The organism is Marinobacter xiaoshiensis, from assembly GCF_031631795.1.
Taxonomy (GTDB): domain Bacteria; phylum Pseudomonadota; class Gammaproteobacteria; order Pseudomonadales; family Oleiphilaceae; genus Marinobacter; species Marinobacter xiaoshiensis.
In genome coordinates, this window is sequence record NZ_JAVMBO010000017.1 from 1 (window position 1) to 55,773 (window position 55,773).

Below are 55,773 nucleotides of genomic sequence, written 5' to 3' on the forward strand. Positions count from 1 at the left end.
AGTAGGTGGAATGCGCTTAACCAATGCAGGCACGGCGACGCCCATTACATTGCGCCTTCGGCTCCATTCCATGGGCGCGCATGCTGCAGGCGTTATACACAAGGAAGTAATCGATCATGGCAGGGAATCGTGGCCAAGGTGGCCCAATTGAATCAAGGTTGATTAGCCTTTTCGCATCACTGTTCTTCTCGATCCCAACTGCAGCGTTCGTGTGGTTCTGGGTAAATTTAGAACTGGCCGTCTATTGGGATGGTTTTCTCAGCAGTAGTTACCTGGTCACCAGCATCATTGTCTTTGCTGTGTTGGCGTTGCTGCTTCCGCAATTTTTTCCATCTATTCTCGGGGGGGTCTGGCACGCTGTTGCCAAAGTTTGGCGCTGGTGGGGCTGGTAACCTTATGTATAACCAGTAGTTGTAGTACGTTCCGGGCCTACGGCCCTACACCGGACGCCCTTGTCAGGGCGCCGCTAAACAAAAGCGTTACACCTCGCTAACCTAATCTTGAGATTTGTACGGCATTGCCGTATATTTTGGCTATGCTATTCATTGAAACCTCAACATTCACCAAGTTGTTGCCGAGCTACCTCACGGACGAAGAATATCGTGGGCTCCAAACATACCTTTTGCAGAAGCCTGATGCAGGCGATCTCATCAAAGGGTCTGGTGGTGTTCGGAAGGTTCGCTGGGCGCCAGTCGGATCAGGCAAGAGTGGCGGCATTCGAGCAATTTATTATTGGAAGAAGTCTGACCACGAAGTATGGATGCTGACGTTGTACAATAAATCTGAGCGTGCCTCGATTCCTGGGCACATGCTCAAGCAGATAGCGGAGGCCATCAAAAATGAGTGATAGAAATCTTGGTGCGGAAATCCTTGCTGGGCTTGATGAAATCAAACAGTTCAAAAAGGGCAATCTGGCGCTGCGAACTCAAGAGTTGTCTGAGCCCTCAGCGCCGCAGGTTATTCGGCTGAAACTAAAAATGTCTCAGTCTGCCTTTGCGGGTCTCATGGGGGTCAGTGTGCGCACTCTACAGGATTGGGAGCAAGGGCGTAGAGAACCACAAGGCCCAGCAGTTGCACTGTTGCGCATCGCAGAACAACATCCGGAAGTTTTTAGCCAACTGCACTGAGTAAGTCGCAAGGTGTAACCAGACGGTCAACCGGACGCCAAAAGCGTGCCGCTTTTGGTTCCCTCCGCTGCGCTCCGGCGCCGGTTACCTAAGCGTTATGACTACTAAGGAGAGGTAAGTTGGGTTTAGTTCTGAAATTAGCAATACTGATCTACTGCATTCGCCATGTAATGAACACCGCTCGTCCGGGGCAGACAGCAGCAATTTACGCAGGTTCCTTTCTGGTCGTCGGTTTGGTGCTCGCTGTCATAGATGGGTTCTCGGCTCTGGTAGGCATGAGTCTCGGCATCACCCTCGTTTACGACCTGTTAACTGGATTCATTTTTTTCTGGCTCATTGACCGATACCACGGTAATTCGCTCGCGTTTTACACCATCATTATCTTGGGCATCGCGGCCAGCCTTGGGATTAAATTTCTTATCGTCTTCGGGCTACAGTCATAACCAGTAGTTGTAGTACGTTCCGGGCCGAAGGCCCTACACCGGACGCCTACTACGCTGCGCTCCGTAGTCGCCGCTAAACAAAAGCGTTAAGCGTTGAATATGAAACGAGATCGGCTCACGTTTGAAGGCGCATGCAATCGAGAATGCGGGTTGAGGTTCGTGAATTGTGGCGGACCAACGGCTTCTGGTCTTGAGGGTTATGCGTGTGAAAACTGTCTTGAGCATTTAGTCAGCGAAACCGAGACAAGCGACGGTTCAGTTTCGGAACGGTGTAGCTACTGTGGCAAGAGCCCAGCTTATAAGTCTACTGATCAATATTGGGTTTGTCGGTCGTGCGCCCTCAGAGCTCTGGCGGCTGCAAGAGATTGGTACAAGTGGAAGAAGTAGGTGGAATGCGCTTAACCAGTGACTGTGGTGTCAATCCCATATATTAAGCCATATTTTGACGCCACGGTTCCTGATTTTTAACCATGGTATTGAGCACCACAATCATCTTTCGCATGCAGGCAATCAGAGCGACCTTGGGGACCTTCCCTTGGGCTTTCAGATGCTCGTAGAAGCGTTTAAAAACCGGATTGCACTGGATGGATGAAAGCATGGCCATGAACATTACTGTGCGAATCCTGTGACGCCCTCCTCGTATTCTTCGCTTGCCATTGAGTTTGCCGCTGTCTCGATTGATGGGAGCCACACCAACCAGAGCCGCAATCTCTTTTCGGTTAAGTGAGCCGAGTTCTGGCAGTTCGCTGAGCAAGGTGTAGGTGAGGACTTTACCAACGCCTGGAACACTGGTCAGAATTTCCGATTTGATACGCCAGTGATCAACCTTGGCCACCTCCTGCTCGATCTGCTTGGTGATAGTTTCAATCTGACTCTGAAGCATTTTGAGCAGACTTTTGATGGAACGATGAAGTGTTTTTGGAAGGATTTGAAGGCGATTTTTCTCCATGGTAGACATTTCCAGGAGTTGGCCTCTCCTTGTTAATAAGTCTTTAATTTTCTGAGATGTTTTATCCGGAATCGGTTTGAATTCGGGCTTTAGCGTAGCCGCATATTTGGCGATGACCTGTGCATCAATCCGATCGGTTTTGGCAAGCACACCGATGGCTTGAGCGTACCGCCTGACACTGGTGGGATTGACGACAATAGTCGGAAGGCCAGCCTGATCACAGGCTTGAACCAGGGCATGCTCATAACGCCCTGTGGCTTCGACCACGATGCGTTCTATGGAGTAGCCTTTGAGGATTTTCACGAATCGCCGGATATGCGCCTCGCTGTTGGGGATCGAATAAAACTCTCCGGAGGGATGAAGGGCGATATCAAGATTGGCCTTGCCAACGTCGACACCGATATTGACGGGTATTTGGATTTTTGAAGTGTTCATAATAAGCTGACTCTGCCTTGCTATACGGGCTCGAGGCCCCGATGACTGTTCGAGTTATCGCTTTAGAGTCATGCAGCGCTACGCACTGGTTACCGGTCTCTCGAAAGAGGAACCTTACAGGCATCGAGCTACTGCACGAAGGCCCCCAGTTGCAGCTGGGGGTGGGTCTCAACTTTACCCATACACGGCAGAAATTATCCATACAATGCAGGCACGGCGACGCCCATTACATTGCGCCTTCGGCTCCATTCCATGGGCGCGCATGCTGCAGGCGTTAAATCTTTTTGGCGCACCTTTGTCGACTATGATGTAATACATTGTAGTCATCAAATTTGAGGGTCCAGCCATGAGCGTCACTACAGTTCGCCTTCAGGCAGAAGTTGAGAAAAATCTTGATGCGATCGCCAGTAGGCTCCACCGGAGCAAAGGTTGGGTGATCAATCAGGCATTGTCGGAGTACATAGCAAAGCAACAGCTTGAACAAGAGCGTTGGAAGCAAACGCTGGAGGCAATGGAATCTGCAGCCCAAGGTAAGGTGGTTGATGCCAGCGAAGTTCATAGCTGGCTCAATAGTTGGGGAACTGAAAACGAGCAGGATGCACCGAGGTCGGGTAAGTGAAACTGGTTTATACGGACGAAGCCATTGAAGATTTGAAGCGCCTCAGGGAATTTATCGCCATCCACAATCCGTCAGCAGCTGCCAGGATAGCCACTGAACTGGTTGGTAGGATCGAGTTGCTACCAGGTTTCTCCAAAATCGGCACACCAGTTGAAATGGCTCCGGTACCTGACTCTGTCCGAGATATGGTTTTCGGCAAGTACGTCGTTCGATATTCGGTTCATACCAGCGCCATCATTATTCTTCGGGTATGGCATGGCTTGGAAGGTGAACGATAGCAATTTAACCAAGCGCGACACTCAGATGCCTTAGCCTCCGCTTCGCTGCGTCAAAGTCACCGGTGCGCTCGGCGTTGTGTGTATTTCTCCACTGGCCATAGAAGGGATTCAGATGACTCATCATTTCGGTTCTTGTCTGTGCGGCACCGCTAGCTTTGAGGTAACAGGGGGCTTCGATTGCTTTTACCTGTGCCATTGCAAGCATTGCCAAAAAGATACGGGTTCGGCTCATGCAGCAAATCTATTCTCGCAGTCAGCTAAATTGGTCTGGCGGACAGGTGCAGATGCTGTGACCTCGTATACGCTTCCAGGCACTCGTCATAACAAAAGCTTTTGTAAGTTGTGTGGCTCAGCATTGCCCAGCACCCAGACCCCTGGCTTGCTTGTTGTTCCCGCAGGGTGCTTGGACAGTGAAATCTCTATGGCGCCGACAGCGCATATTTTTTCATCCAGCAAAGCTGTTTGGGATGAGGCGTTAGGGGAGGTGCCAGCGTTCGAGGGGCTGCCAGCTTGACCTACCATCACACGAAAGAAGCTAAGGAATAGGCAAGAAAGCTAAAAAAGTTACAAGAGAAAGCGGATGGATTTAACTATATACAAAGATCTATTAACCGAACTCCGCTTAGCTGCAGGAAGGTTTGAAGGCCCAACCGAAGCAGATAGTGAAGCACTGGAAGAAGACTTTTCAGAGATCCTGGAATCTATCGATATTAATAAATGGAGTACCAATATTGACGGAACAGTGAAGTCTATTGATGCTCTATTGCGTGAGCTGGCCGAGGCTAACCGTAATTTAGACAAACAAAAATGTATTGAATCCCTCTCCATGATCAGGGTGGCGCTTTCTGATATAGAAAGCTCGTTTTCAAATACTCTTGATAGTATGGAAAAGTTAGTATTATCAATACGAGATGCATAACAAGACCATTCAGCATCATTTTGCACTCTCTCGTCAGCCTTGCGCTCTAAAAAATTCCATGAAAGGGTTTAAACATGAACTTAAGGCTTACCGGCAGCATTGGGACATTTTTTCTCGTCGTCTTGGGGCTGATGTATAACGTTGGCCAATTCAGCGTTGCAGATTTCTTTATATTCCTTGGCCTTGGGACTGTTGCTGGCTTAATCGCATGGTTTAAGCTGTTTAAGCCAAACCCCCATCGGCAAGGCCGATAAAAGCATAACCATGCGCCTCGCCACCAACATTCAGAACAATCAGCCAAGCTTTTCTTTCTGTACTTCACCGCGAATGACTATCTGGCCGCTGTAAGGTGAAGGCTTGGCCTCCTCCATGTCGGTCTGGTCTGATTTACGGTCAGCCAGGCTGGCATTTGCGGGCAGAGCGGCCACGGCAAACAGGGAGGCGAGTGTAATAAGTGCAAATTTACGCATGTCTGTATCTCCAGAGTAAGTAGGTTTGAACAGTTCGCTGAATCTCCGGGTGTTCCGGGATCAGATGCAGCGAAGTATGCGGCTCTGGAGCAAGCTTGAATAATTGGCAGACGGTATAGGCTACATCACTCAGAATGATGTGTTGGCTGAATTAACGGGTTTTTTAGTGGCAGATAATGAGCTTTATTATACGAATTAATGCTTATATATAACTATGGGTGATGTACTGAATACGATGCTTTGATTAGTCCTGTTCCTGCAGTTTCATAAAAATACAAGCCAACTTGGTTCCGATTCATCACTTCTCGGAGTTGGCTATGCGCTTTCAACACATCACACCTCTTTTGGCTGCCGCCGCTTTTTCGTTCTCAGCTCCGGCACAATCTGCTGACTCTTTGTTGGCGGTGTCTTCCGATAACGATCTTTTTGCTCCGACCCAAACCGACCGGGACTACACCGCCGGGCTGGCGGTCACCTACTCGTCAAATTCCCGGGACTTTCTCAACAACCCGGCAGCTCGGGTGAGCCAGAGCCTGGATAAGCTCGTGCTTCCTCATAGTGATGCACAGGTTGAAAAGCCAGAGAGTCAGTCCCTGGAGTTTGGTGCCTATGGTTTTACGCCAGAGGAAATCAAGGCGTCAGCGGTTGATAGGAACGACCGTCCATACAGCAGCCTTGTGTATTTGTCTTCCAGCCAGAGCTATCGGGCGGCTGCCGGCAACACAGGCTGGACAACCTCGCTTACGGTGGGAATGCTCGGATTGGATGTGTTCAAGTCCGCTCAGAACGCGGTTCACAAAGTAGTAGGCAGCGACCGGGCGAACGGTTGGGAGCATCAGATTTCAAACGGCGGTGAGCCTACCTTCCGTTATTCTGCCGCTTACCATCAGTACCTGGATGCGAGCGTGCCAGACCGTCAGCTCAAGGTGACCTATTTCGGCTCGGTGGGTTACTTAACGGAGTTTGGTGCCGCGCTGGTGTTCCGAAGTGGCCTGATCTCGTCGCCGGATAATCGATTCAACCCGGAGCTGATGGCGTATGGCGAGCGTGCACCGGGGGTGGCGGCTCACGGCGGGCGGGAAAATTACTTCTGGGGAGGCCTATCGGTCAAAGCCCGTGCCTATAACGCTTTTTTGCAAGGGCAGTTCCGGGACTCAGAGCATGAGCTGAGCGCCAGCGACCTCAATGTGCTGCTGGCGGAAGTCTGGGCGGGATACACCCACAGTTTTGTGGCAGGCACCGAACTGAGTTACGTGTTGCGCGTGCAAAGCTCGGAAATCAAACAGGGTACCGGCGACCGTACCCTGGCCTGGGGTGGCCTGGTGTTCAGCAAGCGTTTGTAATGCAGAAATCAATGCCCGTAAGTGATTGCGGTGAAGCCACGCGCAGGCCAGACTTACCGGATACGGATTGCCGGGAAGCCAGAATGCGAACGCAAGAGCTGCAACTGCTGTACATTTTTGATGCCATAATGACTGAGCGTTCGATCACCCGGGCGGCAGAACGGCTGGCCATGACCCAGCCTGCGGTGTCTAACGCGGTATCCAGAATGCGCCAGATCTGGAACGACCCACTGTTTGTTCGCAAAGGCCGCAACATAGAGCCAACTTCTTATGCGCTTAGCCTTTGGGACCAGGTGAGTGAGCCTATGTACACGCTCACTAACGCGGTTAGCGCCACCCAGTTTGATCCGGCCAGCTCAAAGCGTACTTTTCGCATAGCCGTCACCGATGTGATTACAGAAATGATCTGGCGACAGTTGATTCAGATGTTAGAGCAGGAGGCGCCGGGGGTTGATCTGCATGCGGTACCCTACACTATGGAGCGCACCCACCAGGATTTACGTGAGGCCCATGTTGATCTGGCCATAGGCATGCTCAGTCATCATGACCACAGCCTGCGTAGCACCTGGCTGTTAGAGAGTGGTTATGCTCTGGCGATGCGGGATGATCATCCGTTGGCGGGTCGGCCGATCACTCTGGAGGAGTTCACCAGCGCACGGCATTTGTTGGTGAGCATGTCGGGCGATGCTCACGGTTTTGTTGATAGCTATCTTGATCAGAAGGGGCTTGGCCGGCGTATAGCGGCCACGGTAAACCACTTTTCCATTGTGCCTCAGTTGCTCAGGGAGTCTGACCTGATTGCGGCCGTGCCACAGCTGATTACTCAGGATTGCGGCTTTCTGGACGGCCTGTGGCTGGGCGAGCTGCCATTTCCAGTGGACCCGACCAGCCTTTACCTCATCTGGCACAACCGCCACGACCGTGACCCGGGCATTGTGTGGTTGCGGGGACACCTTGAAACACTGATGCAGGCACGCGGGCAGGAAATTATGGCCCAAGCACCTTGCGGCTGAGCCACTTGGCCAGCCAAATCCTTGATCGCTGCGAATTCCTCTATAATGTGTGCCCTGGTCCATTCAGCCTGGAGGCACACTATCACCGTTTTATTGCACCGCTTGTACTCCTTCCGACGTTGCCCTTACGCCATGCGTGCCCGCCTCGGAATCCTGTTTGCCGAGATGAAGGTGGAGCTGCGCGAGATAGTGCTAAAAAACAAGCCGGCGCAGATGCTGGCTATCAGCCCTAAAGGTACGGTTCCCGTTCTGGAGCTGGCAGCAGATGGCAGCTCTGCCCGGCCGGTTATCGAGGAGAGTCGGGAAATACTCGAGTGGGCACTGCAGCAGAATGATCCGCAGTGCTTGCTAAGCACCGATTTGGAGAGTGCTAACGCCCTGATCGATCGCAACGACAACGAATTCAAACATTGGTTAGACCGCTATAAATACGCCGATCGCCACCCGGAATTGAGCCAGCTGGAATACCGGCAGCAGGGCGAGGTGTTTTTGCAGGCGTTAGAGAAGTTATTGGCCCAAAATAGCTATCTGCTTGGGGATGGCATCAGCATCGCAGATGTTGGCATCATGCCCTTTGTACGCCAGTTCGCCCATGTAGACCGGGACGTTTTTTACAGTCTGCCTTATCCGAATCTGCAGCAATGGCTGAAAGGCTGGCTGGAGCACCCGGTATTCCTGCAGGCCATGGTCAAGTTTCAGCCCTGGCAGGAAGGCGATGAGTTGGTGATATTTCCAAGCGACACCCCAAAGGAGGATAAGCGTAAGATGAACACAGCCCCTGAATCCTATCCCATCGGAACCCCCGGCACGCCCTGGGGCGAACAAGAACGCGCCGAGTGGTTGTCCCGGCAGAGCCATCAACGCAGCTATGAAGCCGAGGTGCTGAGTGCGATCGAAGGCCTGCGCTCTCGCTTCGATGTGGAAGAGTATGGTCGACTGGACTATGGCTCTGAGAGTTACCCCCTGATGGCGATCCGAAGCCGCGACTGGAGTGACGGTTTGCCAGTTGTCCTGATTACCGGCGGGGTGCATGGCTATGAGACCAGCGGTGTGCATGGCGCGCTGCAGTTTGTGGATCAACACGGAGAAGATTACGCGGGCCGCATCAACTTGCTGGTCGCCCCTTGTGTTAGCCCCTGGGCTTACGAGCGCATTCATCGCTGGAACGCAGATGCCATCGACCCGAACCGCTCCTTCCATCAAAACAGCGCAGCAGGGGAGTCGGCAGCACTTATGCAGCTGATAGAGCCTATCCGCGACCGTGTGGTACTGCACATGGATCTGCACGAGACGACCGATACCGACGAAAGCGAGTTTCGCCCTGCGTTGGCAGCCCGGGATGGCAAACCATTCGAGCCGGGTGAGATTCCCGATGGCTTCTATCTGGTGGATGACAGCGAGAACCCTCAGTCAGAATTCCAGCAAGCGCTGATCAAGGCGGTGGAGCAGGTTACCCATATTGCTCCGGCTGATGCCAAAGGCGAGATCTTCGGTTCACCAGTGGTTGCCCGGGGTGTTATTCAGTATCCGCTTACACAGCTGGGATTGTGCGCCAGTATTACTAGTGCTCCCTACAAAACCACCACCGAAGTCTATCCCGACAGCGCCAGCGTGACCCCTGAGCAATGCAATGCCGCGCAGGTTGCAGCGGTGTGTGCGGGGATTGATTACGCGCTGGCTTCCAGCGGTCTCAAGTCGTAAGTACGCTATGAAGTTTAAGAATGCGGTTGTTTATGAAGGGCGGGTAAGTCGCGCTGAATCTCAGCAGTGACCTTGAGTAATTCTTCCAAAACCTGGTTCTGGCTTTTATGCTCGCCTTGAATAATCACATCTGCGTAGCGGGTATATAGCTCGTACCGCTCGGCAAACAAGTCTTCCAGGGATTGGTCCGGGCGCTTTGAAATACCTCTCAGGCTGAAGTCGCCGATGCGTTGACGCACCGCAGTGAGAGAAATATCGAGGAATACAACAATACTGTTTTGCTTGAGGTGCCGCATTGCGCGGTCGCTGTATACGGCGCTGCCGCCGGTTGCTATTACCTGGCCAGTCACATCCAGGCTGCACAACACCTGCTCTTCGATGCGGCGCAAGGCCTGGTAGCCTTCGCCATCAACAATGGCCTGTAACGTACTGCCAGTCTGTGATTGGATCAAAAGATCCGTATCCACAAACCCCAATGCGGCAGCCTTGGCCAAAAGAACGCCCAGGGTGCTTTTGCCCGAGCCGGGCATTCCTATCAAGACAACATTATTCAGCGGCGAAAGCACAGTAACCTTACCAGTAAAAAGGTTGGCGGCTTGAAGGTAAACACACTGGGGTTGACCCCAAGCCTGCTGGGTTAATTCCCTAGAACATTTGTTTCATTTTTCTTGGATTTTTTGGCCGCTTTCTTTTCCTTTGCAGTTAAAAGCGGTTTCTTCTTGGTGTCCTTTTTCTTGTCTTGTCCTTTACTCATGACATATACCTCAATAATCGATGCACTGAAGTTCAATGCAAGCTGCTATGCAGCGATATCAGTATGGCCTCTATGCTGAACAACGGAAAGGAGTTGTTATGAGTAAATAGTGGAGAAACCAATTAATTCGTAGTCTCACCTATGTTGTATGGGCGAACTGTGTCAGGCTCATCGGCCGAATATGCAGGCAAGGAAGTATGGCCCGAATGACCAAGAAAAAGAGTTCCGCCCTTTGGCATCCACGATTTTGGCCCTCGTGGGCGATCGTATTCGTGCTGTACCTGCTGTCTTTGTTGCCCATGGCATCCAAGCAACGCTTTGGCGCGCGCCTGGGTCGGTTTCTGAGCCGCAAACTTAAATCCCGGGCTCGGGTCGCTAACCGGAATCTCGAGGTCTGTTTTCCTGAACTGGATGAGACCGACCGCAAACAGCTGGTGGAAGATAATTTTGTAGCATGCACCCGCGGCTTTCTGGAAAGCACTCATGCATGGTGGCGGGATATGTCTCCCTGTTATGGAAAAACTGAGGTGCAGGGATTGGAGCATCTCAGGGAAGCCCAGGAAAAGGGCAAAGGCGTGCTACTGATCGGTGGTCACTACAGCATTTTTGATTTCGCGTTACCGCTTGTTTCCTGCCACTTGAACAACCCGGGTTATGTATACCGGCCTAATAATAATCCGGTTATTGACCGTATGATCGAAAAGGGCCGTCGTCGTCATTTCGGTATTCGCCCGTTTACAAAGCGCGAGTTGCGGCCAATGGTGACGTTCCTGAAGAAGGGAGGCGAAGTCTGGTTTGCCTGTGACCAGGATTTCGGCAACAAAACCGAGCTGTATGTGCCCTTTTTTGGAGTGGAAACCGGGTGCATTACATCCCCGAGCTATATTGCCAAGGTTTCCGGTGCCTCGGTTATTTGCGTAAGCCACCTTCGGATGCCTGATGGAAGCTACCGCGTGGTGTTCTCGCCAATACAGGAGGGTTTTGGGGTCGATAGCCGCAAGGATACGGAAGTCTGGAACCGATATATTGAAGACACTATTCGCAAACTGCCTGATCAGTACCTGTGGTTGCACAAGCGCTTTAAATCCCGCCCCGAGGGCGTGAGTAAAGTTTATTGAGTAGTGACCAGATAACAACGTGAGCCCCATGTCTGTATGCGAGTGACAAAGGTTTGAATATGCTGTTAGCTTAGCATGATAATAGATGTATTAGCTTTGTTCCGGGTTTGCAGTGTCAATAAACAGGCTGGAGAAGAATATGTCGCAATCAGGCGGTAGTGTTTACACCAAAAGCCAACTCATGGTTGTGCAGGGTGTTGTCGGAGATTTGAGCAAGCACTGGGGGTGGCTCCTGGCGCTGGGTATTTTATTTATAGTGCTGGGAACCGTTGCTCTGGGAATGAGTGTTGCCGTAACGGTTGCAACAGTGCTCTTTTTTGGTGTGCTGCTGGCGATTGGTGGTGTTTTCCAGATTATTGAGGCGTTTAAATGCCGGGGCTGGAAAAGTATTCTGATGCACGTTCTGATAGCGCTGCTCTACATAGTTGCCGGCGTTAGTATGATAACCGAGCCAGTGGCTGGCTCCCTGGTGCTCACGGCGTTACTGGGTGGCGTTTTTGTTGCGACCGGTCTTTTGCGGATTGTAATGGGCTACCACTTGAAGGGCACTGGTCTGCGCTGGGGTTGGATGGTATTCGCTGGCGTTGTCTCGCTGGTCCTGGGCGGCATGATTTTCTTTCAGTGGCCCATGTCCGCGCTCTGGGTGATCGGCCTGCTGATTGCCATTGAAATGATCTTCCACGGCTGGGCGTATGTAATGATCGCCCTGGCACTGAAAACCGTTCGGTAAAGCCGGTGCGCTGTCCGGCTTGTTTCTGAACGGATTACAGAGGGTGCGAGAATGTCACCGGTTTTCCTGAAAATAGCTGGTTTGCTCGCAATTGGTATGGCTGTATTCGGGCTGCTTACTGGTAAGGTGCCAGCCGGAACCAGAGGTTTTAAAACCAATTACTACCACCGAAACGAAAACCCCTTTCTGTTTTATGGTTTTATCGTCATTTACCTGGTTATCGGAATGGCTGTACTCGTTAATTCCGGCTAATACCCGGCGCTTTACTTACCCAGCAACTCTCCCACCGGGCGCAGGTTTACCACGTGATCACACAGGGATTTTATGATCATTAATATGGGGGTGGCGATGATCAGCCCTACAGGGCCCCAAAGCCAACCCCAGAACAGAAGCCCGATGAAAATCACTACCGGGTTGAGGCTCGAAACCTGGCTGGTTAACCAGGGTGTTAACAAGTACCCCTGAATGCTGGTGATGGCCAAAGAAATAGCCGCCACAATGATGGCAGTATTAACCTCGCCAAACTGGATAAAGGCGGCAATACCGGTGCCCACAAATACCAGAAAAGGCCCCAGGTAGGGCACGGCACTGGCAACACCCGCAACCACGCCCCAGAGCATGGCCTGTTCTACCCCCAGGGCTACGAAAGCCAGCCAGGTCAGTACGCCCACAAACAGCGCGCCAAGCAGCATCACGAAGAGAAAACGTCGTACCTGGTGGTGAAAATCATTCATGATTCGCGCGGCCTTGCGCATTCGTCCAAACGAAGGCCCGGAGATTTTGACGATCTTGCGCTTGTACAGGGGACCCACCGCCAGAATGAAATACACCAGTAACAGTACGGAGAAAAACTGGGAAACCATGACCAGTGCAGCAGGTGAGTTCCGCAGAACGTACTCTTCAACATCCATGGGTTGATCCACCACCCGCACGGGTGTGATGCCCTGATGTGCCGGGTGGTCGTCGCTTTGCCCCTGTGCAGCAGACTCTTCAATTTTCTTCGCTGCCGCCTGGGCCTTGTCAATGAGGCCCTCCTCTTGCTTTGGAGACCGGGCCTCGTTACGTTGAAAGTCACTAATGGCCACGGGGACTTTATCCAGTATGGCCATGGCTTCACGTTGCAGGGGAATGCTTGCAGCCGCGATAACGCTCAATAGTGAAACCAGAATGATAGCGGCACTGAGTGGCCTGGGAATTCTGAGACGGTCGAGAGCTGAAACTAGGGTGTCCAGGGCGTAACTGATCAGCACAGCCACCGTCAGTGGCAGCAGCACGGCCTGGGCCCAGCTAATAAAAAAGAGTGAGGCGATGCTGGTGAGCACAACCAGCGATATGCTGCGAATGTTTACGGCCTCAATCAGTGCCTTCGCAGGTATTTCGTTGATGTCGGCATTACCCGGGCTGAACTTACTCTGTTCGTCGCGTGCCATAGTGTCCATTGAGAGAGTTGTCAGTTTTAGATTCCACTAAGTGTAGACTGCTGCAGCGGCGCGCGAGCAAAAGCAACAGAGTTGTAATAGAACGCTTTTGTTTTGCGTCGCGATAACACCCCCTCTTATAATCCTCGCTACTGTGATGTGATCGGCATCTCACCTTGAGCTCTCCCTTGCAAATAAAAAAAGGAATACAAAATGTTGAAATTTGGCTCTTTGATGGCTGTTGCTGCAGCGACTTTGTTGCTCAGCTCTGCGGCGAACGCTCAATACAAAGATGAGTACACGGTCTCTACGGTTTTGCCGTCGGCGTTTCCTTGGGGGCAGGCTGCCGATAAATGGGTTGAGCTGGTAAAAGAGCGCTCGGAAGGGCGCATCAACATGAAGATTTACAGCAACTCCCAGTTGGTGTCTGGTGACCAGACCAAAGAGTTTTCAGCGATGCGTTCCGGGCTGATTGATATGGCCGTGGGTTCAACCATCAACTGGTCGCCTCAGGTGCCCGAATTGAACCTCTTCTCTCTTCCGTTCCTCATGCCGGACAACGCCGCCATCGATGCCATTACTCAGGGTGAGGCGGGCAAAGCGGTATTCAAAGCCATTGAAAAGCGTGGTGTAACGCCTTTGGCCTGGGGTGAGAATGGTTTCCGGGAGCTGTCCAACTCAAAGCTTGCCATTAGTGAACCCTCCGATCTGGAAGGCCTGAAAATTCGGGTTGTAGGCTCGCCGCTGTTTCAGGATACCTTTACAGCCCTGGGTGCCAACCCTACCCAAATGAGCTGGGCAGACGCCAAGCCGGCACTGACCACGGGTGCTGTAGACGGCCAGGAAAACCCACTCTCCGTGTTTGATGTGGCGCGAATTGATCAGGTAGGGCAGGAGCACCTTACGCTGTGGCACTACATGGCCGACCCGCTGGTGTTTGCTGTTAGCAACCGTGTGTGGGCCCAGTTCAGTGCAGAAGACCAGGCGCTGCTGAAGCAGGCGGCGGTGGACGCAGGTCAGTGGGAAATTGAAAAATCCCGCGCTGAGCTGGCGGATACACTGCAAGCCATCAAGGATCGCGGAGTGACGGTTACCGAGCTGACCCGGGAACAGCACGATGCATTTGTGAACGCCACACTGTCTGTTTATAAAAAGTGGACACCGCGCATTGGTGAAGACCTGGTAAAACAGGCTCAAGCGGCCGTAGCCAACCGTAAACAGTAATAGCCTGTGGTTTCAGCGCTCGCCTGTGCGTGGCGAGTGCTGATACCGGAACCGGAGTATTCATGCCGTCCCGACCCCCGAAGTTCCGACCGGAAGCCTGGTTGGCATCCGTTGCCCTGATTACCATTTGCCTGATCAGTCTTGGGAATGTGGTTGTCCGTTACACCACAGATGCCTCCTTTGCGTTCACCGAGGAGTTTTCGGTGTTTCTGCTGGTTTTGCTCACCTTCGGTGGAGCTGCGGTTGCGGCTCGCAACAATCAGCACATTCGCATTGAATTGGTGGAGCACTATTTGCCGCCTGCCGCGTTAAAAGGGCTTTTTGTTCTGCAATGGCTTGCGGGTGTTGCCGTTATGGGCGTTACCACCTGGTACGGAAGTATTTTTGCGATGCAGGAATACGACTGGGAGTCCTTGTCGCCGGGATTGGGCCTACCAAACTGGATTTATGTTATCTGGTTGCCTGTGTTATCGGCTGCAATCATTATTCGCATGACCCAAAACCTCATTGATCGTCTTCGCGGAAAAAAAGACCCGGAGGTGATTCATGAGTCCTGATATTTTGATGATCGGCAGCTTTCTGCTGGCACTGCTTCTGGGTGTCCCGGTTGCTATAGCTCTGGGTTTGGGCGGATTGGTGGGCATAGTATCTGGCTTGTCTCCGGATATGCTTGCCACCTTCGGCACCAATACCTACAACAGCGTGGCAAAGTACCCGCTGATCGCGATCCCCCTGTTTATTCTTACCGGTCTTATTTTCGAGCGTGCGGGTGTGGCTGCCAGCCTGGTGCGCTTTGCCCAGGCCATAATAGGACCCCGGCATGGCAGCCTTACGGTTGTGGCGGTGCTGGTGTGCCTGATTATGGGGGGTATGAGCGGCTCCGGGCCTGCAGATGCGGCGGCGGTGGCCATGGTTATGTTGCCCAGTATGCGCAAAGCGGGTTATCCACAACCGTTTTCGGCCGCACTTATTGCTGCCTCGTCGTCTACGGCGATACTGATTCCACCATCCATAGCCCTGATTCTGTACTCCATTGTGGTACCGGGCGTGGACCTGCGTGCCCTGTTTGCCGCCGGGTTGTTTCCCGGCATTCTGGCGGGCTTGTCTCTGCTGGTGCCTGCCCTCTACCTTGCCCGAAAATTCGGTTGGGAAAACCCCGAAGAATCTGAGCGCCCGCCTTTCTGGCCCAGCTTCAAAGCGGCGCTGCCGGCACTGTTTGCCCCTGTTATTATTCTGGGCGGCTTGCGCTCCGGCTTGTTCACGCCCACTGAAGCCGCTGTGGTAGCGGTAACCTATGGCGTAATTGTAGGCACCCTTGTTTACCGGAACCTGAGCTTCCGTAACCTGTTTGATCTGATGACTGATGCTGCGGTGACATCCGGTGTGGTTATGCTGATCATAGCGCTGGCGGGTATTTTCGCCTGGGCAGGGACAACGCTGGGTACCTTCCAGCATCTGGCCGATGCACTTTTGTCGCTCTCTGATAATGGCTGGGTATTGCTGGGGCTGGTCATGGTGCTGGTGTTAATTGCCGGTATGTTGCTGGATGCCATATCGATCTATCTGATTCTTATCCCCATCGTACTGCCTTTGATGAATCACTTTGGCTGGAACCCGGTATGGTTTGGCATTCTGCTGGCCATGAACATCGCCATTGGCCAGTTTACGCCGCCGGTAGCGGTTAACCTGATGGTTACAACACGTATTGCTAATATTCGCCTGGAACATACCATTGGGTGGGCGTTAGTGTTTATAGCCGCTATGAGCGTAAGCCTGTTGCTGGTCATGCTGATTCCTGGCATCGCGCTCTGGCTTCCTGAACAGCTTGGCTATGTAGTTGGCCCTTGGTAAGGACCAGGTAGTTCGGGATTATAGTTAAATGCTATCGTCGGGTTGAATTTAATCAATTTCACTTAAGTTGGCGTATTGATTAATATTAGTAGTGTAAATAAATCAACACGCAAACGAACCAACAGGAGAGTTATCCATGGGCGTGATTAACAGCGAAATCAAACCGTTTAACGCAACCGCCTTCAAACAGGGCGAGTTTGTAGAAATTTCTGAAGCAGACGTGAAAGGCAAGTGGGCGATCTTCTTCTTCTACCCAGCCGACTTCACATTCGTTTGCCCGACTGAACTGGGCGACGTTGCAGATCACTACGAAGAGCTGCAGAAGATGGGCGTTGAAGTATTCTCTGTGTCTACCGATACGCACTTCACCCACAAAGCATGGCACGACAGCTCTGAGACCATCGGCAAGATCAACTACTTCATGGTTGGCGACCAGACCGGCACAATCACCAACAACTTTGGTGTAATGCGTGAAGGTCAGGGCCTTGCAGATCGCGCTACCTTCCTGATCGACCCGGATGGAATCATTCAGGCGATGGAAATCACTGCAGAAGGTATTGGCCGCGATGCGGGCGATCTGATGCGTAAAGTGAAGGCAGCTCAGTATGTACGCAACCACCCAGGCGAAGTATGCCCGGCCAAGTGGAAGGAAGGCGAAGCTACACTGTCTCCTTCTTTGGATCTGGTTGGTAAGATCTAAGCAGCCCTTTAACCGGGACGCGAACAGTTCAGGGTCTGTCAGGGCCTGTAACTGATAGAAAACCCCGGGTCTCCCGGGGTTTTCTGTATCTGCGGCGTATGAATTAGCTTTAGCTTTCTACCGTATCAACGCCGTACTGGGAGCCGCGGGCTTTCAGTCGATAGAATTCCTCAATGACACCCGCCATGGCATCTGGGCAATAGGGGCGAAGGCCCCCTAAAACAAGGCGCTTGGATACTTCACCTACTGGTTTGCCATCGGAGTTCAGCCGGTACTCAAGGGTGACATTCCCGCGTTTTCCGCTGTCTTCCAAATCAGCGTTATGCAGTTCCAGTTCGGGTGATGATGCATCCAGGCTATCCAGAGCAAGGCTCATGCTTTCGTACATCACCATGGGGCGATCCGGGTTGAACATCACACCCTTCGATTCCATCAGTGGTTTGAGCGTGTGAGGAAAGTTTTTACCGGAGGCTGCCACGTAGCAGCGGATAAACTCCTCAATAACCTGCTCATCCCTGGTTGTTTCGCCGCTGCGGGTGACTTCCATATAGACCTTGCCATTCTGGTCACACACTTCGATGGTTTCATCACCGATTTCCCGGAATTCCAGGGGCACACCGTCACCAAGCAGGGCACGGAAGTGAAAGGTCATGGATCGGGACAGGCCGAAACGCGACACCACTACGGCAAAAAGCAGATCTCCGGGAACGCAGAACCGGCGCGCATCGGGATCGTGGATCGGGTTGAAATCTTCGGCCACCTCTTTGGCAAACTGGCTGGCCTGAGATGCGGAGATGTGTACGCGTCCGTCCTGAATTGTATAAAAGCGGTCTGGAAACATGTGCTCTTGGTCCTGAGTGCAATGGGTAACGCCACAACGTCTTGGAGCATGGTACCGGGGTCTGGCGCGTATGGGTATGCGCTATTTGTCCATTGGCCTTGGCAGAAACGCTATCAGGCGTTTTTGAGTGCGTTTCAAGATAATCAGTCAATAGTATTCTGCTATCAATCAGTTTGGGTCAATTGATTTGAGCATTTTGTTGCCAGGCCGTATCGTTATGTCATACCCCAAACAAAGCGTACTTCGAACTCTAAATCCGAAGTATCAGTTGAAAGATTTCAAAAGGAGAATTCCTATATGTTGGATGCAAATATCAAGCAGCAACTGCAAGCCTACCTGGAAAAACTGCAGCAGCCGATTGAGCTGGTAGCAGCATACGATGATGGTGCCAAATCACAGGAGTTACGGGAACTTCTGGAAGAAATAGAGACTATGTCCGAGAAGATCAGCCTGCGCACGGACGAGTCGAATGACGTACGTCGTCCGTCCTTTGCCATCAATCGCGTGGGCACCGAAATGGGTGTCCGGTTTGCGGGCATTCCCATGGGCCATGAGTTTACCTCGCTGGTTCTGGCTTTGTTACAGGTCGGTGGCCACCCATCCAAGGCTTCTCAGGATGTGATTGAGCAGGTTCAGCAGCTGGATGGCGAGTTTGAGTTTGAAACCTACTTCTCGCTGTCGTGCCAGAACTGTCCTGATGTGGTTCAGGCTCTGAACCTGATGAGCGTTCTCAACCCGAATATTCGCCACACGTCTATTGACGGCGCCCTTTTTCAGGACGAAGTGGAAAAGCGTGAGGTTATGTCGGTACCCAGCGTTTACCTGAACGGTAAGCCATGGGGCCAGGGGCGTATGACCCTGGAAGAGATTGTCGCAAAGCTGGATACCAAATCGGACGAGCGTGAAGCTGAGAAGATCAACGAGAAAGACACCTTTGAAGTACTGGTGATTGGTGGTGGCCCCGCTGGTTCAGCCGCTGCTATTTACGCCGCTCGTAAGGGTATCTCCACTGGCATCGCGGCGGAGCGCTTTGGTGGCCAGGTGGCAGACACCATGAGCATCGAAAACCTGATTTCTGTGCCTTACACCGAAGGCCCGAAGCTGGTTGCGGCTATGGAGCAGCACGTTAAAGAGTACGACGTGGATATCATGAACATGCAGGTGGCGGAGAAGCTGATTCCGGCAGCCAAGCGTGGTGAGCCCCATGAGGTTCGTCTGGCCAATGGTGCATCGCTCAAGGCTCGCACCGTTGTGCTGTCTACCGGTGCGCGCTGGCGTCAGCTGGGTGTTCCCGGTGAAGACGAATACCGCAACAAGGGTGTGGCCTACTGCCCGCACTGTGATGGCCCCCTGTTCAAGGGCAAGCACGTTGCAGTGATTGGTGGTGGTAACTCAGGCGTGGAAGCCGCTATCGACCTGGCTGGCCTGGTTGGCCATGTAACACTGATCGAGTTTGGCGATGAAATGCGCGCAGACGAAGTGTTGCAGAAGAAGCTGCGCAGCCTGAAGAACGTGGACATCATTACCTCTGGCCAGACTACTGAAGTGGTTGGTGAGAATGGCAGGGTAAGCGGCTTGAACTACACAGACCGCAAGACAGGTGAAAATCACCATGTAGCACTTGAAGGTGTGTTCGTTCAGATTGGCTTGGTGCCAAACACTGAGTGGCTGAAAGGCGACATTGAGCTGAGCCAGCACGGCGAGATCATCATTAACGACCGCAATGAAACCTCGATTCCGGGTGTGTTTGCGGCAGGTGATGCCACCACAGTGCCCTACAAGCAGATTGTGATATCCATGGGCGAAGGCTCAAAAGCAGCACTGAGTGCTTTTGATTTCCTGATCCGCAACTCTGTGGAATAAGAGGGAAGCTATAGCCGGGGTCTATGCCCCGGCTATAGTCTGACAAGCTCTGTAAACGGCATTCGCTTTGATAGGCGAGTGCCGTTTTGCATTTCAGTTCCCTGAAATATCCTGCACCAGGCTGCCTTCGATGGCATCTGGCGCTTTACCATCCGGAAACAGGTGTCCGTAAGCGGCTTTTATTCCAGACAGAATGAATTCGTGGGGAACATCGTCGAAAACGCCATGATCGTTCACGTATTCCATGTGGGCTTCGCCGGCTTCGGTGTATTCCTGGAAAATCGAGTCGTTAACACCATCAAATTCCAGAGGCTCAACCTTCATCAGCTCGCACAGGCGTTTATCGAAAGCCGGGGTGGCTTTTATCCATTTGCCGTTGAGGTACAGCTCGATAAATCCGTGCATGCGGAAAATATCCGAGCGCAGCCATTCAATGAGTTTTGGGCTTGATAGGTGATTACGCACATCGGCAAGGCCCAGGCGGCTTGGTATACCAACGGATCGCGTAGCGGCGCCGAGCAATACTGCTTTGGGAATGCAGTAGCTTTCAGCTGTTTTCAAAGCATGGCTGGCACTGAAGGTTTCGGGCTCCGGGCGAAAAACGTAAGGGTTGTAGCTTACGCTGTCCCGAACGGCGAGATACAGGGCTTTCGCTTGCTCTACCTTGTCGTCAGGTACGCCTTCCAATTGGGTGGCAATCCAGGCCTTCAGTTCGGGCTGGTTGTAATCGAAATACTCTGTGGGCTGGAGGTAGCGTTCCATTGTTGTTGTCTATCCAGTTGGGTAACAGGTCTCCGATCATCTCTGATTAGCTTGCTACACGCAATAACGATATCCATCACCCTGAGTGCCCAAATGGATCATTCGCTAGCCTTCGATGATTCACTCCTTTCTTGGCTTATTGGCCTCGCCTGAGTTCATAGACACACATGTTGACCGCAGAGGCCAGGTTAAGGGATTCGATCTCGCCATTGCCCGCAATGGTGTAGGGTTTTGCGGCCATCTGTGCCAGGGCTTCCTGCGGTACCCCCCGGGCTTCGTTGCCGAACAGATAGCAGTCGTGCTGGCGGAATGACTCTGCCGTGAGCCCGTCACCGTTCAGGTCGAGGCAGGCGATAGAGCTATAGCGGCTGGACAGGCTTGCCAGCGGTACATCGGTTTCCAGAGCTGTGTGGAAGATCGCACCCATGCTGGCGCGCACCACTTTCGGGTTGTAGGGGTCGACACTGCCGGGGCTGAGCAGGCAGCGAAACCCGCCAAACCAGGCCAGGGTGCGTAAAATAGTGCCGAGGTTGCCTGGGTCCTGAACTTCGTGCAGGTAAATGGCTTGCTCGCTGGCCTCGGTAACGGGCTTATCTTCGTTAGCCGGCATGGGCACGACCGCCAAAATCCCCTGGGGCGTGCGGGTGTCGGCAAGCTGTGCCATCTGGCGGTCGTTAATGAGATGGGTTTTAAACGGGCCAGGCCAATGCTCATACGCGTCGGTCACATACAGCTCTGATGCCCTCAGCGCGGGCTGACTGGTGGCAGCCTTTTGCAGTTCAAGCACCAGATGTTCGCCTTCAACCAGATAATGACCCAGCGCCTGACGGTACTTTTTCTGGTGTAGTTTTTTAATGTCGTCCAGCTTCACGATGGGGTTCCCTAAGTGGCTCCGCTGTTGCTTTCCAGATCGTCCAGCATGGCCAGTGCCAGCGCTTCGGCAACCTTGATGCCGTCCACGCCGGCGGAAAGAATGCCGCCGGCATAGCCTGCACCTTCGCCAGCCGGGTAAAGACCGCGGGTATTCAAGCTCTGCAGGCTGGTGCGATCCCGGGTGATGCGTACCGGTGAGGAAGTGCGGGTTTCAATGCCAGTCAGAACGGCATCTTTTCGGTCAAAACCCCGGATCTGCCTGCCAAAATTTGGCAGAGCCTCGCGGATGGCTTCGATGGCATAGGGAGGCAGGGAAGGCGCCAGATCGCCCAGTTTGACGCCGGGCTTGTAGGAAGGCTCAACCTCGCCCAGCTCGGTGGAAGGTATGCGTTTGATGAAATCTCCCACCAGCTGGGCGGGGGCACAGTAATCACTGCCGCCGAGTGTATAGGCCCGGGATTCCAGCGCTTCCTGAAACTCCACACCGGCCAGCGGGCCGCCGGGGAAGTCTTCTTCCGGGTGCACGGCCACTACTATGCCGGCATTTGCGTTGCGTTCGTTTCGGGAATACTGGCTCATGCCATTAGTGACGACCCGGCCTGGTTCCGAGGTTGCTGCCACCACTGTGCCCCCGGGGCACATGCAGAAGCTGTAGACCGCGCGCCCGTTGCTGGCGTGATACACCAGTTTGTAGTCTGCGGCCCCCAGGGCGGGGTGCCCAGCGTATTTGCCCAGGCGGGCATTATCAATCAGCGATTGCGGATGTTCGATGCGAAAGCCAATGGCAAAGGGTTTGGCTTCAAGAAATACATCGTTTTGCTGGAGCATGCGGAAGGTGTCTCGGGCGCTGTGTCCAAGGGCCATAATCACGTATCGGCTGTCCAGACGCTCGCCGTTGGCCAGTTCCACACCTTCAACGCGGCCATTCTGTATGAGCAGGTCGGAGACTTTGCTTTCAAAGCGGATTTCGCCGCCAAGGCGGATGATTTCCTCACGCATTTTGGCCACTACGCCGGTCAGCCGGAAGGTGCCGATATGGGGCTTGCTCACATAGAGTATTTCTTCCGGTGCACCGGCCCGGATAAACTCATGCATTACCTTGCGGCCGTAGAACTTGGGATCTTTGATCTGGCTGTAGAGCTTGCCATCCGAAAACAACCCTGCGCCGCCCTCGCCAAACTGCACGTTGGATTCCGGAGACAGGGTTTTATTCCGCCAAAGGGCCCAGGTGTCCTTGGTGCGGCGGCGAACGTCTGGCCCGCGCTCTAACACAATGGGCCGGAAGCCCATCTGCGCCAGAATCAGGGCGGCAAACAGGCCGCATGGGCCCAAGCCAACCACGATTGGGCGCTCGGTCAAGTCAGAGGGCGCTTGGGCGACCGGGTAATAGGCGGTGTCTGGTGCTGGTCGCACGTGTTGGTCTTTTTCGAAACGGGCCAGAATGGCGTCTTCGTTACGCGCGCTCAGATCAATAATGTAAACAAACTTGATCTCGGTATTCTTCTTGCGGGCGTCGTAGCTGCGCTTGAATACGGTGAAGTCCACCAAATCGGCGTCGCCGATGCCCAGTCGTTCCAGGATGGCGGCCCGCAAGGCACTTTCGGGGTGGTCCAGTGGCAGTGCCAGTTCGGTAAGGCGGATCATAGTCTGTCCTGCCCGGAACTGGCCGCCGTTAGCGGATCAGGTGCCGGGTATAAAGGGATCGGAACGTGTTGCGGTAATTGTACGTGCGCCGGGCCCGGATGTCAGGGTTTTGCCGCAAGCGGGCCAGCCACGTAGAATGGGCGGTCGACTTCCTTTTTTGATGAGTTCTTATGGCACGTTCCAAAAGCAGTGGCCGCTGGCTTGATGAGCACGTAAACGATCCCTTCGTGAAGCAGGCGCAGGTAGACGGCTATCGCTCACGGGCAAGCTACAAGCTTCTTGAAATCAACAAGAAGGACAAGCTGATTCACCCTAACATGGTGGTGATGGATCTGGGTTCTGCGCCGGGTGGCTGGTCGCAAGTGGCGGTCAATCTGGTGGGCCATAAGGGCAGGGTGCTGGCTTCCGACATACTGCCCATGGATGCTATTGCCGGGGTGGAGTTTGTTCAGGGCGATTTCACCGAAGACTCGGTCTTTGAGGCCATTATGGAAGCGCTCGGCGACAGCCGGGTGGATGTGGTGATTTCCGATATGGCTCCAAACATCAGCGGCGTTACTGTGACTGATCAGGCCTCCTCCATGTACCTGGTGGAACTGGCACTGGATATGGCCAGCCAGGTGTTGAAGCCCAAGGGCAGTTTTATAGCCAAGGTGTTCCAGGGCGAAGGTTACGACGAGTACCTGAAAGCGGCCAGAGAGGTCTTTGACAAGGTGGTGGTGCGCAAGCCGGACTCTTCCCGCGCCCGTTCCCGGGAAGTGTACGTTGTGGGCAAGGGCTTCAAGGGCTGAGCCTGCTGACCTTGCCAGCAAAAAAAGGGGCACCTGAGGTTTCAGGGCCCCGCAAAAGGCAACAGTTTTAGCTTACAGGCTTGCGTGAAGCACCCGGCGGCACATATCCGGCGTGACATCACCATGCTCACCAAGCGCTGTCATGCCGTGGCTTTCCAGGCTCTTGATCAGTGGCTCAATGTGCTCTTCGCCAAGGTCGTAGTCGCCAAGGCGGGTTTTAACGCCCAGTGATTCAAAGAAGTCCTGGGTTTTGGCAATCGCGGCTTCGGCTTTCTCTTCAGCGCTCCCCTCACGAATACCCCAAACCCGCTCGCCGTATTGAACCAGCTTGTCGAGTTTGGATGCCTTGCGCTCACGCAGCATCGACGGCAATACAATGGCCAGAGTCTGGGCGTGATCAAGGTTGTGCAGCGCAGTCAGCTCATGGCCCAGCATGTGTGTGGCCCAATCCTGGGGTACGCCACTGCCAATCAGACCATTCAGGGCCAGTGTTGCGGTCCACATCAGGCTGGCTCTGACCTGATAATTATCTGGCTCAGCCAGAGCTTGCGCGCCAATCTCGGTGAGCGTCAGCAGCAGGCCTTCGGCAAAACGATCCTGTACTGGCGCTTGGGCTGGGTAGGTCAGGTATTGCTCGATCACATGAACGAAGGCATCGACAACGCCATTGCCCACCTGACGCAGCGGCAGGGTGTAGGTTTTCGTGGGGTCAAGGATTGAGAACTGCGGGAACACAAGGTCACTTTGGAAGGGTAGCTTTGCCTTCAGGGAGCGACGGGTTACAACGCCGCCCTTATTCATTTCAGAGCCAGTGGCAGGAAGAGTCAGTACCGAACCAAAGGGCAGGGCGCGCTTAATATTGCGGCCACCTTTGAGCAGGATATCCCACTCGTCACCTTCGAAAACGGCGGCTGCCGCGACAAATTTGGTGCCATCGATGACCGACCCGCCGCCTACGGCGAGCAGAAAATCTATGTTCTGTTCGCGTACCTGTACAACCGCGTTCATCAAGGTTTCGAAGCTCGGGTTTGGCTCAATGCCGCCAAACTCGGTCACCGTCCGGTCGCCGAGTGCCTTGGTAACTTCATCCAGCGTACCTGTGCGGCGTGCACTTTCGCCACCAAACAGAACGAGTACCTTGGCGTCTTTGGGTACCAGTTTGTCGAGCTCCGCAATTTTACCTTCGCCAAAGGCGATACGGGTTGGGTTGTAAAAGTTGAAGTTATTCACATGGAATCCTTAATGTTGAATCTTGAAGTTTAAAGTAGATCGGTCGTCTGGTGTTTGGTGGCCCTTCCTTCGAAACCCTGCATCACATTCACCACATTTACGCCAATGGCATCCACATCGTAACCGCCTTCCATAGTGAAAACTGTAGGTAGCCTTAGATGTTCTATACGTTGGCCCAGAGAAAAGTAGTCTTTTGATTTCAATTTAAAGAACGAAATCGGATCTTCCTCGAAGGTATCCACACCCAACGCAATAATCAGAGCGCCTGGCTGGAAATCTGCAATGCGCTTGCAGGCGGTTTCCAGCCCCTTGCTCCACTCGCTGTAGGGCGTTCCAGGAGGATAAATAATGTTGAGGTTATAGCCTTCTCCTTCAGCCTCTCCGGTTTCATCCTCAAAGCCCAGAAAGTGTGGGAACACCAGGTCTGGATCGCCATGCAGGCTGATGGTCAGTACATCGCTGCGGTCATAAAAAATGGCTTGGGTGCCGTTGCCGTGATGAAAGTCCACATCGAGAATGGCAACACGCTCGTAGCCCTGATCGCGAAATGCCTGTGCCGCAATGGCGGCGTTATTGAAGAAGCAGTAACCCCCGAATAAATCGGCGTGGGCATGGTGGCCGGGAGGGCGACACAGGGCAAAGGCGGCACGTTCGCCGTTTGCGACCAGCTTCTGGGCTGTTAATGCGACATTGGCAGAGGCGCAGGCCGCTTCCCAGGTGCCAGCAGAAATGGAGGTCTCGGCGGCAAAGCTGAAGTAGCCAAGGCGACCGTCTATGTCTTTGGGCATGCGGGGGCGCATACCACGGCCACACCACACAGCGGGAATGGCTTCTCCCGGTTTGCCTTCAGCCACCCAGTCGGCCCAGCAGTGCTCAAGAAAAGCCACGTAATCTGGCGTGTGCACGCGCTTTACGGGTGCAAGGCCAAACTCTTCAGGCTCAATCACCTCACCCAGGGTTTGTGATTTCACTCTGGCCAGTATGGTCTCTGCCCGTGATGGCTTCTCATGGGGTTCAATCAGAATGCCCCCGTCCAGTTCGGTTTTAACGGAGCGGAGGCTGTGCAGAGGTGAGAAAACAGTTTTCATGGCGCACTATCCGGGTTGATGTGTCAGCTGACTGTGCCACAGGCTTTGCGGTGGCTCAAACTAGCCCCAAGTATTTGGATTGCGTATTTTGGTCTATTGTCAAAGCGTGGCAACATGAAAAAACACCTTACTCACTATCCGATAAAGAGGCTCTCTATATGGCGAATGACAGCTATCATGAACCGGTCGGCGAACTGACCGATGAAACTCGCGAGATGCATCGTGCCGTCAGCTCCCTGATGGAGGAATTTGAAGCGGTAGACTGGTACAACCAGCGAGTGGATGCCTGCAAGGACCCTGAGCTTAAAGCGATTCTTGAGCACAATCGCGATGAAGAAAAGGAACATGCAGCCATGGTGCTTGAGTGGATTCGCAGAAAAGACCCAGTGATGGACAAACATCTGCGAGAGTTTCTGTTTACGGAAGGCCCGATTGGCCACCATGACTGACCGAGTGTAAGCACTTATGTTGTACCCCTTATCTACGCTTGCACTGGCTCCGGTTCTTATCGGGCAGGGAAGCTATGTGCGCAAGGTTACCCCGCGCTTGCCGGAGCCCGAGGGCGAGCGTTGCGGCACTCTCGGCGAAGGGCCGCAACTCCGGCTGCTGATTCTTGGCGACTCTGCTGCCGCCGGCGTAGGTGTGAGCCATCAACAGGATGCACTGGCGGGCCAGTTGGTCAGGGAACTCGCCAGGGATCACTGCGTGAGCTGGAATTTATTGGCAGAAACCGGTCGCACGGCAGCCGGTGTTATCGAGGCACTCAAAGCCGCACCCAAAGCCCATTACGATGTTGTCCTCGTGTCTGTTGGCGTAAACGATGTGACGGGCCGCACCCGCAACGGGCAGTGGGTGTCAGCCTTGAAGGAGTTGTCGGACCGGTTGATCAATAGCACGGGGGCAACATTCGTACTGTTCACCGCCATCCCGCCTATGCATCTCTTTCCCGCCTTGCCTCAGCCTTTGCGTTGGTACTTGGGCCTGCGGGCCAAACAGTTGAACACATTGATGAAAGGCCTGTGCGATACCGGCTCTTTCGAGAAAGGGCGCCTTGAATATCTGTGTGTGTCCTTTCCTCTGGAACATGGCTATATGGCCTCGGATGGCTTTCATCCCGGCCTGGATGCATACAGGGTTTGGGCTGAGCATTCCGCGGCCAGTATTCGCAAACTGGCCCAAAATCAGTAGTTTTAGACCCCGCTAGCTAACCACCCCGCATACCCGGCTGCGCTATCGTAACTCTCATGGATACCAGAAGAACGACAATGACTTTGAGAGGTCGGATATGAGCGAGCAGCATTTTGATGTGTTGATCATCGGCGCAGGGGTGTCGGGGATCGGTATGGCCTGCCATCTCCAGCGTGAGTGTCCGGGCAAGTCGTTCGCTATTCTGGAACGGCGTCAATCACTCGGTGGCACCTGGGATCTGTTCCGCTACCCGGGTATTCGGTCCGATTCTGACATGTTCACCTTTGGCTATAATTTCCGCCCCTGGACTGGCGGAAAAGTGCTGGCAGACGGCGCTTCCATCAAAAACTATGTCAGCGAAACCGCAAAAGAACACAACGTTGAGCCGCATATTCGTTACGGTCTTGCTGTAAAAACCGCAGATTGGTCCAGTGCAGAAAAATGCTGGAAGCTGACTGCTGCGAATGAGGCTACTGGTAAAACCGAAACCTATACGGCTGGTTTTCTGGTTGGCTGCACCGGCTACTACAACTACGATCAGGGCTATAAGCCTGATTTCCCCGGCGAAGCGGATTTTAAAGGCCAGGTTGTTCACCCGCAGCACTGGCCGGAAGGCCTTGATTACACCGGCAAGAAGGTTGTAGTGATCGGCAGTGGTGCCACGGCGGTCACACTGGTGCCCACGCTGGCGGAGAAAGCCGGGCATGTAACCATGCTGCAGCGCTCGCCCACGTACCTGATGCCCCTGCCGTCGATGGATAAAGTAACTCTTGGCATTCAGAAGGTGCTGCCTGCCAAGGCCGCATACCGGCTGACCCGGGCGCGCAATATTACGGTGTCCCGGTTTCTGTACCAGCGTTCCCGCAAGAACCCCAAGCTCATGCGCCGCCTGTTTCTGGGCATTATCAAGCATCAGGTGGGCGACCAAACCGACATGCGCCACTTTACCCCGAGCTACAATCCCTGGGATCAGCGCCTGTGTGTGGTGAAAGACGGTGACCTTTTCCGCGCATTGAAGGCGGGCAAGGCATCCATGGCAACCGATCATATTGAGCGCTTCACAGAAACCGGTATTCGCCTTAAATCCGGTGAGCATCTGGATGCAGACATCATCGTTCCCGCCACCGGCCTGGATATTCAGATGCTCGGAGGCATCAAGCCGAAAGTAGATGGCCGGGAAGTGGTGTTGAAAAACAAGATTGTTTACAAGAATGTGTTGGTTGAAGGCGTACCCAATGCGGGCATGATCTTTGGTTACACTAATATCTCCTGGACCCTGAAGGCCGATATTGCCAGTGAATATCTGTGCCGCCTGATCAACCACATGGACCAACGGGGGATGCGGGTGGCGGTCGCCAGAGATCACGGAAACAGTCTGGGCGAGGATACCGTAATGGGTGCCCTGGATTCCGGTTACGTCAATCGCGCCGCGGATCGCCTTCCGCGGCAGGGCACTCATGGTCCCTGGAAATCTTCACAGGATTACCTGGCAGATGTGAAAGTACTGCGCTTTGACCCCATTGAGGATGGCTACATGGAGTTCGACGGCAAGAAAACCCATGCCAGTGAGCACAATCTCCGTGGCTTTCTGCAGCCTTTGCGCTCTGCACTGTTCGGGGCCTGATTAAAATCGACAGTAATACCCCGTTCACCGGTTCCAATTCCTTATGGCTAATTCTTGTTGCCTCTGTTACTGTGCACGCATCCTGCCTCTAAGGATTCTGCAGTTTCCGGCTTTAAGCCGCGTTGCGAACCTCCATACGACCTGTCAGAGGACGTCACCCCGATTACCGGCGCGTGACTGTAGTCGTCTTTTATTCCATGAATCTTCATGGCATCTGCCCGCATTCGCCCAAAACGGTGTTCGTGGAGGCAGAACAATCAAGAGTTAATCATATATGAGTTTTTCTTCACTCGGTTTGTCCGAGCAGCTTGTCCGTGCAACCGCCGATCAAGGTTACGATACCCCTTCACCCATCCAGCTTCAGGCCATTCCTGCCGTACTTTCAGGCAAGGATGTTATGGCTGCAGCCCAGACGGGCACCGGGAAAACCGCCGGTTTCACACTGCCATTGCTGCAGCGTCTGGCTGAGAAGCCGCGCACGGGCAAAGGTCCCCGTGTACTTATTTTGGCGCCCACACGGGAACTGGCCGCACAGGTTCACGATAGCGTAAATCTTTACAGCAAATATGTTCCCACCAAAGCTGCCGTGGTTTTTGGTGGTGTAAAAATCAACCCGCAGATGATGAAGCTGCGTAAAGGCCTGGATGTATTGGTTGCCACGCCTGGCCGCTTGATGGATTTGTATCAGCAGAACGCTGTGAAGTTCAACGAAGTGGAAATCCTGGTGCTGGACGAAGCCGACCGCATGCTCGACATGGGCTTTATTCGCGACATCAAAAAGATTCTTGCGCTGTTACCAGCCAAGCGTCAGAACCTGCTGTTCTCAGCCACTTTCTCCGGTGAGATTCGTGCGCTGGCTCAAGGCCTGCTGAATAACCCGGTTCAGATTGATGTGGCGGTCAGAAACACCACTGCTGAGTCAGTAAAACAGTCGGTGTACACCGTTGATCAGAGCCAGAAAACCGCTCTGCTGAGCAAACTGGTGCGTGATAACAGCTGGGAACAGGTACTGGTGTTTACCCGTACCAAGCACGGCGCTAACCGCCTGACCCAGAAGCTGGAAAATGACGGCATTACCGCTGCCGCCATTCATGGCAACAAGTCTCAGGGTGCTCGCACCCGTGCTCTGGCTGATTTTAAGGCTGGAGAAGTGCGTGTGCTGGTAGCGACGGATATTGCTGCCCGCGGTCTGGACATCAAACAGTTGCCCCAAGTGGTTAACTTTGAGCTGCCCAACGTGCCGGAAGACTATGTTCACCGCATCGGCCGTACCGGTCGCGCGGGCGAAAGTGGCCATGCGTTGTCGTTGGTAAGCGCTGATGAGCTCAAGATGCTGGTTGGCATCGAAAAGTTGATCAAGAAGCAGTTGCCGCGCAAGGAAATAGAAGGTTTTGAGCCAAAGAACAATGTGGCTATGAAGCCCAAAGCCAAGGCAGATCCCAGCAAGGCTCGCAATCGCAGTGGTGGTAACGGACGGCCGGGCAGTAAGCCCCGCAGCTTTGGCGATAAGCCAGGTGGTCGTAGCGGTGGTCGCAGCCAGAGTGGCGGTGGTCAGCGTGGGCGTTCAAGCCAGAGTGCGTGAAGAATAGACCAATAGTGCCTGCAGCCAGGTAAGGCCTCAGGTAACTGAATAAACAATGCGGAGCTTCGGCTCCGCATTGTTGTTTTCGGGAATCAGAACTTGTAGGTGAAGCCTACCATGTAGACCATCGGGTCGATTTCGACTTCGAACTTGTCTGTTTTTGCTGCCACATTGCCTGATGCGTCGAATGCAGTAATAGTGGCGTCTGTGTTGATGTCTGCCCACCAGATAGCGGCGTTCAAACCGAAATTGTCACTGAGCATGTAATCAATGCCAGCCTCAAAAGCAACGCCAACACTATCATCCAGCTTAAGCTTTGTAGAATCAGCTCCCAGGGCGCCATCTACCGTGCTGGTGGTTTTTTCCTCAAAGAAGGTAGTGTAGTTGACGCCCACGCCTACATAGGGCTGCAACATTGATGAGCTATGCATCGGGAAGTACTGCAAGGTAACAGTAGGCGGCAGGTGTTTGGTCTCACCCAGTTTCCCGGCGCCAGCCAGGTCTCCCGCGCCACTGATATTGTGTTTGAACGGAGTAGCACCCAGTACGCCCAAGCCCAGATTGCTCGTAAACATGTAGGTTGCACGAATACCAAGCTGTGAATTGGCGTCTACGGCAACGCGGGCGTCACTGCCAAGTACGGCAGCGCCATTTGCCGTGATCACATCACTGGAATCATCTGGTGCCACATGCACAACACCGGCACGCAGAATGAAATCACCAGCTTCAAAAGCCTGAGCAGCGGGCGCAACGGCCATAACTGCAGCTGCCATAACACTAAGTTTGAACGTACGGGACATATATATCTCCTGAGAACCTGAATCGTTGTTGCGATCAGATTAAAGATCATGGAGATAGAGAACTTGATATAGCGCAATAATTGCTGGCAGTTGAGCCGCGTTACAGCGTCGGATTGACGCAACTCAAGAAAAGGTTCAGGAGTGTAGTTTTGCGGATTGTCAGGCAGAGTCTTTTTTGCTGCCAGGCGCGGCGTCACCGGAAACAAACACATCACGCACAGTGACTGGATTACCTAGGGCGTTTTGCACCTGAACGGTTTGTATTGGCTGCCCTGTGGCTTTATCCCTAAGATCCAGCGGTGTCTCGTCGGGTGCCGGGTTCCACTTGTCTCCCCATTGGCGCAGAGCAATAACAACAGGGAACAGATCCCGGCCTTTCTCGGTAAGCCGGTACTCAAAACGGGAGCCGTGCTCGCCCACATCTACTTTTTTCAGTACGCCGTTATCTACTAATCGGGCCAGGCGGTCGCACAAGATATTTTTGGCAATGCCCAGCTCTTGCTGAAAGTCCACAAAACGGCGGGTACCGTACATAGCGTGCAGTACGATAAGCAGGGACCACCAGTCACCCACCTGGTTCAGGGCACGGGCGACGGAGCAGTTGGAGTCATCAAAACGTTTTCTGGCCATGGGAAGAAGTGTACATAATAAGGTTGCATCTTAAAACCAGATTAAATAAAGTTGCGTTAAGAGACCAAATTAGTGAGGTAGCTACCAAGCGGCCGTGCCTCGTTAATCAATAGTCATCGCCAACATTGAACTTCTACGGAGTAGCCACTGATGACCACCAACCTGGGCCCTATGTTTCAACCCTTTGATATTCACAACCTCACGCTGCGCAATCGGGTCGCCATGGCGCCAATGACCCGCAATTTCTCGCCCAAAGGCGTGCCGGGGGAGAACGTAGTGGCTTATTACCAGCGCCGGGCCGAAGCAGGCGTTGGCCTTATCATCACGGAAGGCACAACGGTGAATCATGCCGGTGCCAATGGCTACCCCAATGTGCCCCAGTTTCATGGTGAAGAAGCCTTGGCTGGCTGGAAAAACGTGGTAGATGCTGTACACGAAGCTGGCGGAGCCATTTTTCCGCAGCTTTGGCACGTGGGTGCGGTGCGTAAAGAAGGTACAGAGCCAGATCCTTCCGTTCCCGGCTACAGCCCATCAGGGTTGTTTGCGCCAGGAAAGCCAAACGGTAAGGCGATGAGCAAAGAGGATATTGCGGATGTGGTCAAGGCATTCGCAGATGCCGCACAGGATGCCAAAGCACTCGGGTTTGACGGCGTAGAGATTCACGGCGCTCACGGCTATCTGCTGGACCAGTTCCTGTGGGAAGGCACCAACCAGCGGGATGATGAATACGGCGGTAGCATGGAAAATCGCCTGCGCTTCGTTGTAGAAATAGTAGAAGCGGTTCGCCACCGAGTAGGCCCGGAGTTCCCCATCATGCTGCGCTTCTCGCAGTGGAAGCAGCAGGATTACGAAGCAAAACTGGTTAACAGCCCGGAAGAGTTGGAACAGTTCCTGAAGCCGCTGGTTGAAGCCGGTGTGGATATTTTCCACGCATCAACCCGCCGTTTCTGGGAGCCGGAGTTTGAAGGTTCCAACCTTAACCTGGCAGGCTGGACGCAGAAGCTGTCTGGCAAGCCCACCATGTCGGTAGGCAGCGTTGGCCTGACCGAAGATTTCATCAGTGGCACCATGGCCAGCAAGCAAGAGTCGGTAGAGCAGTCGGGTATCGACGAGCTGGTAGAGCGCATGAACAACCACGAATTTGAACTGATTGCCGTGGGCCGCGCACTTCTACAGGACCCGGAATGGCTGACCAAAGTGCAGGAAGGACGGCTTGGCGAAGTGGACGATTTCGCCCGCAAATCCCTCACCAAACTATACTGAGACTGGACTGAATATTTCCTGTCTGTAACAGCACACCCCCATTGTCTGAGCGTATGATGGGGGTGTTTTTTTATGGGTGGAATTTCACGGGAGGAACGGTAATGTCTTTTAAGAACAGTCTGTCAGTGCTGATGCTTGCGAGCCTGCTGGCGTTTGCAGGTTGTGCGACGGTGGGTAAGGATTTTTCCACACACAATATTGACCAGATTACCCAGGGTGAAACCACCCGGGCCGAGATTCAGGAAATGTTTGGGGAGCCTTGGCGCACAGGCGTTGAAGACGGCAAGCGCACCTGGACTTACGGCAAGTACCGCTGGTCTGCCTTCGGCGATGCAGAAACTACGGATCTGGTAGTTCGGTTCAATCCCGACGGAACCGTAGCTTCTTACGTTTTTAACACCACCGAGTAAGCGGGCTTAGTCCCTCAGCCCACTAACAAGCTTGTCGATGCTGTCTTTGGCATCGCCAAATAGCATGCGGGCGTTGTCCTTGAAGAACAGCGGGTTTTCCACACCGGAATAACCCGTTGCCATGCCCCGTTTAAGAATCACTACCTGCCGTGCTTTCCACACCTCCAGTACCGGCATGCCTGCAATCGGGCTGCCCGGGTCTTCTGCTGCGGCAGGGTTCACCGTGTCGTTGGCTCCAATAACCAGCACCACGTCTGTGGTTGGGAAATCCTCGTTGATTTCGTCCATCTCCAGCACTATGTCGTAGGGCACATGGGCTTCTGCCAGCAGCACGTTCATGTGGCCGGGGAGTCGACCGGCTACGGGGTGGATGCCAAAGCGCACATCCACGCCACGCTCCCGCAACAGTTTGGTCATGTCGCTCACCCCACTCTGAGCCTGCGCCACCGCCATGCCGTAACCCGGTACGATAATGACGGAATCAGCATTGCGTAACTCCTCGCACACTTCGTCTGCGCTGGCTTCCAATGCTGTTCGATCGTCAGGGTCTGCGCTTGCAGAACTGCTGCTGGTTTGGCCGAATCCGCCGAGGATTACACTGATGAACGACCGGTTCATGGCCTTGCACATTATGTAACTGAGAATGGCGCCGCTGCTGCCCACCAGTGCACCGGTCACGATCAACAGGTCGTTGCCCAGCATGAACCCGATGGACGCTGCGGCCCAGCCGGAATAACTGTTCAGCATCGACACCACCACCGGCATGTCGGCACCGCCAATGGCCATAATGAGGTGAATGCCCAACACTGCCGCCACTATCGTCATAAGCACCAGAGCAAGTATGCCCAGCGCCATGCTTTCGGTACCCAGGAACAAGGCGCCCAGCAGAATCGACACCGCTATCGCAGCCAGATTCATCAGATGCCGGCCGGGGAGGGTGAGAGCCTTGCTGTCGATACGGCCATCCAGCTTGCCGCAGGCCACCAGCGAGCCGGTGAAGGTAACGGCACCGATAAAGATGCCCACAAACACTTCCACCAGTTTGATGGTGTGCTCGGCACCTGTGGTGTGAATCAGCGGCTCGATGTAGCCAGTGAAGCCCACCAGCACGGCGGCCAAACCGACAAAGCTGTGCAGCAGCGCCACCAGCTGTGGCATCTGGGTCATTTCTACCTTGTTGGCAATGGCGATGCCAATGCTGGCACCCACCAGCACCGCAATCACGATGGCAACAAGCCCACTGTCACTGACGCTGGCCATGGTGGCGACCAATGCAATGAGAATGCCGGCTACCCCGTAAAGATTGCCCCGGCGTGCGGATTCCTGATTGCTCAGGCCTCCCAGGCTGAGGATAAACAATACGCTGGCGACCACATAGGCCACACTAACGAGTCCTGTACTCATGGTGGTCGCCTCCTATTTGCGGAACATTTTGAGCATGCGATGGGTAACCCGGAAGCCACCCCCAACGTTGATGCTGGCAATCAGCACCGCCACAAACGCCAGAACTCCGACCACGGCATTCTCTGCCTGGGCCAGGTGCAACATGGCACCGATCACGATAATGCCACTGATGGCGTTGGTGACACTCATCAGGGGTGTGTGCAGGGACGCCGTGACGTTCCACACCACCTGCCAGCCGATAAAACACGCCAGCACGAACACGGTGAAGTGCCGCAGGAAGCTTTCCGGTGCATAGGCGCCAACGCCATAAAGTGCCGCAAGGGTGACGACCAACACGGCCCCCTTACCGATCAGGCTACGGCGTTGGGATTCCTTGTGTGCCGCCGCTTTTTGTTCTGCCGAAGGTTCTTCTGTGCCTGGTGCAGGCTTGGGGCTGGTGGGTGTTTGCGGCTGCGGTGGCGGCCAGGTTACGTCCTTGCCCAGCACCACCGTAAGGCCACGAATCACGTCGTCCTCCATGTTCACTTTTGGCTGGCCGTCTTTCTCCGGTGTCAGTTCAGTCACCAGATGAAACAGGTTGGTGGCATAGAGATCGCTGGCCACCTTGGCCATACGGCTGGGAAGATCCGTGTAGCCGATCAGCGTAATGTCGTGCTGCTCGACAATTTTTCCGGGCTCGGTAAGCTCGCAATTGCCGCCTCGTTCCGATGCCAGATCCACAATCACGCTGCCGGGCTTCATGGATTTCACCATCTCCGCCGTGATCAGTTTCGGCGCCGGCTTACCGGGAATCAGGGCGGTGGTAATGATGATATCTACCTCTTTGGCTTGTTCTGCGAACAGCGCCATTTCCGCCTTGATAAACTCGTCGCTCATCTGCTTGGCGTAACCGCCTGCACCACTGCCTTCTTCCTCGCCAAAATCCAGCTGCAGAAATTCGGCGCCCATGCTTTCAATCTGTTCCTTCACTTCCAGCCGGGTGTCGAAGGCCCGGACGATGGCCCCCAGACTATTGGCTGCGCCCACCGCCGCAAGCCCGGCCACGCCGGCGCCGATTACCATTACCTTGGCTGGCGGCACCTTGCCTGCTGCCGTTATCTGGCCTGTGAAAAAGCGTCCGAAGTGATTGGCGGCTTCGACCACCGCACGATACCCGGCGATGTTCGCCATGGCGCTCAGAGCATCCATTTTCTGGGCCCGGCTTATGCGGGGCAGGCTGTCGATGGCAAAGGTGGTGATGTTACGGGCCGCCAGCTGGTTAAGAAGCTCGGCGTTCTGGGCGGGCCAGATGTAGCTGATGAGAAAGCCCCCTTCCTTCATCAGGTCGGCCTCATGCTTGCCCAGAGCCGGGTTCAGCATGGGTGCGCGAACCTTCAGAATGATATCTGCCTCGCGCCAAAGGGATTGAGCATCCGCGGCAATGGAAGCGCCAACGGCTTCATAAGCTTCGTCGCGATAGTGCGCCGCTTCGCCTGCGCCGGATTCAACTCTTACCTCATAGCCCAGGTTGATCAGTTTGTGTACGGAAGGCGGTGTGGCTGCAACTCGCCGTTCGTCTGTGAATATCTCTTTTGGAATGCCAATCTTCATGATGCAAACGCCCTGTGTTTGAACCGATGAAAGGAAGGAGAACTACCTTCATCCTAGTGCAAGCTCAGGACTTTGCCTGCCATACGTTCTGTTGCGTACGGCAGAAATCCGGATAAGGCGCTATGCTTTGCGTTTTTGCACATACCGGAATTTTTTCGATGATTGAGATGTTTTTCAGCACCTATATCAGCAGCACCATTCGCTTTCTGTTTCTGCTGGCGCCTTTCTTTGCGGTGTCCATGTTTATCGCCTTGACCCGCGGTTTGCCCGCAGCTGAAAAAGCCTCGATCATTCGCCGGGCGTGCATTGCTGCATCCATAATGGGTGTCTTGTTGTTCTTCGGCGGCCCGGTGCTGTTCAGCGCCATTGGCATTACTCTGAACTCTTTCCGTATTGGTGCCGGTACACTGCTGTTCCTCACTGCCATCAGCCTGGTCACCAGCGGCACCCGCAACCATGCCACTGGCTTACCAGAGGAGGAACGCGACGACATCGCTGTTGTGCCCTTGGCTGTTCCAGTGATGATTGGCCCCGCTACCATCGGTGCTATTCTGGTATACGGTGCTGAACTCAAACAGGCTCCGGAAGTGGCGGGAGGTCTGCTGGGCCTGCTTTCCGGCCTGCTGATTCTGGGCATATTGCTGCACTTGTCTGGCTACCTGGAAAAAGCTCTGGGTAAAACCGGCCTCAACATACTCTCCAAAATCAGTGGTCTGGTACTCTCGGCCATGGCAGCAGAAATTGTACTGACAGGCATTACAGGCTTTATCGCCAGTTCCGGTTTGATGGGAGCATAAGGGGGCTCAATGTCCGCTGACACCACAGAGCACAACCGCAACCGACAGGATTTTTCCGGCATCGAGTCGATCTGGTTGTTTGGCTACGGTTCGCTCATCTATAAAGTCGACTTTCCGTATTTGGAAAAACGCCCAGCGTCTATTCAGGGCTGGGCCCGTCGGTTCTGGCAGGGATCTCACGATCACCGCGGTACTCCGGAAGCGCCAGGGCGTGTGGTGACTCTGATCGAGCAGCCGGGTGCCAAGTGCAAAGGTATGGCCTTCCGGGTGTCACCGAAGGTGTTCGAGCATTTGGATGTACGGGAGAAGAATGGCTATTTGCGATTCACCACAACGTTGACGTTCGATAACGGCAGTCATGGTGAGGGGCTGGTTTACATTGCCACTGAGGACAACGAAGCCTTCCTTGGCGAGGCGCCGGATGCGGATATAGCCCGCCAGATTGCTTCTGCGGTTGGTCCGAGTGGCCCAAACTCCGAATACCTGCTCAGGCTCGCTGAGTCATTGCGCGCACTGGGTGATGAGTGTACTCATACTTTCGCAATTGAGTCGTGCCTCAAGAAAGCTCCTGAGGAAGACCTGTAATTCCGAGTAAGCAACCGAGGGCGGGGCACCTTCCGAAACACGCTGTGAATACGTCCGTGTACGCTTGGCTCCGCCATCCCTGGCACCGCACAGTTTCGGAAGGTGCCCCGCCCTCAGTTGCGTCAGGCTTTGGCGGTGGCCGCTTGTTGATCATCTCGGGTAGCGGGATTAAAGCCTCTGGGCGGTGATTTACGGCGCTGGTTCAGGCCGATCATCACCAGCGGCACAACAACCATCAAGCTGCCCACCAGGAACCACCAGTCGGGCACCTCGTTAAACCAGATCCAGCCAATAGCTACTGCCCAAATCAGCCCCGTATATTCCGCACTGGTTACCTGGTTTGCATCTACCTGCCTGTAAGCCAGCAAAACGGTAATGTTGTAACCCAGAATGAAAAACGCAGAAGCCGCCGCTGTAAACAGAATTTCCGGGTGCCATATTGCACCCTGTTGCCACTCCCACACTGCCAGTAGCCCAGACACCGGGATAACCAACAGGTAGTTGAGAAACAGCTTGTGCACAGTGCTCTGGCCCTTGGGTAACTTGCGCACCATCACCGCGTTGATTGCCAGTGTGAGGGCAGATCCCAGCGCCGCCACAACCGCCCAGTTGAACTCCACCGGGCGCAGGATAACGATGATGCCTGCAAAGCCGCTGAAGACTGCAAGCACACTCAGTGGCGACAGTGACTCCCGGAAGATAACCACCGAAAACACCATCACCAGAATCGGTGCCGCGTAAAATACGGCGTTGGCCGTGGCCAGAGGCAGGTTGCTCAAGGCAACGATCATGCACAGCAGGCCTACCAGATGAACGTGCGCCCTGATGGCGTGTACTTTGATGCCGGAGAACAGGTTGTTCCGGTCGATCTTGCGGGCCAAAGGCAGCAAGAAAACAAGGGTGATAAGGCAGCGTAGAAATGCGAACTGCAGAATCGGTGCGCCCGGCTCCATGAGCTTGATAAACACGTCAGATATCAGCGCCATGGCGTTGCCAAGCACAAGCAAAAGAATGGCGCTGTTTACGGTTTTACCTGACATGCTTTCTTATCCTGAAACTCGGGGTGAAATAAAACGCACATATGGGAAGTGGCAGTTGTAGCCTACATGGGTTTTAATATCCGATAAAATGATGTTTATTCGCCAGGTATTAGAAAAATAGATAATGAAGCTGCCCCCTCTCAAAGCATTGCCCGTATTTGAAGCGGTTGCTCGCCTCAACAGCTTTTCAATGGCTGCCGAGGAATTGGCGGTCAGCCAGAGTGCGGTGAGCCATCAGATCAAACAACTGGAAACCTACCTGGGTGAGCAGCTGTTCTGGCGCAGCGGGCGCACACTCGCGTTGACCGATGAGGGGCGGCAGTATCTGGATGCTGTCAGTACCGCGTTGCTGCAAATCGAGCGGGCCAGTGAAAAACTGCTGGGGCATGAAGAGTCCCGGTTACGGCTCGCGCTGTTCAGTTCCTTCGCCGTGCGCTGGCTGGTACCAAGGTTGCCAGACTTGCAACGGCAGCACCCGCAGGTAGAACTGGCGCTGGAAATGACCAGTGAAAACCCGGTGCTGTCTGATCGGGTAGCAGACTGCTTTATTACCATCCACAGGGATTCCCCAGCATACAGTTACGAGCTTTTGTATGTGGAGCGGCTTTTCCCCGTGTGCAGTCAGGATTATTGGCAGCGCATCTGCAGAGAGTTAGGGCGGGAAACCGATGTGACCGGCCATGATGAACCAGCCATGACTCCGGCGGAGATAGCCCGCTTCCCCCTGTTATCTACCCACAGTATATACGACAAAGCCGCTGGCGACTGGGAAGCCTGGTATCAAACCGTGGATGAATCCCTGCCTTCCGGCGCTCGCGTACAGCATTTCAGCCACATGTTGCTGGCGCTGGAGGCGGCGCGCTATCACCAGGGTATAGCGCTGACCAACGACTACATGTTGAGTACCCGTAAGGATTCAGAAGAGTTTGTGCGCTTGCCTTGCCACCCGCTGGTGACCGGCGACCGGTTCTATTTTGCCTGGAAAACCAGCCGGCGAAGGGAACGAAGCATTCAGCTGCTGAGGGGTTGGCTGGTGGATGAAGCCATCAGAGGGGGACTCAGGTCACAATGATGTAAAATTGACCCTTTGTGTCGGCCTTTCCGGCGCTGGTGCTATCGGAGAATGATGTTGCAGCGGGTATCCTTGCCTCAACAGAAATAAAACTGCGCCTCACGCAGAAGTTGTAAACAGGAACCCAACATGTCTTTAAATCGTCGCCAGTTTCTCCAATACGCCGGCGCCCTCGGTGCTTTGGGTGCGCTTGGCAGTCAGGCCGCACTTGCACAAGTTCTCAACCCTCAACGCATGCAGCCCTGGCGCAACTGGTCGGGCGTGCAGACCTGCTTGCCAGCACAGCAGATAACTCCCAAATCACTCGGCGAGTTGGTCAGTGTTATTGCCCAAAGTACGGGAACCATTCGCCCGGTTGGAGCAGGGCATTCATTCAGCCCGCTGGTGCCGACTGACGACACCCTGCTTTCCCTGGGCTATTTTGGTGGCATGTTAAGCCATGATTCAGAAACCCACCAGGCGGAGTTTGGTGCGGGCACTTCCATGGCACTGATGGGCATGGCGCTGAACGATGTTGGCCAGGGCTTTATCAATATGGCGGATATTGATCACCAGACGCTGGGTGGCGCCGTTGCTACATCCACCCATGGTACCGGCATTAAATACGGTTCGTACTCCAGCTACATCAAAGGGTTGCAGCTAGTAACTGCGAGCGGTGAGGTCTTGGACTGCGATGCCACACGTAACCCGGAGGTGTTCCATGCTGCCCGCGTATCCATGGGGTCGCTCGGGGTAATCACTAAGCTCACCATGCAGAACCGGCCAGGCTATCGCCTGCGGGAAACCATGTGGGTGGCCAAAACAGAAGACTTGTTGGCGGATATTGATAAGCATGTGTCCGAAAACCAGCACTGGGAAATGCTGGTGATTACCCATTCAGACTATGCCCTGGCGATTGCCCTGAACGAAACCGAAGAGCCGGCTACACCTCCGGTAAACAAAGCAGAAAGCGGTGGCAATGAGTTTGTCACGCTGCTGGAGAAACTCGACAAATATGGCAGTGATTTCCCCTCTGCCCGCCGGTTTTTGCTGAATAATCTGCGGCACTTTGCGACCTTTGATGAGCGTATTGGCGAATCCTACGAGATCTATTCCAATGTGCGCTCGGTGCGCTTTAATGAAATGGAATACTCAGTGCCTGCGGAGCATGGCCCCGCCTGCCTGCGGGAGATCCTGCAATTGATAGAGCGCAATGACTTGCCCACCTGGTTTCCTCTGGAATACCGTTATGTGCAGGCCGATGACGTGCCATTGAGCATGTTCCAGGGGCGCGACAGTTGCGCCATTTCTGTGCACCAGCACTACAGCATGGATTATCACAACCTGTTTGCGGCCATAGAGCCGATCTTCTGGAAGTACGACGGCAGACCCCATTGGGGCAAACTGCATACGCTGAATGCACGGCATCTGGAAAAGTTGTACCCACAGTGGCGCGAGTTTACCGGGCTGCGCGAGAGCCTCGACCCCCAGGGCAGGTTCCTGAATGCCCACTTGCGCTCAATTCTGGGCGCGTGAAGGAGATAGTGAAGGAGAAGGTATTGTGAATCGTCGTGGTTTTCTGTTCACCGGCCTGCTGGGTGGTGCGGCTATACTGACCGGCGCTGCCTTGCTGCGACCTGCAGATAAGGGCAAACCTTACACGGCTTTCTTTGAGGCGTTGAACGCGGAGCTGAAGCGCGCCGGGCCCATGCGGCCGGTGTTACTGGTGGATCTGGACAGGCTGGATCACAACATTGATGTGGTTAAAGCCTCCCTGCAACGCAGCGGCAAGGCCTTGCGCCTGGTTGAAAAGTCGCTGCCGGCGCGCGGGTTGCTGGAGTACATTGTCAGGCGTACCGGCACAGACAAGCTGATGTCGTTTCACCAGCCCTTCCTGAATCAGACTGCGGAATACTTTCCCGAAGCCGATATATTGCTGGGCAAGCCGCTGCCAGCCCGATCCGTTGAGGTGTTCTACCAGCAGCATCAGGGGCAGGCTGATCCCACAGCGCGAATCCAGTGGCTGATTGATGCGCCTGAGCGCTTGCAGGAGTACTTGCAGATAGCACAAGCACGCAACAGCAGGTTCCGGATCAATATTGAGTTGGACGTAGGCCTGCACCGCGGTGGTGTGGCCGATATGGATACCTTGAATGCGTTACTTGGTTTGATTGCCGATAACCCGGAGCATCTCGAGTTCTCGGGGTTTATGGGTTACGACCCGTTTGTAGGTATGGAATTGCCCTCGGTTCTTGGTTCTCCGGAAACGCTGCTAGGCAAGGTGATGACCCGCTATCAGGGCTTTGTTGATTTCACAAAAAATCACTACCCGGCATTATGGCGGGATGGCTTGGCACTGAATACAGCTGGCAGTCCAAGTTATCGGCTGCACGAAACTGAAACCCTGAGTACAGAGTTGGCGGTGGGCTCTGCCATGGTGATGCCCACTCACTTTGATTTGCCTTCATTGAGTGATCACATTCCCGCGGCCTTTATTGCCAGCCCGGTGCTGAAATCCGCGGGGCCGGTGAATATTCCAGCGCTTGATGGGAAATCCAGAATCTTCTCTTGGTGGGATGTTAACCAGCGCGCCAGCTACTTTATGTATGGCGGTAACTGGCTGGCGGACTTTGTTGCGCCAGAGGGCCTGCAGAGCAATAGCCTGTATGGCAGAAGCTCGAACCAGGAGCTGGTAACGGCCTCGCCGGGAGTGGGGCTTGAAGTGAACGACCAGGTGTTTTTGCGCCCGCAACAGAGCGAGGCAGTATTGCTGCAGTTTGGCGACATACTGGCTATGCGCAATGGCAAGATTGTTGATCACTGGCCGGTATACCAGGACGGGTCCCGGGCATAGCCAGTGAGCCATAAGGCCAGTGGCCAGCATTTGAAAGCGCTGGCCACAGCCTGTGAGCTTACTTGGTGCCGGGGCGTTCAACTACTTTGCGTTTACCCTTGGCGCATCGGGACAGAGCTTTCAGGCCTTCTTCATCGAAAGCATCCACCCGGATAACGTCGTACAAAGCCGTCAGTGCCTCTTCAAGCTTCTCGCGCTCTTCTGTCTTCACAACGCCTTCTGCGCAGGCCCAGTCCACCAGCTTTTTGCGCTCGTGGCCCATCAGCAGTGTCACTTCGTCCAGATCGTCTTTATCCCGATTGCGAACGGCCTCGTGCATACGGCCACGTACATCAGCGGTCTCGTTTGCCAGCTTGTAGGCATTCAGAACCCGACCAAGAGGGTCCTTCGGATCCATTGTGGTATAAGCGCCGCGGCTGATGCGCTGGCGCAGTGGTGTGTCTTTAACGATGCTGGCAGCCACTTGGGCGCCAAGCTTGTCATCCGGCCCGTTCAGACCGGTCGCACCCAGCGGAAACACCAACAGGCGCATTGGCCAGCGAAGAGCGGGTACAGGGAATTTGGTGATGACTTCACGCATGGAGTTCTGCAAGTCCTGCAGGCAGGTTTGCAGGCACCATTCCACCAGCGGGCGCTGGTCGGCAGGGTAGCCTTCCTCGTGCCACTGCTTGATCACGGCCGTTGCGTAATACAGTTGCACCAGGCAGTCTGCCATGCGCCCCGAGAGGCGCTGCCGGGCTTTTAACCCTCCGCCCACGGAGAGCAGAGTTACATCGGTCATCAGTGCAAACGCCGCCGAGAAGCGGGCAAGCTGGCGGTAATATGAGCGGATGTTTCCTTGCCGTGGGACGGTTTCAAACAACCCGCCGGAGAGGGCAAGAACCAGGGCCCTCAATGCGTTCCGTGTGGTGTGAGCCAGATGCTTGTAGAAGATGCCGTCGAACGTCTTTGCCGCCTGATCTTCATCTTTCATATCTGCCGCTGCAATTTCATCAACAATAAACGGGTGGCAGCGGATCGCACCCTGACCAAACACCATCAGGCTGCGAGTCAGGATGTTTGCGCCTTCCACCGTAATGCCAATAGGCACAGCGTTATAGGCGCGGGCCATGAAGTTGCGGGGGCCGGTAATAACGCCGCGGCCAGCGACTACGTCCATGGCGTGGTTGATCACTATTCGCATCAGGTCGGTGTTGCGGTATTTCAGCAGGGCAGACGGCACCGCTGGCCGCACGCCCCTGTCCAGCATACCGGAGGTCAGCAGGCGGGCGGCATCCATCATGTAGGTGTAACCGGCGATGGGCTCCAGAGCCTCCTGAACACCTTCAAACTGGCTGATGGAGCGACCAAACTGTTCGCGGGTATAAGCGTAAGAACCGGTTGCCAGGCTGGCAACTTTGCCGGCACCTGTGCCCAGCGCGGGCAGGGAAATGGAGCGTCCGATAGACAGGCATTCCAGCAGCATGGTCCAGCCTTTGCCGAGCATATCCTGGCCACCGATTACCTGATCCATGGGAATAAACACCTCGGTGCCCCACGTAGGCCCATTCATGAACACAGTATTCATCGGCAGGTGTCGGGCGCCTGCGTGCACGCCTTCGGTTTCCCGCGGCACCAGAACGCAGGTCACGCCTATTTCTTCGTTATCGCCCAGCAGATTTTCCGGGTCGTACACTTTGATGGCCAGGCCAATCAGCGTCGCCACCGGTGCCAGGGTGATATAGCGTTTGTTCCAGGTAACTTTCAGGCCCAGAACTTCTTCGCCGTTCCATTGGCCTTTGCATACGATGCCTTTGTCGGGAATGGCGCCTGCATCGGAACCCGCAATGGGCGATGTGAGGGCAAAGCAGGGAATCTCTTCACCGCCGGAGAGCCTTGGCAGGTAGTGCTTTTTCTGTTCGTCGGTGCCGTAATGCATCAGCAACTCACCCGGGCCGAGGGAGTTGGGTACCATCACGGTGACCGCAGCAGATACGCTGCGGGTAGAAATCTTCATGACGATTTCAGAATGGGCCGTGTTGGAGAAGCCCATGCCGCCGTCTTCTTTCGGAATCACCAGGCCGAAAAAGCCGTTCTCTCGGATAAATTTCCAGACCTTGTCCGGCAGGTCATAGTCTTCGTGGGTGATCTTCCAGTCATCGAGCATGCCGCAGAGTTTTTCTACCGGGCCGTCGAGAAAGGCCTGTTCTTCGCTGGTCAGGTGTGCAGGTTTTGCATCCAGCAGTTTTGACCATTCAGGCTTGCCAGAGAACAGTTCGCCATCCCAATCCACAGAGCCGGATTTGAGGGCTTCTTCTTCGGTTGAAGACAGCTTGGGAAGGCGGCTGCGAACCCACCCCAGTAGTGGGCGACTGAATTTATCAAGACGCATATCGCTGGGAATAACCAGAATCAGGGCAAGAGCCAGAAAAAGGCCGCCAAACAGAATGCTGGCAATGTGCCACTCGTCCTGGATCAGGCCAATCAGGGTTGCGGCAGACATCACCACAGCGGCTGTGGTGCCGCCAACTCCCACATAGATAAGAACCAGGGCACTGATGAGCAGTAAAAGTACACTCACGGGCAGACCTCCATATCGTGGATAAAAATTCAGCGAATTTCAGTTTAACCTTCGGCCAAAGTCCCCCCACATGCAAGGGCTGCGCGTGGGTAGGTCTGTGCCGGCGCCTCTGGCTACAGGCTCAGGCCAACAATCAGCAGGGCCAAGGTGGCCAGAAGAATGGCTACGTTGGTACCCAGCAAGGTGTTCAGTGTATCTGGCTGCTCAAGGGCACCTGGCAGTTTGCAGGCAAGCCAGAACGCGAAGGGCGCCGTTGCTAATGACAGTATAGACGGCAATGGCAACCAGCCAGTGAGTATGCCCATTACCAAAACGACATAACCCGAGAGAAACAATGCGGATACCAGCCGGGCAGCGGCGCTGGTGCCAAGGGTAACCACCAGATGGCGGCGCCCTATCTTTCGATCGGCTTCGACATCGGGAATCTGATTGATCAACAGTAACTCGCTCACCAGAAGCAGGCTGATCACCGATACGGTAATGGCGGTGGCATCAAGCCGGGCCCCGAGCGCCACCAGTGTGCCAAGAACCATCACCGGCCCGAAACCTATGCCCGGTGCAAACAGGCACAGTAACGGAGAGCGGGTAATCCAGCGGGTATAGGTAACCACAAGTGCAATGCCGGCGGTGCCCAGAATCAACATGGGAAGCCCGCGCTGCCAGAGAAAGTAGAGCCCAATAAGAATAACCAGAGCCAGGGTTCCAAGAGCAGCAGCCAGTACACGCTTTGCTGCGCCCGGCACCTCCGGGAGAGCGCCGCTGCCACCGGAAAACGGGGTGCGGGTGGTAATCAGGTCCAGCCCGGACACAAAATCTTCATATTCATTAAGCAGGTTTACTGCAGCGTGGGCCAGCAGTGCGCCCACAAAAACCAGCAGCGTGTCCAGCAGCGCCGGTGGCTCGCCCTGGTGCCAGGCCACGGCAACGCCCAGCCCGACACACAAAGGCGCAAGAATCAGGAAGTTAGGGCGGGAGGCGCGAACCACCGCAATGGTTTCAGACATTCACTATTTCCTCAGATGTAACCGGCGGCAAAAACCAGCCCGAGCACAATGGGCATAACAATAAGGCTGCCGAGGTTACTTAATAGTACGAGAGAGGCCACTTTATGGGGCTCTTGCTGATACTGCTCTGCCACCATGTAGTTGAGCACCGCAGGGGGCAGGGCCGCGAAAACCCAGAGAGAGGCAATTTGAAGGCCGGGGAGATCCAGAAGTGCAATCATCGGCCAGGCCAGCAATAGCCCACTGACCGGGCAGGCAATGGCGCCCAGCATGCCCAGTTTCCAGTCACTGAAGTCGATATCCAGCATACGCACGCCGAGGGTAAACAACATTAGCGGTATGCAGATTTCCCCGAGCATGTTCAGGGAGTGAAGCAGCCAGTCGGGAAGGCTGACGCCCGATAGATTAACGGCCAGCCCCGCAATACTGGCAAATACAATGGGCAGTCTCAGACGCTGTAATATGGATGTGTGTGGGTCCAGCATGTATAGACCCACGGAAAAGTGCAGCAGCATTTCTACAATGAAGAGCACGATGGCTGCGGGTAGCGCCGCCTCACCAAAGGCAAGAACCAGCAGTGGGATTCCCATGTTGCCGGAGTTGTTGAACATCATGGGGGGCAAAAAGGTTTTCAGATTCAGGTTAAGAACCCGGGCAAGCGGATAGAGAACAATGCCCGAGCCCAGAACAACAACCGTCGCGGCCAGGGCAAGCCCGGCATAATCCTGTAATGGCGCTTGTTGGTCGGCCAGCACTGCAAACACCAGCATGGGCACAAACAGTTCCATGTTCAGAACGTTTAGTCCGCGAATATCCGGGGTGCGAAACCGACCGTAAAGGGCACCGCAGCCAGCTATAAGAAAGACCGGTAGAAGGGTCGAGAGAATCTGGCCAATCATCGAAAGCTCCAATAGGCGCCGCAGGTTGGTTGCGGTGGTAGTGTTACCCGACCACAATAGCCCGGATACCTGGATTGCTAATCGGTTATGGAGTTTACCAGTGACAAGCCCGTTTGATCAGCCTCTTAATCGCCAAGATACCTGTTCGGTAAAACTCGATGTCCGCAAGGCGGTATTTGGCCGAGAGGATGTGATTCCAGTGTGGGTGGCAGACATGGATTTCGCCGCGCCAGAGGCCGTTACTCGCGCGCTTTCAGAGCGTGCCGCACATCCGGCTTATGGCTATACGCTTTTCCCCGATAGCCTTTACCAGTCAATACAGGACTGGTTTCGTGAGCAACATGGGTGGGAAATCAAGCGCCACTGGATACTGATGGCGCCGGGGGTTGTGCCGTCCTTGCATGCCGCCTGTATGGCTTATGCAGCCCCGGGTGAAGGCGTGATTGTTCAGCCGCCGGTGTACCCGCCGTTTTTCAGCTCGGTTCGCTTGAGTGGGCGCGAGATTATTGAAAATCCACTGGTTTGCGATGAAACCGGTTACTACCGGATGGATCTGGAGCACCTGGAAGCTTGCGCTGCGCGCCCGGATGCCCGCCTGCTGATGCTGTGCTCACCCCATAATCCTGTTGGGCGCATCTGGTCGGTGCAAGAACTGGAAGCCGTTCTGGATATTGCCCGGCGCCATGATCTGGTGGTCATCTCAGATGAAATCCACTGCGACCTTACCTTTGCCGATATGCCCCGGCACCGGATGCTGGCAACACTTGCGCAACCGGGCGATGCGCTGATTACGGCCATCGCGCCCAGCAAAAGCTTTAACATACCGGGGCTTGGACTGTCTGCCCTTGTCATTCCGGACAGGGAACAACGCAATGCCATGCAAGCGGTGTTCGATTCCCTGCACCTGCCCCAGTGCAATCCGTTCAGCATTGCAGGATTTGAAGCCGGCTACCGTTTTGGTGGGCCCTGGCTGAGCGATCTGATGGCGTATTTACAGAAGAACCGGGACTTTGTAGTCAACACGGTTAACGCGCGCTTGCCCGGCATTAAAACCCGTGCGCCAGAAGGGACCTACCTGGTGTGGCTGGATTGCCGGGATATGGGGCTGGATGACGCGGCATTGAAACGGTTTTTCGTGCAGGACGCCGGAGTGGGTATGAACCCCGGCATCTCGTTTGGTGAACAGGGCAGCGGTTTCATGCGGCTCAATATCGGCTGCCCCAAGGCTGTGCTGGCCGAGGTGCTGCAGCGAATCGAATCGGCTTTGAGTGGCCGCCAGCCATAGCCCTGAGCGTTACTCTCCTGGAACCTTGGCTTCTGTGCCTATGTGGTAGGCGGCAAAGCCCGCCATGACCACCTGATCTACCGCCATGCCAATGATTCGGCCATCGCTGTTGGAGTGGATAGGGTACTGGGCGTTGGTGATCGGATCAGCAACATAGCCAAGAATCTGCCCCTTGGTTACTTTCGCGCCCAGCTTGACCTTGCTGAACAGAATGCCGCCGTCATTGGCGCGCACCCACGCAGAGTTGTAGTACACAGGTTGTGGGTCGCCCCATACGAACATCCGCGAAATCATGCCCTGCTTTTCCATCAGGCTGGTGAGGCTGTTTACGCCTGCCTTGATCTGATGTTCCTGTATACGATGGGATTCCCCAGCTTCCAGCGTCACTGAACGAATGCCCACATCTACCGCAGCGGTACGCAGCATTCCGGGCGATCCACTACTGTGTACCACTGCCATGCGGTCAAACCCGCGGGTAAATTCCGCAACTGTTGGGTTGTTCATGTCAGCACGAAGTTGCGGCAGGTTGGTTCGCTTAAGTGAACCGGTATGTATATCCACCAGCATATCGCAGTGCCGGATAATATTTTCGAACAGTGAGTAGGCAATCCGGTCTGCCAGGCTGCCATTCGGGCGGCCAGGGAAGTGCCGGTTCAGGTCGCGGCGATCTGGCAGGTAGCGGCTACCCTGCTGGAAGCCAGGCAGGTTCACAATGGGGATGCCTACCACGCTGCCACTGAGTTTTTCCGGATCAAGGTCGTACATCGTCTGGCGGATAATTTCGATTCCGTTCAGCTCGTCGCCATGGATGGTGCCTGTCAGGCACAGGGTTGGGCCGGCATTAACGCCGTTGACCACCAATACCGGTGTGGGCTGCGACAAGCCGGCAATCTGAATGCCGGATGACCAGGCCAGGCGTGTTGATGTGCCAGGCAAGACTTCGCTGCCAAGCAGAGCCAGGTTTTTCGCAGGCTGTGGACCTTTAACTTCCGGTTCGGGTGCCTTGTCTTCCGGAATGTCGATTACGACCGGCTCTTCGGTGCCTGGGCTCTCCTGAATGGCGGGGTCTTTCGGCGGCTCAGGGGTAGGTGCCGGCGCAACTTCCTTCAGGTCAATATTAGGTGCTACTTTTTTCGGTTTTGCTGAACGCTTTGGCTTGGGTACTGGTGTTGCTTCTTCGGCTGCCGGGATCACTTCGGGCGCTGGCGCTTCTGTGGGGCTCCGCCGTGGTTCTGAGTGCTCTACATCTTCAACGTTTTCGTCTTCAGCCAACTCTGCCAGCAAAATTTCCTGGGTGGTCGATGTCTGGACGCTTTTCCCGGGCGGGTCTGCCAGTGATACAGCGGGCATGGCCAGCATGAGCAAGCAGAGGGGCGTTGTAAAAGTGGTCAGCATTTTCAGCCTGTAAAACAGCATGATTCCTCACGGGTTGTTCACCAGGGCCCAAGGATAAAGGTTGGCCAAGGGTCATGGATATGGCAATAACACAGGTTTAATGCCATTTTCATGATGTAGTCATGAACAAGGTTGCCAATAATAGTTATGGTCGCAGAGTACATGCGAGCCTGATCTATCCAGTTATATCCGACTGAGGAAGTTAACTATATGGACTTTTTGCGAATTCTTATTGCCATTCTGTTACCGCCACTGGGTGTGTTTTTGCAGGTAGGCATCGGAAAACACTTCTGGATCAACATACTGCTGACGATTCTTGGCTACATCCCCGGTATCGTGCACGCGGTGTATATTATCGCCAAAAAATAGAAACTGGCAGGCACTTTGCGCGCCTGCCAGTGGGCTGGGCTCAGGTAGTCTTTGTGGCTTGCCAGAGGCCGTCTTCCTGTACAGCGCGGCCATCTGCTTCCAGCTTCAACAGGTGCGCCAGTGCTGAACGGGCTGCAACGCCATGAATGGCCGCTGGCACGTCGCCGTAGGCTTTACTGGTGAGGTCTTTCAGGGTGACCGGTGAAAGTTTGGCGAGTGCGCGCGCAATCTTGTGCTCCCTGGCCATCCGGTGGGTGATCAGGTAGTCGATGATGGCTTGCGGTTGCCCCATGACAAAGCCGTGGGCCGGCGCGATGAAACGAATGGGTTCTGCCAGCAGCTCGTAAAGCGATTCCAGATAGGCTTTCATGTCGCCGTCGGGTGGGTTTATAACCACCGTTGAGCCCTGCATGATGTGATCTCCTGAAAACAGCAGCTGCTGATCTTCCAACAAAAAGCACAGGTGGTTGGAGGCGTGTCCGGGTGTGTGCAGAACCTTGAGAATGCCCGCATCGGTTTCGATCAAATCCCCGTGCTCAGGCTGTTCGTCCGGTGCGAATTTATGATCCTGGCCCGGGCCGTCCGGCGCAGATCGACCGTAAACCCGGCAGCCTGTCTTTTCCTTTAGCGCCCGGGTGCCCGGCGAGTGGTCCAGGTGGGTATGCGTGACCACCACCGAATCAATCCTGCCTCCAGTCACCTCAAGAATACGCTCTATGTGCCCCGCATTGTCCGGGCCCGGGTCGAGCACGGTAAACCGTTTGTCGCCCAGAATGTAGGTATTGGTGCCCGGGCCGGTCATTACGCCAGGGTTGGGGGCTGTCAGGCGAATGACGCCTGCCGCAACTTCCACCGGCTCACCGGGAACAATTTCTGCTCTGGTACTGCCTTCACCTTCCGGGTCCAGCTTGACGGCCTCCGCGTAGGCGGGCGAATCCGGCTCCAGAAACACCGGCTTGCCGCGACGGATCGCCGGCCAGGGCTGGCTAGGGTAAGGTTCGGGAGGGTTTGCCCAAGCGTAGCGCATGAGGCTTTCCACAGAATCAAAGTCTCGCAAAACCCTGAGTGTCCCCAGAGTTGGCAAGGTCATCAGGCGCGTGCCGGCACGATGTTCCTGCAGTGCCTGCTCCGGGCGGATCCATACATGATCGATGGTTTCCTCTCCATCGTGGCTCACATACTGGTTTTTTGGCGCTTCGGTTACGAAGAACCGGGTATCAAAACGCCGGGGAGGGCCGGGAGGGGTAATCCAGTGGCTCAGATAGGCCAGCCTGTCCAGCGGGATTGTAAGCTGGTGGCGCTGGCACAGTTCGGCAAGGGGCAGTTCGCCTTTGAATACCGCCTTGCGGTCATCGTGGGCGGGGTGGTCTCCGCTGATAAGTTGCCGGTCGGCATCCATGGCCACCAGTACGCCAGCTTCCTCAAAGCATTCGCGGACGGCGGCCAGCATATAATCTGCACCGCCCTCACTCAGGCTCATGGTATGGCTTATCTCCGTGTCTTTCAGACCAGCGGCATGCTGGCGTCCACGGGATTCCTGCTGATCCACCGCGCCGCCGGGGAAAACATAAAAGCCGGGCAGAAAAACGGCATTCCAGGTGCGTTGTAACAACAGTACCTCGATACCTTCCGGGGTATCTCTTACCAGTGCCAGAGTGGCCGCAGGGCGAATATCCATAGAGTTTCCATTATTCAAAGCTGTAACCTCCGCTTGCCTTTACAACCAGCGCGCAAAGGCTGAATTCAGCGCTAAAAGACCAGCAAAGACGATAACCGATTTTTGCAACAAGATCATTGAGATGAACGTCGCTGTACAAGAGAGTATCATCCAGTGCCCCACACGACCCTTTGCTATACAGGTACCTGAAGTGGCACGAATCAAACTTTCTTTCCCTGATGATGTGTTCTGTTTTGAAACCCTGTTGCAGGTTAGAACAACGGATATCAACGGTGCTAACCACCTGGGTAACGATGCGTTGGTTTCAATGCTGTCGGAAGCGCGAGCCCAGTTTTTGATCAGCCACGGCATTTCCGAAGGTAATAACAGTGGCAAGGGCATTATTGTCACGGACCTGGCGACTATGTATCAGTCAGAATCCTTCTTCCCGGAAGTGCTACGCTTTGAAGTGGGGGTGATGGATTTTAATAAGTACGGCGGGGATTTCGTATTCCGGGTCACCAAAGCTGAGAGTGGTCAGGCGGTTGCCCTGGCGAAGTACGGGTTCGTGTTTTTTGATTACCTCCAGAAGAAAGTAACCCCTGTGCCAGAAAGCTTCCGGTCACGCTTTGCCTGACGCGCTCTCACGGAGCTGCTTCATACCGGCGCGATAGAAGCTGTAAGCCATAATGCCGGCCAGCAGGTTGCCCACCAGCGCACCGCTCATCAAGCCGTAAATGCCGTTGAGCTGGCTGCCCAGCCAAAGCAGGGGCAGAAAGCACAAAAACAGCCGCAGCATTGAAACCAGCAACGCCCGAACGGCAAGGCCAAGGGCGTTGCAGATGGACACCATCAACATGCACACCCCCAGGCCGCTGTAACTGAGTGGCACCCGCACAAGATAGGCACCAAGAATCTCCTGCACCTGTTGGTCGCTGCTGAACAGGTCAGATACCAGGCCGGAGGCAATGAGCCATAGCAGGCCAATGGCCAGTTGCCAGCCCACCACGAAGCGCACCGCAATACGCACCAGTTTGCGGATCTGTTCTATATCCCCGGCACCCAGCAGGCGGCCAATCATCGGCGGCATGGACATGGTGAGTGCGAGTACCACCACAATGGAGAAGAATTCCAGGCGCGTGCCCAGGCCCCAGGCCGCAACCGCGGCCGAACCAAAACCCGCAACCATGGCCGTTGCCAGCATGGCGGAAACCGGCGGCATAAGCTGGCTGACCATGGCGGGCGCCATGATGCTGTTGAGTTGTCTGAGGGCGCGCCCCAAGGCGAGTTCACGAAGATCAAATCTGGCCCAGCCGCGCTTCAGCAGTTTTGGATAGATGAACAGGCAGCCGATTCCGAAGGAGGTTACGGTGGCCCAGGCGGCACCGGGCAGTCCCCAACCGAATACGAAGATATAGAGTGGGTCGAGAGCTATGTTGGCGAGGCTGGTAGCTACCATCATGTAGCCAGGCAGTTTGGTGTCGCCATGGGAGCGGCAAATGCTGTAGCCAAAGTACAAAAAGGCGCCGATCCAGGCGGAAAATAGCCAGGGTACCCAGTAAGTACGCACCATGGGGAGCAGGGTGTCGTCTGCGCCGAGGGCGGTCATGATTGGGGTTTGGAAAAGCCACAAGACGATGCAGAGTACGAAGACCAGTGTGCTGCCAACGGTGATAACCAAACCACCCAGGCGAAATGCCCGGAGTTCGTCACCTACCCCAAGTGTGCGCGAAATGATGGCGGTGGTGGCAATGCCAAGGCCCACTTGTAACCCGATGATGAGCTGGTGCATGGGGAGTGTGAAGCCCAAAGCAGCCAGCGGGTCACGGCCAAGCTGGCCGATAAATGCACTGTCGGCGAGCTGGAAGGTCATGAGTGAGAGAGCGCCAAACAGCATGGGCCAGGTCATGGTGTAGAGCTGGCGGGGTAGGCTGGCGGTTTGGGTGGTGTTGCTCACGGGTTTTGGGATTGCCTTGGTGTTGGGCTGAGGTGCTGAGTCTAACAGGTTTGTCTTTGGGTTCGGGGGTGGTCTGGCAGACGGCACGGCCTCCCCAGACACGCCGTGAACCCGTCCGTGGGGGCTTGGCATTGCCATCCATGGCAATGCACAGTCTGGGGAGGCCGTGCCGTCCGCCAGACTTCAGCCCCGCGGTTATAGAACCTTCAGTGCTGCGTCGTAATCTGGCTCGTCGTGGATTTCGCTGACCAGTTGGCTGCGGATAACCTTATTGTTTTCATCCAGAACCACTACGGCCCGTGCACAGAGTCCGGCCAGTGGGCCGCCCTGAAGAGCTACGCCGTAATCCTGCTGGAAGCTGTAGTTCCGGAAGGTGGATAGGGTTTCTACATTTTTCAGGCCTTCGGCACCACAAAAGCGGGATGCAGCGAAGGGCAGGTCGGCGGAGACAACCAGAACCACGGTATTGTCCAGGGAGCCTGCTTTTTCGTTGAATTTACGGGTAGATGTGGCGCACACGCCTGTGTCGATACTGGGGATGATGTTCAGGATTTTGCGTTTGCCTGCCCAGTTGTCGAGGGTTACTTCTTCGAGGCCGCTGCTGGTGAGTGTGAAGGCGGGTGCTGTGTCGCCGGCCTTTGGAAATTCACCGCTCAGTTCAATGGGGTTGCCGTCAAAAGTGACTGTGCTCATGGAGTGCTCCTTTGGTGATACAGAAGGTGATGCAAAAATAGCAAAACAGAAATAAGTTGAAACCGCTTACCCTGTTTAGTCCATTTTCGTTGAGATTGCATCCCTTCGGGGTGTTTGAGCAGGGTTAGCGGCTGGATGCAGCCTGTGGTTCGAACCCTGGAGCCGGGTGGCGTTGAACCAGAAGCAGGTAGCCTGCCAGGGATGCGACGGCGCAGATGGCGATGGTGGCGGCCATAACCAGTGAGGTGCCGTCGTGGAGGTAACCTACAAGCATGCCTGCGAAGGCGGCGACAGCCATTTGCGCAAAGCCGAACAGTGCAGACGCAGACCCGGCCATGCGCGGGAAGTTGGCCATGGCACCTGCCATGGTTTGGGGCATGACCATGCCCGTGCCTGCCATAAACACGGCTTGCGGAAGGATCACTGCCCACACGCTGAAGACTTCTGCCAGCGCCAAAGCCGCCATTAAGCTGCCACCCACAACGGCAATGATTAAACCGCGAACCAGAATTTGATCTGGCACCAGGCGGCTGCCGAGGCGGATTGCCGAGAGATTTCCGGTGACATAACCGGCAACAATTCCCGCGAAATACAGGCCGAACTGTTGCGGTGGCACTTTGAGAAAGTCGATCAACACGAATGAAGAGCCGGAGAGAAACGCGAACAGGCCGGAGAATAGCAGTGCGTTAGTTAGTGTATAGCCTAAAAAGCTGATGTCTGTCCCTATAGCGCGATAGTTCCGTAGCAGGCTGCACAGTTTAAGGGGCTGGCGGTATTCAGGCCGCATGGGCTCCGGGATGCCGAAGGCGACGACCACTGCCATGATCAGGGCATAGCCCCCAAGTACGATAAAAATGGAGTGCCAGCCCAAGCCGGCCACCATGATGCCACCCAATGTGGGTGCCACAGCAGGGGCAAGCGCCATGATGCTGGCCAGAAGCGCCATGATTTT

The 55,773-nt window shown here is 54.7% G+C and carries 57 protein-coding genes and 2 pseudogenes (1 of these 59 only partly in view); 35 read left to right on the top strand and 24 right to left on the bottom strand.

All coding sequences use genetic code 11. From position 1 onward, the window contains the following. Positions 1 to 116 precede the first annotated feature (116 nt). The 4 genes from RKA07_RS11850 (at position 117) to RKA07_RS11865 (ending at position 1,570) form a co-directional block, all read left to right on the top strand. Positions 117 to 392, top strand: a complete 276-nt coding sequence (locus RKA07_RS11850; RefSeq protein WP_310966400.1) for a hypothetical protein — start codon at positions 117 to 119, stop codon at positions 390 to 392. 137 nt (positions 393 to 529) lie between these two features. After that, a complete protein-coding gene (locus tag RKA07_RS11855; RefSeq protein WP_435404619.1) occupies positions 530 to 847 on the top strand; it encodes a hypothetical protein in 318 nt (105 codons plus the stop codon). Next, positions 840 to 1,127 (top strand): helix-turn-helix domain-containing protein, encoded by a 288-nt coding sequence (locus tag RKA07_RS11860; protein ID WP_200205372.1) that lies wholly within the window; start codon positions 840 to 842, stop codon positions 1,125 to 1,127. Before RKA07_RS11855 ends, RKA07_RS11860 begins: the two co-directional genes overlap by 8 nt. 119 nt (positions 1,128 to 1,246) lie before the next feature. Continuing rightward, positions 1,247 to 1,570, top strand: a complete 324-nt coding sequence (locus tag RKA07_RS11865) for a hypothetical protein (protein WP_310966401.1) — start codon at positions 1,247 to 1,249, stop codon at positions 1,568 to 1,570. Between the two features lie 430 nt (positions 1,571 to 2,000). On the opposite strand, the gene RKA07_RS11870 is transcribed toward RKA07_RS11865, so the two are convergent. Beyond that, on the bottom strand, positions 2,001 to 2,954 hold the full coding sequence (locus RKA07_RS11870; protein ID WP_310966402.1) for an IS110 family RNA-guided transposase: 954 nt from the start codon (positions 2,952 to 2,954) through the stop codon (positions 2,001 to 2,003). Positions 2,955 to 3,300: 346 nt separating this feature from the next. On the opposite strand from RKA07_RS11870, the gene RKA07_RS11875 reads away from it, so the two are divergent. Both RKA07_RS11875 and RKA07_RS11880 read left to right on the top strand, forming a co-directional pair. Continuing rightward, positions 3,301 to 3,573 carry a CopG family ribbon-helix-helix protein gene (locus RKA07_RS11875; RefSeq protein WP_200369919.1) on the top strand — a complete coding sequence of 91 codons (273 nt, stop codon included), beginning with the start codon at positions 3,301 to 3,303 and terminating at the stop codon, positions 3,571 to 3,573. Further along, on the top strand, positions 3,570 to 3,851 hold the full coding sequence (locus tag RKA07_RS11880) for a type II toxin-antitoxin system RelE/ParE family toxin (protein WP_200202456.1): 282 nt from the start codon (positions 3,570 to 3,572) through the stop codon (positions 3,849 to 3,851). Before RKA07_RS11875 ends, RKA07_RS11880 begins: the two co-directional genes overlap by 4 nt. Positions 3,852 to 3,855: 4 nt before the next feature. On the opposite strand, the gene RKA07_RS11885 is transcribed toward RKA07_RS11880, so the two are convergent. Next, positions 3,856 to 4,083 (bottom strand): hypothetical protein, encoded by a 228-nt coding sequence (locus RKA07_RS11885; protein ID WP_227714787.1) that lies wholly within the window; start codon positions 4,081 to 4,083, stop codon positions 3,856 to 3,858. Between RKA07_RS11885 and RKA07_RS11890 the strand changes: the two genes are divergently transcribed. Next, positions 4,039 to 4,365, top strand: a complete 327-nt coding sequence (locus tag RKA07_RS11890) for a GFA family protein (protein WP_310966739.1) — start codon at positions 4,039 to 4,041, stop codon at positions 4,363 to 4,365. The genes RKA07_RS11885 and RKA07_RS11890 overlap by 45 nt on opposite strands. A gap of 66 nt (positions 4,366 to 4,431) precedes the next feature. After that, on the top strand, positions 4,432 to 4,770 hold the full coding sequence (locus tag RKA07_RS11895) for a hypothetical protein (protein WP_200369918.1): 339 nt from the start codon (positions 4,432 to 4,434) through the stop codon (positions 4,768 to 4,770). Positions 4,771 to 5,063: 293 nt separating this feature from the next. Here RKA07_RS11895 and RKA07_RS11900 read toward each other — a convergent pair whose 3' ends face one another. Further along, positions 5,064 to 5,240, bottom strand: a complete 177-nt coding sequence (locus tag RKA07_RS11900; RefSeq protein WP_200202453.1) for a hypothetical protein — start codon at positions 5,238 to 5,240, stop codon at positions 5,064 to 5,066. 317 nt (positions 5,241 to 5,557) lie between these two features. On the opposite strand from RKA07_RS11900, the gene RKA07_RS11905 reads away from it, so the two are divergent. From RKA07_RS11905 to RKA07_RS17995, 4 genes and pseudogenes are all read left to right on the top strand, one after another. Beyond that, entirely contained in the window at positions 5,558 to 6,583 is a 1,026-nt protein-coding gene (locus tag RKA07_RS11905) for a lipid A deacylase LpxR family protein (RefSeq protein ID WP_200369917.1), read from the top strand. 83 nt (positions 6,584 to 6,666) lie between these two features. Beyond that, positions 6,667 to 7,596, top strand: coding sequence for a LysR family transcriptional regulator (locus RKA07_RS11910; protein WP_310966740.1), 930 nt, complete (start codon positions 6,667 to 6,669; stop codon positions 7,594 to 7,596). Between the two features lie 45 nt (positions 7,597 to 7,641). Beyond that, positions 7,642 to 8,289: pseudogene (locus RKA07_RS11915) on the top strand (glutathione S-transferase); the annotation flags it as partial. A gap of 321 nt (positions 8,290 to 8,610) precedes the next feature. Then, positions 8,611 to 9,297, top strand: a pseudogene (locus RKA07_RS17995) (M14 family metallopeptidase); the annotation flags it as partial. 14 nt (positions 9,298 to 9,311) lie between these two features. Here the strand turns inward: RKA07_RS17995 and RKA07_RS11920 are convergent. After that, the gene (locus RKA07_RS11920) at positions 9,312 to 9,827 is read right to left on the bottom strand and encodes a shikimate kinase (protein WP_200202451.1); all 516 of its coding nucleotides are present in this window, start codon (positions 9,825 to 9,827) and stop codon (positions 9,312 to 9,314) included. 430 nt (positions 9,828 to 10,257) lie between these two features. Here RKA07_RS11920 and RKA07_RS11925 point away from each other — a divergent pair, with 430 nt between their 5' ends. The 3 genes from RKA07_RS11925 (at position 10,258) to RKA07_RS11935 (ending at position 12,151) form a co-directional block, all read left to right on the top strand. Further along, positions 10,258 to 11,169, top strand: a complete 912-nt coding sequence (locus RKA07_RS11925) for a lysophospholipid acyltransferase family protein (RefSeq protein WP_227714739.1) — start codon at positions 10,258 to 10,260, stop codon at positions 11,167 to 11,169. A gap of 139 nt (positions 11,170 to 11,308) precedes the next feature. Beyond that, a complete protein-coding gene (locus tag RKA07_RS11930; protein ID WP_200202449.1) occupies positions 11,309 to 11,899 on the top strand; it encodes an HdeD family acid-resistance protein in 591 nt (196 codons plus the stop codon). A gap of 51 nt (positions 11,900 to 11,950) precedes the next feature. Then, positions 11,951 to 12,151: a hypothetical protein gene (locus RKA07_RS11935; protein ID WP_200202448.1), complete on the top strand. Its 201-nt coding sequence runs from the start codon at positions 11,951 to 11,953 to the stop codon at positions 12,149 to 12,151. An 11-nt stretch (positions 12,152 to 12,162) separates the two neighbouring features. Here RKA07_RS11935 and RKA07_RS11940 read toward each other — a convergent pair whose 3' ends face one another. Next, on the bottom strand, positions 12,163 to 13,329 hold the full coding sequence (locus RKA07_RS11940; protein WP_310966403.1) for an AI-2E family transporter: 1,167 nt from the start codon (positions 13,327 to 13,329) through the stop codon (positions 12,163 to 12,165). A 201-nt stretch (positions 13,330 to 13,530) separates the two neighbouring features. On the opposite strand from RKA07_RS11940, the gene RKA07_RS11945 reads away from it, so the two are divergent. The 4 genes from RKA07_RS11945 to ahpC all read left to right on the top strand — a co-directional run bounded on the left by RKA07_RS11945 (position 13,531) and on the right by ahpC (position 17,092). After that, positions 13,531 to 14,541 carry a DctP family TRAP transporter solute-binding subunit gene (locus RKA07_RS11945; protein ID WP_200202447.1) on the top strand — a complete coding sequence of 337 codons (1,011 nt, stop codon included), beginning with the start codon at positions 13,531 to 13,533 and terminating at the stop codon, positions 14,539 to 14,541. A gap of 62 nt (positions 14,542 to 14,603) precedes the next feature. After that, a complete protein-coding gene (locus RKA07_RS11950; RefSeq protein ID WP_200369913.1) occupies positions 14,604 to 15,098 on the top strand; it encodes a TRAP transporter small permease in 495 nt (164 codons plus the stop codon). Continuing rightward, positions 15,088 to 16,392: a TRAP transporter large permease gene (locus RKA07_RS11955; protein WP_200369912.1), complete on the top strand. Its 1,305-nt coding sequence runs from the start codon at positions 15,088 to 15,090 to the stop codon at positions 16,390 to 16,392. The genes RKA07_RS11950 and RKA07_RS11955 overlap by 11 nt, the downstream gene beginning before the upstream one ends. A 136-nt stretch (positions 16,393 to 16,528) precedes the next feature. Continuing rightward, positions 16,529 to 17,092: an alkyl hydroperoxide reductase subunit C gene (gene ahpC, locus RKA07_RS11960; RefSeq protein WP_310966404.1), complete on the top strand. Its 564-nt coding sequence runs from the start codon at positions 16,529 to 16,531 to the stop codon at positions 17,090 to 17,092. Between the two features lie 109 nt (positions 17,093 to 17,201). On the opposite strand, the gene RKA07_RS11965 is transcribed toward ahpC, so the two are convergent. Further along, entirely contained in the window at positions 17,202 to 17,933 is a 732-nt protein-coding gene (locus RKA07_RS11965) for a DUF3581 domain-containing protein (RefSeq protein WP_200369910.1), read from the bottom strand. 297 nt (positions 17,934 to 18,230) lie between these two features. Between RKA07_RS11965 and ahpF the strand changes: the two genes are divergently transcribed. Further along, complete coding sequence (gene ahpF / locus RKA07_RS11970) at positions 18,231 to 19,796, top strand: alkyl hydroperoxide reductase subunit F (protein ID WP_310966405.1); 1,566 nt, start codon at positions 18,231 to 18,233, stop codon at positions 19,794 to 19,796. Between the two features lie 93 nt (positions 19,797 to 19,889). Here ahpF and RKA07_RS11975 read toward each other — a convergent pair whose 3' ends face one another. The 3 genes from RKA07_RS11975 to RKA07_RS11985 all read right to left on the bottom strand — a co-directional run bounded on the left by RKA07_RS11975 (position 19,890) and on the right by RKA07_RS11985 (position 23,075). Then, on the bottom strand, positions 19,890 to 20,558 hold the full coding sequence (locus tag RKA07_RS11975; protein ID WP_200202441.1) for a transglutaminase-like domain-containing protein: 669 nt from the start codon (positions 20,556 to 20,558) through the stop codon (positions 19,890 to 19,892). 136 nt (positions 20,559 to 20,694) lie between these two features. Beyond that, entirely contained in the window at positions 20,695 to 21,429 is a 735-nt protein-coding gene (locus RKA07_RS11980) for a TrmH family RNA methyltransferase (RefSeq protein ID WP_310966406.1), read from the bottom strand. A gap of 11 nt (positions 21,430 to 21,440) precedes the next feature. After that, positions 21,441 to 23,075, bottom strand: coding sequence for an NAD(P)/FAD-dependent oxidoreductase (locus RKA07_RS11985; protein ID WP_310966407.1), 1,635 nt, complete (start codon positions 23,073 to 23,075; stop codon positions 21,441 to 21,443). Between the two features lie 170 nt (positions 23,076 to 23,245). On the opposite strand from RKA07_RS11985, the gene rlmE reads away from it, so the two are divergent. After that, complete coding sequence (gene rlmE, locus RKA07_RS11990; RefSeq protein ID WP_200369907.1) at positions 23,246 to 23,866, top strand: 23S rRNA (uridine(2552)-2'-O)-methyltransferase RlmE; 621 nt, start codon at positions 23,246 to 23,248, stop codon at positions 23,864 to 23,866. Positions 23,867 to 23,938: 72 nt separating this feature from the next. On the opposite strand, the gene RKA07_RS11995 is transcribed toward rlmE, so the two are convergent. Both RKA07_RS11995 and RKA07_RS12000 read right to left on the bottom strand, forming a co-directional pair. Then, a complete protein-coding gene (locus RKA07_RS11995; RefSeq protein WP_310966408.1) occupies positions 23,939 to 25,096 on the bottom strand; it encodes an iron-containing alcohol dehydrogenase in 1,158 nt (385 codons plus the stop codon). 29 nt (positions 25,097 to 25,125) lie between these two features. Further along, positions 25,126 to 26,184, bottom strand: a complete 1,059-nt coding sequence (locus tag RKA07_RS12000) for a histone deacetylase family protein (RefSeq protein ID WP_310966409.1) — start codon at positions 26,182 to 26,184, stop codon at positions 25,126 to 25,128. A 158-nt stretch (positions 26,185 to 26,342) separates the two neighbouring features. On the opposite strand from RKA07_RS12000, the gene RKA07_RS12005 reads away from it, so the two are divergent. From RKA07_RS12005 to RKA07_RS12020, 4 genes are all read left to right on the top strand, one after another. Beyond that, entirely contained in the window at positions 26,343 to 26,633 is a 291-nt protein-coding gene (locus tag RKA07_RS12005; protein ID WP_144777435.1) for an encapsulin-associated ferritin-like protein, read from the top strand. 16 nt (positions 26,634 to 26,649) lie between these two features. Further along, complete coding sequence (locus RKA07_RS12010) at positions 26,650 to 27,372, top strand: SGNH/GDSL hydrolase family protein (protein WP_310966410.1); 723 nt, start codon at positions 26,650 to 26,652, stop codon at positions 27,370 to 27,372. Positions 27,373 to 27,469: 97 nt separating this feature from the next. Continuing rightward, the gene (locus RKA07_RS12015; RefSeq protein ID WP_310966411.1) at positions 27,470 to 28,996 is read left to right on the top strand and encodes a flavin-containing monooxygenase; all 1,527 of its coding nucleotides are present in this window, start codon (positions 27,470 to 27,472) and stop codon (positions 28,994 to 28,996) included. 274 nt (positions 28,997 to 29,270) lie between these two features. Next, entirely contained in the window at positions 29,271 to 30,578 is a 1,308-nt protein-coding gene (locus RKA07_RS12020; protein WP_310966412.1) for a DEAD/DEAH box helicase, read from the top strand. Positions 30,579 to 30,670: 92 nt separating this feature from the next. Here RKA07_RS12020 and RKA07_RS12025 read toward each other — a convergent pair whose 3' ends face one another. Both RKA07_RS12025 and RKA07_RS12030 read right to left on the bottom strand, forming a co-directional pair. Continuing rightward, positions 30,671 to 31,378 (bottom strand): OmpW/AlkL family protein, encoded by a 708-nt coding sequence (locus RKA07_RS12025; RefSeq protein ID WP_310966413.1) that lies wholly within the window; start codon positions 31,376 to 31,378, stop codon positions 30,671 to 30,673. 159 nt (positions 31,379 to 31,537) lie between these two features. Beyond that, on the bottom strand, positions 31,538 to 32,008 hold the full coding sequence (locus RKA07_RS12030; RefSeq protein WP_310966414.1) for a winged helix-turn-helix transcriptional regulator: 471 nt from the start codon (positions 32,006 to 32,008) through the stop codon (positions 31,538 to 31,540). A 150-nt stretch (positions 32,009 to 32,158) separates the two neighbouring features. On the opposite strand from RKA07_RS12030, the gene RKA07_RS12035 reads away from it, so the two are divergent. Both RKA07_RS12035 and bamE read left to right on the top strand, forming a co-directional pair. Next, positions 32,159 to 33,271, top strand: a complete 1,113-nt coding sequence (locus tag RKA07_RS12035; protein WP_200369899.1) for an NADH:flavin oxidoreductase — start codon at positions 32,159 to 32,161, stop codon at positions 33,269 to 33,271. A 101-nt stretch (positions 33,272 to 33,372) separates the two neighbouring features. Beyond that, the gene (bamE, locus tag RKA07_RS12040) at positions 33,373 to 33,681 is read left to right on the top strand and encodes an outer membrane protein assembly factor BamE domain-containing protein (RefSeq protein WP_200202428.1); all 309 of its coding nucleotides are present in this window, start codon (positions 33,373 to 33,375) and stop codon (positions 33,679 to 33,681) included. A gap of 6 nt (positions 33,682 to 33,687) precedes the next feature. On the opposite strand, the gene pntB is transcribed toward bamE, so the two are convergent. Next, positions 33,688 to 35,085: a Re/Si-specific NAD(P)(+) transhydrogenase subunit beta gene (pntB, locus tag RKA07_RS12045; protein WP_310966415.1), complete on the bottom strand. Its 1,398-nt coding sequence runs from the start codon at positions 35,083 to 35,085 to the stop codon at positions 33,688 to 33,690. A gap of 12 nt (positions 35,086 to 35,097) precedes the next feature. After that, positions 35,098 to 36,675 (bottom strand): Re/Si-specific NAD(P)(+) transhydrogenase subunit alpha, encoded by a 1,578-nt coding sequence (locus tag RKA07_RS12050; protein WP_310966416.1) that lies wholly within the window; start codon positions 36,673 to 36,675, stop codon positions 35,098 to 35,100. 158 nt (positions 36,676 to 36,833) lie between these two features. Here RKA07_RS12050 and RKA07_RS12055 point away from each other — a divergent pair, with 158 nt between their 5' ends. Both RKA07_RS12055 and RKA07_RS12060 read left to right on the top strand, forming a co-directional pair. Beyond that, positions 36,834 to 37,472: a MarC family protein gene (locus RKA07_RS12055; protein WP_200369896.1), complete on the top strand. Its 639-nt coding sequence runs from the start codon at positions 36,834 to 36,836 to the stop codon at positions 37,470 to 37,472. A 9-nt stretch (positions 37,473 to 37,481) separates the two neighbouring features. After that, positions 37,482 to 38,057, top strand: coding sequence for a gamma-glutamylcyclotransferase (locus RKA07_RS12060; RefSeq protein WP_200369895.1), 576 nt, complete (start codon positions 37,482 to 37,484; stop codon positions 38,055 to 38,057). Positions 38,058 to 38,179: 122 nt separating this feature from the next. On the opposite strand, the gene RKA07_RS12065 is transcribed toward RKA07_RS12060, so the two are convergent. Next, positions 38,180 to 39,097, bottom strand: a complete 918-nt coding sequence (locus RKA07_RS12065) for a DMT family transporter (RefSeq protein ID WP_200369894.1) — start codon at positions 39,095 to 39,097, stop codon at positions 38,180 to 38,182. Positions 39,098 to 39,221: 124 nt separating this feature from the next. Here RKA07_RS12065 and RKA07_RS12070 point away from each other — a divergent pair, with 124 nt between their 5' ends. The 3 genes from RKA07_RS12070 (at position 39,222) to RKA07_RS12080 (ending at position 43,002) form a co-directional block, all read left to right on the top strand. Next, entirely contained in the window at positions 39,222 to 40,169 is a 948-nt protein-coding gene (locus RKA07_RS12070; RefSeq protein WP_200369893.1) for a LysR family transcriptional regulator, read from the top strand. Positions 40,170 to 40,298: 129 nt separating this feature from the next. Next, the gene (locus RKA07_RS12075) at positions 40,299 to 41,684 is read left to right on the top strand and encodes a D-arabinono-1,4-lactone oxidase (RefSeq protein ID WP_310966417.1); all 1,386 of its coding nucleotides are present in this window, start codon (positions 40,299 to 40,301) and stop codon (positions 41,682 to 41,684) included. 25 nt (positions 41,685 to 41,709) lie between these two features. Further along, a complete protein-coding gene (locus RKA07_RS12080) occupies positions 41,710 to 43,002 on the top strand; it encodes a DSD1 family PLP-dependent enzyme (protein WP_310966418.1) in 1,293 nt (430 codons plus the stop codon). Positions 43,003 to 43,060: 58 nt separating this feature from the next. Here RKA07_RS12080 and RKA07_RS12085 read toward each other — a convergent pair whose 3' ends face one another. The 3 genes from RKA07_RS12085 to RKA07_RS12095 all read right to left on the bottom strand — a co-directional run bounded on the left by RKA07_RS12085 (position 43,061) and on the right by RKA07_RS12095 (position 47,465). Beyond that, a complete protein-coding gene (locus RKA07_RS12085; protein WP_310966419.1) occupies positions 43,061 to 45,562 on the bottom strand; it encodes an acyl-CoA dehydrogenase in 2,502 nt (833 codons plus the stop codon). Positions 45,563 to 45,675: 113 nt separating this feature from the next. Beyond that, positions 45,676 to 46,566, bottom strand: coding sequence for a prenyltransferase (locus RKA07_RS12090; RefSeq protein WP_200202419.1), 891 nt, complete (start codon positions 46,564 to 46,566; stop codon positions 45,676 to 45,678). An 11-nt stretch (positions 46,567 to 46,577) separates the two neighbouring features. Continuing rightward, entirely contained in the window at positions 46,578 to 47,465 is an 888-nt protein-coding gene (locus RKA07_RS12095) for an AEC family transporter (RefSeq protein ID WP_200202418.1), read from the bottom strand. Positions 47,466 to 47,565: 100 nt separating this feature from the next. On the opposite strand from RKA07_RS12095, the gene RKA07_RS12100 reads away from it, so the two are divergent. After that, complete coding sequence (locus RKA07_RS12100) at positions 47,566 to 48,750, top strand: MalY/PatB family protein (protein ID WP_200202417.1); 1,185 nt, start codon at positions 47,566 to 47,568, stop codon at positions 48,748 to 48,750. Between the two features lie 9 nt (positions 48,751 to 48,759). Here RKA07_RS12100 and RKA07_RS12105 read toward each other — a convergent pair whose 3' ends face one another. Next, on the bottom strand, positions 48,760 to 50,166 hold the full coding sequence (locus RKA07_RS12105; RefSeq protein WP_310966421.1) for a succinylglutamate desuccinylase/aspartoacylase family protein: 1,407 nt from the start codon (positions 50,164 to 50,166) through the stop codon (positions 48,760 to 48,762). A gap of 189 nt (positions 50,167 to 50,355) precedes the next feature. On the opposite strand from RKA07_RS12105, the gene RKA07_RS12110 reads away from it, so the two are divergent. Then, complete coding sequence (locus RKA07_RS12110) at positions 50,356 to 50,514, top strand: YqaE/Pmp3 family membrane protein (protein ID WP_200202415.1); 159 nt, start codon at positions 50,356 to 50,358, stop codon at positions 50,512 to 50,514. 40 nt (positions 50,515 to 50,554) lie between these two features. On the opposite strand, the gene RKA07_RS12115 is transcribed toward RKA07_RS12110, so the two are convergent. Beyond that, complete coding sequence (locus tag RKA07_RS12115) at positions 50,555 to 52,192, bottom strand: MBL fold metallo-hydrolase (protein ID WP_200369887.1); 1,638 nt, start codon at positions 52,190 to 52,192, stop codon at positions 50,555 to 50,557. Positions 52,193 to 52,382: 190 nt separating this feature from the next. Here RKA07_RS12115 and RKA07_RS12120 point away from each other — a divergent pair, with 190 nt between their 5' ends. Beyond that, positions 52,383 to 52,808, top strand: a complete 426-nt coding sequence (locus RKA07_RS12120; protein ID WP_310966422.1) for a thioesterase family protein — start codon at positions 52,383 to 52,385, stop codon at positions 52,806 to 52,808. On the opposite strand, the gene RKA07_RS12125 is transcribed toward RKA07_RS12120, so the two are convergent. The 3 genes from RKA07_RS12125 to RKA07_RS12135 all read right to left on the bottom strand — a co-directional run. Next, positions 52,794 to 54,080 (bottom strand): MATE family efflux transporter, encoded by a 1,287-nt coding sequence (locus RKA07_RS12125; RefSeq protein ID WP_200202481.1) that lies wholly within the window; start codon positions 54,078 to 54,080, stop codon positions 52,794 to 52,796. The two genes, RKA07_RS12120 and RKA07_RS12125, sit on opposite strands and share 15 nt — an antisense overlap. Positions 54,081 to 54,323: 243 nt before the next feature. Continuing rightward, complete coding sequence (gene tpx / locus RKA07_RS12130; RefSeq protein WP_310966423.1) at positions 54,324 to 54,821, bottom strand: thiol peroxidase; 498 nt, start codon at positions 54,819 to 54,821, stop codon at positions 54,324 to 54,326. Positions 54,822 to 54,945: 124 nt separating this feature from the next. Continuing rightward, positions 54,946 to 55,773 carry the 3' portion of a Bcr/CflA family multidrug efflux MFS transporter gene (locus RKA07_RS12135; RefSeq protein WP_310966424.1) on the bottom strand. The gene runs 393 nt beyond the window's last position, so the window shows 828 of its 1,221 coding nt (coding positions 394–1,221); its start codon lies off the right edge, out of view; its stop codon occupies positions 54,946 to 54,948.

Bases quoted from the DNA above. Each gene is read 5' to 3' on its own strand.
- RKA07_RS11850 (WP_310966400.1), top strand. From the start codon at position 117: ATGGCAGGGAATCGTGGCCAAGGTGGCCCAATTGAATCAAGGTTGATT.
- RKA07_RS11860 (WP_200205372.1), top strand. From the start codon at position 840: ATGAGTGATAGAAATCTTGGTGCGGAAATCCTTGCTGGGCTTGATGAA.
- RKA07_RS11870 (WP_310966402.1), bottom strand. From the start codon at position 2,954: ATGAACACTTCAAAAATCCAAATACCCGTCAATATCGGTGTCGACGTT.
- RKA07_RS11875 (WP_200369919.1), top strand. From the start codon at position 3,301: ATGAGCGTCACTACAGTTCGCCTTCAGGCAGAAGTTGAGAAAAATCTT.
- RKA07_RS11885 (WP_227714787.1), bottom strand. From the start codon at position 4,083: ATGAGCCGAACCCGTATCTTTTTGGCAATGCTTGCAATGGCACAGGTA.
- RKA07_RS11895 (WP_200369918.1), top strand. From the start codon at position 4,432: ATGGATTTAACTATATACAAAGATCTATTAACCGAACTCCGCTTAGCT.
- RKA07_RS11900 (WP_200202453.1), bottom strand. From the start codon at position 5,240: ATGCGTAAATTTGCACTTATTACACTCGCCTCCCTGTTTGCCGTGGCC.
- RKA07_RS11905 (WP_200369917.1), top strand. From the start codon at position 5,558: ATGCGCTTTCAACACATCACACCTCTTTTGGCTGCCGCCGCTTTTTCG.
- RKA07_RS11910 (WP_310966740.1), top strand. From the start codon at position 6,667: ATGCGAACGCAAGAGCTGCAACTGCTGTACATTTTTGATGCCATAATG.
- RKA07_RS11920 (WP_200202451.1), bottom strand. From the start codon at position 9,827: ATGCCCGGCTCGGGCAAAAGCACCCTGGGCGTTCTTTTGGCCAAGGCT.
- RKA07_RS11925 (WP_227714739.1), top strand. From the start codon at position 10,258: ATGACCAAGAAAAAGAGTTCCGCCCTTTGGCATCCACGATTTTGGCCC.
- RKA07_RS11930 (WP_200202449.1), top strand. From the start codon at position 11,309: ATGTCGCAATCAGGCGGTAGTGTTTACACCAAAAGCCAACTCATGGTT.
- RKA07_RS11935 (WP_200202448.1), top strand. From the start codon at position 11,951: ATGTCACCGGTTTTCCTGAAAATAGCTGGTTTGCTCGCAATTGGTATG.
- RKA07_RS11940 (WP_310966403.1), bottom strand. From the start codon at position 13,329: ATGGCACGCGACGAACAGAGTAAGTTCAGCCCGGGTAATGCCGACATC.
- RKA07_RS11945 (WP_200202447.1), top strand. From the start codon at position 13,531: ATGTTGAAATTTGGCTCTTTGATGGCTGTTGCTGCAGCGACTTTGTTG.
- RKA07_RS11950 (WP_200369913.1), top strand. From the start codon at position 14,604: ATGCCGTCCCGACCCCCGAAGTTCCGACCGGAAGCCTGGTTGGCATCC.
- RKA07_RS11955 (WP_200369912.1), top strand. From the start codon at position 15,088: ATGAGTCCTGATATTTTGATGATCGGCAGCTTTCTGCTGGCACTGCTT.
- ahpC (WP_310966404.1), top strand. From the start codon at position 16,529: ATGGGCGTGATTAACAGCGAAATCAAACCGTTTAACGCAACCGCCTTC.
- RKA07_RS11965 (WP_200369910.1), bottom strand. From the start codon at position 17,933: ATGTTTCCAGACCGCTTTTATACAATTCAGGACGGACGCGTACACATC.
- ahpF (WP_310966405.1), top strand. From the start codon at position 18,231: ATGTTGGATGCAAATATCAAGCAGCAACTGCAAGCCTACCTGGAAAAA.
- RKA07_RS11975 (WP_200202441.1), bottom strand. From the start codon at position 20,558: ATGGAACGCTACCTCCAGCCCACAGAGTATTTCGATTACAACCAGCCC.
- RKA07_RS11985 (WP_310966407.1), bottom strand. From the start codon at position 23,075: ATGATCCGCCTTACCGAACTGGCACTGCCACTGGACCACCCCGAAAGT.
- rlmE (WP_200369907.1), top strand. From the start codon at position 23,246: ATGGCACGTTCCAAAAGCAGTGGCCGCTGGCTTGATGAGCACGTAAAC.
- RKA07_RS12000 (WP_310966409.1), bottom strand. From the start codon at position 26,184: ATGAAAACTGTTTTCTCACCTCTGCACAGCCTCCGCTCCGTTAAAACC.
- RKA07_RS12005 (WP_144777435.1), top strand. From the start codon at position 26,343: ATGGCGAATGACAGCTATCATGAACCGGTCGGCGAACTGACCGATGAA.
- RKA07_RS12010 (WP_310966410.1), top strand. From the start codon at position 26,650: ATGTTGTACCCCTTATCTACGCTTGCACTGGCTCCGGTTCTTATCGGG.
- RKA07_RS12015 (WP_310966411.1), top strand. From the start codon at position 27,470: ATGAGCGAGCAGCATTTTGATGTGTTGATCATCGGCGCAGGGGTGTCG.
- RKA07_RS12020 (WP_310966412.1), top strand. From the start codon at position 29,271: ATGAGTTTTTCTTCACTCGGTTTGTCCGAGCAGCTTGTCCGTGCAACC.
- RKA07_RS12025 (WP_310966413.1), bottom strand. From the start codon at position 31,378: ATGTCCCGTACGTTCAAACTTAGTGTTATGGCAGCTGCAGTTATGGCC.
- RKA07_RS12030 (WP_310966414.1), bottom strand. From the start codon at position 32,008: ATGGCCAGAAAACGTTTTGATGACTCCAACTGCTCCGTCGCCCGTGCC.
- RKA07_RS12035 (WP_200369899.1), top strand. From the start codon at position 32,159: ATGACCACCAACCTGGGCCCTATGTTTCAACCCTTTGATATTCACAAC.
- bamE (WP_200202428.1), top strand. From the start codon at position 33,373: ATGTCTTTTAAGAACAGTCTGTCAGTGCTGATGCTTGCGAGCCTGCTG.
- pntB (WP_310966415.1), bottom strand. From the start codon at position 35,085: ATGAGTACAGGACTCGTTAGTGTGGCCTATGTGGTCGCCAGCGTATTG.
- RKA07_RS12050 (WP_310966416.1), bottom strand. From the start codon at position 36,675: ATGAAGATTGGCATTCCAAAAGAGATATTCACAGACGAACGGCGAGTT.
- RKA07_RS12055 (WP_200369896.1), top strand. From the start codon at position 36,834: ATGATTGAGATGTTTTTCAGCACCTATATCAGCAGCACCATTCGCTTT.
- RKA07_RS12060 (WP_200369895.1), top strand. From the start codon at position 37,482: ATGTCCGCTGACACCACAGAGCACAACCGCAACCGACAGGATTTTTCC.
- RKA07_RS12065 (WP_200369894.1), bottom strand. From the start codon at position 39,097: ATGTCAGGTAAAACCGTAAACAGCGCCATTCTTTTGCTTGTGCTTGGC.
- RKA07_RS12070 (WP_200369893.1), top strand. From the start codon at position 39,222: ATGAAGCTGCCCCCTCTCAAAGCATTGCCCGTATTTGAAGCGGTTGCT.
- RKA07_RS12075 (WP_310966417.1), top strand. From the start codon at position 40,299: ATGTCTTTAAATCGTCGCCAGTTTCTCCAATACGCCGGCGCCCTCGGT.
- RKA07_RS12090 (WP_200202419.1), bottom strand. From the start codon at position 46,566: ATGTCTGAAACCATTGCGGTGGTTCGCGCCTCCCGCCCTAACTTCCTG.
- RKA07_RS12095 (WP_200202418.1), bottom strand. From the start codon at position 47,465: ATGATTGGCCAGATTCTCTCGACCCTTCTACCGGTCTTTCTTATAGCT.
- RKA07_RS12105 (WP_310966421.1), bottom strand. From the start codon at position 50,166: ATGCTGTTTTACAGGCTGAAAATGCTGACCACTTTTACAACGCCCCTC.
- RKA07_RS12110 (WP_200202415.1), top strand. From the start codon at position 50,356: ATGGACTTTTTGCGAATTCTTATTGCCATTCTGTTACCGCCACTGGGT.
- RKA07_RS12115 (WP_200369887.1), bottom strand. From the start codon at position 52,192: ATGGATATTCGCCCTGCGGCCACTCTGGCACTGGTAAGAGATACCCCG.
- RKA07_RS12125 (WP_200202481.1), bottom strand. From the start codon at position 54,080: ATGACCTGGCCCATGCTGTTTGGCGCTCTCTCACTCATGACCTTCCAG.
- tpx (WP_310966423.1), bottom strand. From the start codon at position 54,821: ATGAGCACAGTCACTTTTGACGGCAACCCCATTGAACTGAGCGGTGAA.